This is a genomic window from Pseudomonas paraglycinae (assembly GCF_021601625.1).
GTDB classification, from domain to species: Bacteria; Pseudomonadota; Gammaproteobacteria; order Pseudomonadales; family Pseudomonadaceae; genus Aquipseudomonas; species Aquipseudomonas paraglycinae.
The window spans coordinates 450,153-503,818 of record NZ_BQHR01000002.1; the positions used below are offsets into that span (position 1 = coordinate 450,153).

Annotated in this window: 47 protein-coding genes and 1 pseudogene (1 of these 48 only partly in view); 29 read left to right on the forward strand and 19 right to left on the reverse strand. The window is 62.4% G+C overall.

What is annotated here, in order from left to right:
- A protein-coding gene (locus tag L6D82_RS04325) for an NAD(P)-dependent oxidoreductase (RefSeq protein WP_236188192.1) crosses the window boundary here: on the forward strand, window positions 1-457 show its 3' portion. 440 nt of this gene lie to the left of the window's left edge; only the last 457 of its 897 coding nucleotides appear in the window; its start codon lies off the left edge, out of view; its stop codon occupies window positions 455-457.
- Here the strand turns inward: L6D82_RS04325 and L6D82_RS04330 are convergent.
- Both L6D82_RS04330 and L6D82_RS04335 read right to left on the reverse strand, forming a co-directional pair.
- Window positions 348-2,630, reverse strand: coding sequence for a putative bifunctional diguanylate cyclase/phosphodiesterase (locus tag L6D82_RS04330; protein WP_236188193.1), 2,283 nt, complete (start codon window positions 2,628-2,630; stop codon window positions 348-350). The two genes, L6D82_RS04325 and L6D82_RS04330, sit on opposite strands and share 110 nt — an antisense overlap.
- Before the next feature lie 163 nt (window positions 2,631-2,793).
- Window positions 2,794-3,147 (reverse strand): YkgJ family cysteine cluster protein, encoded by a 354-nt coding sequence (locus L6D82_RS04335; protein WP_007959180.1) that lies wholly within the window; start codon window positions 3,145-3,147, stop codon window positions 2,794-2,796.
- A 303-nt stretch (window positions 3,148-3,450) separates the two neighbouring features.
- On the opposite strand from L6D82_RS04335, the gene L6D82_RS04340 reads away from it, so the two are divergent.
- The gene (locus L6D82_RS04340) at window positions 3,451-4,800 is read left to right on the forward strand and encodes a spinster family MFS transporter (protein WP_236188195.1); all 1,350 of its coding nucleotides are present in this window, start codon (window positions 3,451-3,453) and stop codon (window positions 4,798-4,800) included.
- Between the two features lie 202 nt (window positions 4,801-5,002).
- On the opposite strand, the gene rapA is transcribed toward L6D82_RS04340, so the two are convergent.
- The gene (rapA, locus tag L6D82_RS04345) at window positions 5,003-7,849 is read right to left on the reverse strand and encodes an RNA polymerase-associated protein RapA (protein ID WP_102686611.1); all 2,847 of its coding nucleotides are present in this window, start codon (window positions 7,847-7,849) and stop codon (window positions 5,003-5,005) included.
- Between the two features lie 242 nt (window positions 7,850-8,091).
- Between rapA and L6D82_RS04350 the strand changes: the two genes are divergently transcribed.
- On the forward strand, window positions 8,092-8,433 hold the full coding sequence (locus L6D82_RS04350; RefSeq protein ID WP_007959194.1) for a hypothetical protein: 342 nt from the start codon (window positions 8,092-8,094) through the stop codon (window positions 8,431-8,433).
- Here L6D82_RS04350 and L6D82_RS04355 read toward each other — a convergent pair.
- The 3 genes and pseudogenes from L6D82_RS04355 to L6D82_RS04365 form a co-directional block, all read right to left on the reverse strand.
- A pseudogene (locus L6D82_RS04355) lies at window positions 8,403-9,613 on the reverse strand (aminotransferase class V-fold PLP-dependent enzyme). The gene L6D82_RS04350 and the pseudogene L6D82_RS04355 sit on opposite strands and share 31 nt — an antisense overlap.
- Window positions 9,610-10,080 carry a RidA family protein gene (locus L6D82_RS04360; RefSeq protein WP_236188197.1) on the reverse strand — a complete coding sequence of 157 codons (471 nt, stop codon included), beginning with the start codon at window positions 10,078-10,080 and terminating at the stop codon, window positions 9,610-9,612. Before L6D82_RS04360 ends, L6D82_RS04355 begins: the two are co-directional and overlap by 4 nt.
- A gap of 88 nt (window positions 10,081-10,168) precedes the next feature.
- Window positions 10,169-11,035: a LysR substrate-binding domain-containing protein gene (locus L6D82_RS04365; protein WP_236188198.1), complete on the reverse strand. Its 867-nt coding sequence runs from the start codon at window positions 11,033-11,035 to the stop codon at window positions 10,169-10,171.
- Between the two features lie 185 nt (window positions 11,036-11,220).
- Here L6D82_RS04365 and L6D82_RS04370 point away from each other — a divergent pair, with 185 nt between their 5' ends.
- Window positions 11,221-11,382, forward strand: coding sequence for a hypothetical protein (locus L6D82_RS04370; RefSeq protein ID WP_007959203.1), 162 nt, complete (start codon window positions 11,221-11,223; stop codon window positions 11,380-11,382).
- A gap of 145 nt (window positions 11,383-11,527) precedes the next feature.
- Window positions 11,528-11,644 carry a cytochrome c oxidase subunit CcoM gene (ccoM, locus tag L6D82_RS28540; protein ID WP_007959205.1) on the forward strand — a complete coding sequence of 39 codons (117 nt, stop codon included), beginning with the start codon at window positions 11,528-11,530 and terminating at the stop codon, window positions 11,642-11,644.
- A 565-nt stretch (window positions 11,645-12,209) separates the two neighbouring features.
- On the opposite strand, the gene L6D82_RS04375 is transcribed toward ccoM, so the two are convergent.
- Window positions 12,210-13,685, reverse strand: a complete 1,476-nt coding sequence (locus L6D82_RS04375) for an inorganic phosphate transporter (protein WP_102718207.1) — start codon at window positions 13,683-13,685, stop codon at window positions 12,210-12,212.
- A gap of 375 nt (window positions 13,686-14,060) precedes the next feature.
- Complete coding sequence (locus tag L6D82_RS04380) at window positions 14,061-14,261, reverse strand: hypothetical protein (protein WP_007957826.1); 201 nt, start codon at window positions 14,259-14,261, stop codon at window positions 14,061-14,063.
- A gap of 642 nt (window positions 14,262-14,903) precedes the next feature.
- Here L6D82_RS04380 and pcaR point away from each other — a divergent pair.
- The 11 genes from pcaR to pcaC all read left to right on the forward strand — a co-directional run bounded on the left by pcaR (window position 14,904) and on the right by pcaC (window position 25,860).
- Complete coding sequence (pcaR, locus tag L6D82_RS04385; protein ID WP_007917109.1) at window positions 14,904-15,746, forward strand: pca regulon transcriptional regulator PcaR; 843 nt, start codon at window positions 14,904-14,906, stop codon at window positions 15,744-15,746.
- Between the two features lie 295 nt (window positions 15,747-16,041).
- Window positions 16,042-17,388 (forward strand): 4-hydroxybenzoate transporter PcaK, encoded by a 1,347-nt coding sequence (pcaK, locus tag L6D82_RS04390; protein WP_011332817.1) that lies wholly within the window; start codon window positions 16,042-16,044, stop codon window positions 17,386-17,388.
- A gap of 280 nt (window positions 17,389-17,668) precedes the next feature.
- The gene (locus tag L6D82_RS04395) at window positions 17,669-18,526 is read left to right on the forward strand and encodes a CoA transferase subunit A (RefSeq protein WP_003222404.1); all 858 of its coding nucleotides are present in this window, start codon (window positions 17,669-17,671) and stop codon (window positions 18,524-18,526) included.
- Window positions 18,526-19,305 (forward strand): CoA-transferase subunit beta, encoded by a 780-nt coding sequence (locus L6D82_RS04400; RefSeq protein WP_085612381.1) that lies wholly within the window; start codon window positions 18,526-18,528, stop codon window positions 19,303-19,305. The genes L6D82_RS04395 and L6D82_RS04400 overlap by 1 nt, the downstream gene beginning before the upstream one ends.
- Entirely contained in the window at window positions 19,302-20,507 is a 1,206-nt protein-coding gene (gene pcaF / locus L6D82_RS04405; protein WP_178082629.1) for a 3-oxoadipyl-CoA thiolase, read from the forward strand. Before L6D82_RS04400 ends, pcaF begins: the two co-directional genes overlap by 4 nt.
- Window positions 20,508-20,543: 36 nt before the next feature.
- The gene (gene pcaH, locus L6D82_RS04410; protein WP_011332820.1) at window positions 20,544-21,248 is read left to right on the forward strand and encodes a protocatechuate 3,4-dioxygenase subunit beta; all 705 of its coding nucleotides are present in this window, start codon (window positions 20,544-20,546) and stop codon (window positions 21,246-21,248) included.
- Between the two features lies 1 nt (window position 21,249).
- Window positions 21,250-21,816: a protocatechuate 3,4-dioxygenase subunit alpha gene (pcaG, locus tag L6D82_RS04415; RefSeq protein WP_039771428.1), complete on the forward strand. Its 567-nt coding sequence runs from the start codon at window positions 21,250-21,252 to the stop codon at window positions 21,814-21,816.
- A gap of 131 nt (window positions 21,817-21,947) precedes the next feature.
- A complete protein-coding gene (locus L6D82_RS04420; protein WP_236188200.1) occupies window positions 21,948-23,243 on the forward strand; it encodes an MFS family transporter in 1,296 nt (431 codons plus the stop codon).
- A gap of 45 nt (window positions 23,244-23,288) precedes the next feature.
- Window positions 23,289-24,653, forward strand: a complete 1,365-nt coding sequence (locus L6D82_RS04425) for a 3-carboxy-cis,cis-muconate cycloisomerase (RefSeq protein WP_236188201.1) — start codon at window positions 23,289-23,291, stop codon at window positions 24,651-24,653.
- A gap of 12 nt (window positions 24,654-24,665) precedes the next feature.
- Complete coding sequence (pcaD, locus tag L6D82_RS04430) at window positions 24,666-25,457, forward strand: 3-oxoadipate enol-lactonase (RefSeq protein WP_236188202.1); 792 nt, start codon at window positions 24,666-24,668, stop codon at window positions 25,455-25,457.
- Window positions 25,458-25,467: 10 nt separating this feature from the next.
- Window positions 25,468-25,860, forward strand: a complete 393-nt coding sequence (gene pcaC, locus L6D82_RS04435; RefSeq protein WP_011332825.1) for a 4-carboxymuconolactone decarboxylase — start codon at window positions 25,468-25,470, stop codon at window positions 25,858-25,860.
- Between the two features lie 51 nt (window positions 25,861-25,911).
- Here pcaC and L6D82_RS04440 read toward each other — a convergent pair whose 3' ends face one another.
- From L6D82_RS04440 to emhA, 5 genes are all read right to left on the reverse strand, one after another.
- Window positions 25,912-26,727: a methyltransferase domain-containing protein gene (locus tag L6D82_RS04440; RefSeq protein WP_236188203.1), complete on the reverse strand. Its 816-nt coding sequence runs from the start codon at window positions 26,725-26,727 to the stop codon at window positions 25,912-25,914.
- Between the two features lie 167 nt (window positions 26,728-26,894).
- Window positions 26,895-28,154, reverse strand: coding sequence for an OprD family porin (locus L6D82_RS04445; protein WP_236188204.1), 1,260 nt, complete (start codon window positions 28,152-28,154; stop codon window positions 26,895-26,897).
- 289 nt (window positions 28,155-28,443) lie between these two features.
- A complete protein-coding gene (gene emhC / locus L6D82_RS04450; RefSeq protein ID WP_129973609.1) occupies window positions 28,444-29,904 on the reverse strand; it encodes an efflux RND transporter outer membrane subunit EmhC in 1,461 nt (486 codons plus the stop codon).
- A complete protein-coding gene (emhB, locus tag L6D82_RS04455) occupies window positions 29,901-33,065 on the reverse strand; it encodes an efflux RND transporter permease subunit EmhB (protein WP_129973608.1) in 3,165 nt (1,054 codons plus the stop codon). The genes emhC and emhB overlap by 4 nt, the downstream gene beginning before the upstream one ends.
- Window positions 33,066-33,068: 3 nt before the next feature.
- Window positions 33,069-34,226, reverse strand: a complete 1,158-nt coding sequence (emhA, locus tag L6D82_RS04460; RefSeq protein ID WP_085748207.1) for an efflux RND transporter periplasmic adaptor subunit EmhA — start codon at window positions 34,224-34,226, stop codon at window positions 33,069-33,071.
- Between the two features lie 266 nt (window positions 34,227-34,492).
- Between emhA and emhR the strand changes: the two genes are divergently transcribed.
- On the forward strand, window positions 34,493-35,125 hold the full coding sequence (gene emhR / locus L6D82_RS04465) for an efflux system transcriptional repressor EmhR (RefSeq protein ID WP_007957850.1): 633 nt from the start codon (window positions 34,493-34,495) through the stop codon (window positions 35,123-35,125).
- Window positions 35,126-35,374: 249 nt separating this feature from the next.
- On the opposite strand, the gene L6D82_RS04470 is transcribed toward emhR, so the two are convergent.
- The 3 genes from L6D82_RS04470 to L6D82_RS04480 are packed head-to-tail and all read right to left on the reverse strand — an operon-like array spanning window position 35,375 to window position 37,956.
- A complete protein-coding gene (locus tag L6D82_RS04470; RefSeq protein ID WP_085605421.1) occupies window positions 35,375-36,424 on the reverse strand; it encodes an alkene reductase in 1,050 nt (349 codons plus the stop codon).
- A gap of 32 nt (window positions 36,425-36,456) precedes the next feature.
- A complete protein-coding gene (locus L6D82_RS04475) occupies window positions 36,457-37,620 on the reverse strand; it encodes an MFS transporter (RefSeq protein ID WP_011332833.1) in 1,164 nt (387 codons plus the stop codon).
- Between the two features lie 33 nt (window positions 37,621-37,653).
- Window positions 37,654-37,956: an ArsR/SmtB family transcription factor gene (locus L6D82_RS04480; protein WP_007957866.1), complete on the reverse strand. Its 303-nt coding sequence runs from the start codon at window positions 37,954-37,956 to the stop codon at window positions 37,654-37,656.
- A 171-nt stretch (window positions 37,957-38,127) separates the two neighbouring features.
- Here L6D82_RS04480 and L6D82_RS04485 point away from each other — a divergent pair, with 171 nt between their 5' ends.
- Entirely contained in the window at window positions 38,128-38,700 is a 573-nt protein-coding gene (locus L6D82_RS04485; protein WP_102718197.1) for an acyl carrier protein phosphodiesterase, read from the forward strand.
- Between the two features lie 14 nt (window positions 38,701-38,714).
- Here L6D82_RS04485 and L6D82_RS04490 read toward each other — a convergent pair whose 3' ends face one another.
- A complete protein-coding gene (locus L6D82_RS04490; protein WP_011332835.1) occupies window positions 38,715-39,509 on the reverse strand; it encodes a lysophospholipid acyltransferase family protein in 795 nt (264 codons plus the stop codon).
- Complete coding sequence (gene olsB, locus L6D82_RS04495) at window positions 39,509-40,264, reverse strand: L-ornithine N(alpha)-acyltransferase (protein WP_007957877.1); 756 nt, start codon at window positions 40,262-40,264, stop codon at window positions 39,509-39,511. The genes L6D82_RS04490 and olsB overlap by 1 nt, the downstream gene beginning before the upstream one ends.
- Window positions 40,265-40,417: 153 nt before the next feature.
- On the opposite strand from olsB, the gene L6D82_RS04500 reads away from it, so the two are divergent.
- The 9 genes from L6D82_RS04500 (at window position 40,418) to L6D82_RS04540 (ending at window position 49,694) form a co-directional block, all read left to right on the forward strand.
- Window positions 40,418-41,323, forward strand: coding sequence for an acyl-CoA dehydrogenase middle domain-containing protein (locus L6D82_RS04500; RefSeq protein ID WP_102718196.1), 906 nt, complete (start codon window positions 40,418-40,420; stop codon window positions 41,321-41,323).
- A gap of 31 nt (window positions 41,324-41,354) precedes the next feature.
- Window positions 41,355-42,434, forward strand: coding sequence for a serine hydrolase domain-containing protein (locus L6D82_RS04505; RefSeq protein ID WP_236188205.1), 1,080 nt, complete (start codon window positions 41,355-41,357; stop codon window positions 42,432-42,434).
- Entirely contained in the window at window positions 42,431-42,733 is a 303-nt protein-coding gene (locus L6D82_RS04510) for an amidase (protein ID WP_085748211.1), read from the forward strand. The genes L6D82_RS04505 and L6D82_RS04510 overlap by 4 nt, the downstream gene beginning before the upstream one ends.
- 280 nt (window positions 42,734-43,013) lie before the next feature.
- Window positions 43,014-44,189 (forward strand): M20 aminoacylase family protein, encoded by a 1,176-nt coding sequence (locus tag L6D82_RS04515; RefSeq protein WP_236188206.1) that lies wholly within the window; start codon window positions 43,014-43,016, stop codon window positions 44,187-44,189.
- A 79-nt stretch (window positions 44,190-44,268) separates the two neighbouring features.
- Window positions 44,269-45,579: a citrate-proton symporter gene (locus L6D82_RS04520; RefSeq protein ID WP_134022680.1), complete on the forward strand. Its 1,311-nt coding sequence runs from the start codon at window positions 44,269-44,271 to the stop codon at window positions 45,577-45,579.
- Window positions 45,576-47,033: an amidase gene (locus L6D82_RS04525; protein WP_236188207.1), complete on the forward strand. Its 1,458-nt coding sequence runs from the start codon at window positions 45,576-45,578 to the stop codon at window positions 47,031-47,033. The genes L6D82_RS04520 and L6D82_RS04525 overlap by 4 nt, the downstream gene beginning before the upstream one ends.
- Window positions 47,034-47,092: 59 nt before the next feature.
- Window positions 47,093-47,863 (forward strand): IclR family transcriptional regulator, encoded by a 771-nt coding sequence (locus L6D82_RS04530; protein WP_085748215.1) that lies wholly within the window; start codon window positions 47,093-47,095, stop codon window positions 47,861-47,863.
- An 81-nt stretch (window positions 47,864-47,944) separates the two neighbouring features.
- Window positions 47,945-48,535 (forward strand): YceI family protein, encoded by a 591-nt coding sequence (locus L6D82_RS04535; RefSeq protein ID WP_085605441.1) that lies wholly within the window; start codon window positions 47,945-47,947, stop codon window positions 48,533-48,535.
- A 1-nt stretch (window position 48,536) separates the two neighbouring features.
- Window positions 48,537-49,694 (forward strand): phospholipase D-like domain-containing protein, encoded by a 1,158-nt coding sequence (locus L6D82_RS04540; RefSeq protein WP_236188209.1) that lies wholly within the window; start codon window positions 48,537-48,539, stop codon window positions 49,692-49,694.
- A gap of 140 nt (window positions 49,695-49,834) precedes the next feature.
- On the opposite strand, the gene bglX is transcribed toward L6D82_RS04540, so the two are convergent.
- Window positions 49,835-52,126, reverse strand: coding sequence for a beta-glucosidase BglX (bglX, locus tag L6D82_RS04545; protein ID WP_129974296.1), 2,292 nt, complete (start codon window positions 52,124-52,126; stop codon window positions 49,835-49,837).
- Window positions 52,127-52,385: 259 nt separating this feature from the next.
- Between bglX and L6D82_RS04550 the strand changes: the two genes are divergently transcribed.
- Both L6D82_RS04550 and L6D82_RS04555 read left to right on the forward strand, forming a co-directional pair.
- Window positions 52,386-52,994: a LemA family protein gene (locus L6D82_RS04550; RefSeq protein WP_007957897.1), complete on the forward strand. Its 609-nt coding sequence runs from the start codon at window positions 52,386-52,388 to the stop codon at window positions 52,992-52,994.
- Between the two features lie 13 nt (window positions 52,995-53,007).
- The coding region (locus L6D82_RS04555) for a TPM domain-containing protein (protein ID WP_236188212.1) at window positions 53,008-53,666 on the forward strand (659 nt) is incomplete at its 3' end.

Here is a 53,666-nt window from a genome sequence, read left to right on the forward strand (position 1 = left end):
GGATCTTGATCGCGTACGACCGGTACTGCTCGAACTCGGGCAGCGCGTCACGCACATGGGCGGCATCGGCGCCGGTCAGGTGACCAAGGCCTGCAATCAGATGATCGTCGCCTGCAACGCTTTGGTGATCGCCGAAGTGGTGGCGCTGGCCGAGCAGGCCGGGGTCGATGCCGGCCTGATTGCCGAAGCGCTGGCCGGTGGTTTTGCCGATTCCAAACCGTTGCAGATCCTCGCCCCGCAAATGGCCGAAAGCCGTTTCGAGCCGGTGAAATGGCACGTGCGCACGCTGCTCAAGGATCTGGATACCGCGGTGAAATTTTCCCGGGAAACCGGTTCGGCCACACCGATCAGCGGATTGGCCGCACAACTGATGCGCCTGCATGGGGCACAAGGCTTTTTGCAGAAGGATCCAGCGACACTGGTGCAAATGTACCGCGCGCCAGACTCAGCGGATTGACCGTGTGCGCGTGTTTGCGCTGGTTGATTTCCTCCAGCACCGGGCGCAGTTCGGCCAGTGGCACCGGACGGCTGAGCAAGTAACCCTGAATGAAGTCGCAGCCCGAGCGCTCCAGGAATTCGTATTGCTCCAGGCTTTCGACGCCTTCGGTGACCACCTGCAAGTGCAGGGTATGCGCCATGACGATGATCGCCTGGACGATCTCCATGTCGGCGCTGGCCTTGGGGATGTCGAGGATGAACGAACGGTCGACTTTCAGGGTGTTGAGTGGCAGGCGTTTGAGATAGGCGAGCGACGAATAGCCGGTGCCGAAGTCGTCGATCGACAGTGACACGCCGAGGGCGCGGATCTGCCGCAACAACACCAGCGTGTTGGCGATGTTGCCCATCAAGGCGTTTTCGGTGACTTCCAGTTCCAGCCGTTCCGGGGCGACCCCCGCGCTGCGCAAGGCGTGCTCGATTTCATTGGCCAGTTCCTCCCGGGCCAGATTCAGCGGTGAGCAGTTCCAGGCGATCTTCAAGTCTTCGCAACCATGGCGCGACAGTTCACCGAGGTCTTCACAAGCCTTGCGCAGAACCCAGTTGTCCAGCTCGGCAATCAGCCCGTTGTTTTCGGCGATGGCGATGAATCGATCCGGGGTGAGCAGGCCGTGCACCGGGTGCTGCCAGCGGATCAGCGCTTCGAGCTTGGTGACCTTGCCGGTCTTGAGTTCGAAGATCGGCTGGTAATACAGCAGCAGACCGTTCTCCTGACGCAGGGCATGGCGCAGTTCCTCTTCCAGTTGCAGTTCGAGGCTGGCGCGATTCTTCAGGTTGGAATCGAAGAAGTGTACGCCGTTGCGCCCGGCGCCCTTGGACTGGTACAGCGCCAGATCCGCATGCTTGAGCAGTTCATCGCAGGTGGACCCGTCTTCGGGAAACAGGCTGATGCCGATGCTGGTGGTCATCACCATGCGTCGTCCGGCGAGCTCAATCGGCTCTTTCATCTTGAGCATGATGCGCTGGGCCAGGTTGCGCGCTTCCTCGCGGTCGCGCAGACCGATGAGGATGCAGAACTCGTCGCCGCCGAACCGCGCGACCACGTCTTCATGGCTGCGCACCGAACCCTTGATGTGCTGGGCGATAACCTTGAGCAGTTCATCGCCGGCGTCATGGCCGAGGCTGTCGTTGATGCGTTTGAAATGGTCGATGTCGAGAAACATCACCGCGAGCATGCCGCCTTCGCTGGATTTCTGGCTGAGTTTTTCAGCGAAGATCTGATTGAAGCCGCGCCGGTTGATCAGATTGGTCAGGGCGTCGTAATTGGCCACGTGTTGCAGCGACATGCGCGCCTGATCGAGCTGGCTGAGCAGGGCGTTGACCCGGCGCAGATCGTGCTCCTTGTTCTGCAGCTTCTTGTCGGCCAATGCGGCGCTGATGGCGCTGCCGAGAATCAGCAATGTGATCAGCGCAACAGTCAGGCCCAGTTGCAGGTGACTGGTTTGCGACGCCAATGTCGGCGATTGCCCCTCGGGCAGCACCAGTTGCAGCGCCGCCATGCCGGTGAAGTGCATGCTGAGGATGCCCGCACCGAGAATCAGCGCCGCCACGTATTTGAGCATCTGGATGTGCAGGCCGCTGCCTTCGCGCAAGTAACCGGCCACCCACAGTGCGGCGAAACTGGCGCCGATGGCGATCACGATCGATGACACGAACAGGATGGGCTTGTAGTAAGCCGTGGCGGCGGATTCGATGGCGGCCATGCCTACGTAGTGCATGCCGGCGATGCCCAGACCGATAACGATGGCGGTCTTGAGGTATTGCAGCAGACTCGGCTGCGGATGGCTGAGGGTGTGCATGGCCAGCCAGGACGCCAGTAAAGCGATCACCAGGGAAAACAGGGTCACGGGCAGATCGTATTGGATGTCGATCGGCGCCTGGAACGCCAGCATGCTGATGAAGTGCATGGCCCAGATGCCGCCGGCCAGGCAGGTTGCGCCGATCCAGCGCCACAGGCGTTGCGAACCGGGCTCTTCAGCGTGGACGACCCGCTCGGCCATGTCTAGGGTGGCGAAACTCGCGGCGCAGGCGACCAGGTAGGCCACCAGCACCAACAGGGGATTGTGTGTGCAATTGAGGATGACCTGCCCGCTCTCCGGCTGCTCGGCAACAAATTGCAAACCAAGCCACTCCATAGCATGCCCCGTCTCTGAGTGCGTCCTTACTGCGTCATCAACGCAGGCGAATGTTTGCAGTATAGAGGCGGTTTTTGGCGTGCAAGCGGTAGTGGCACATTGGCGCTAATGATTTTGGCATGAGCGTCATAGCGTTTGGCGCTAAGCGTTGAAACGCCTGAACTCAGGCGACTTCATTCCAGTGCGGTTGCAGCGGCGGCAGGCCGAAACGGGCACGCGCCTTGTCGCAGTCGGTGTTCTGTTCGCCGTTTTCCCACGAAGCTTCAAACTCGCGGCAGGGGCTGGAACGCTTGTCGTAGATCGTGCAAGCCACCGACTTTCCGACTTCGCCCTCCAACGCAGTGCAGCGCGGCGCCTTGCGGTCGGTGCCGATCATCGCGACACGGCTGGGCGTGATCTGGGTGACCAGTTCATCGGGTACGGTCCCGCCGGAGGATGCGCATTCACCCCAGAAAAAAGAAACACGAAAATGGGAACAGCAGGCACCGCAATTCAGACACGGACTGACTTCGGACATGGGCGGGGGTATCAAAGGGATTGATCGGCAGGATCCGGACGGATCCGGCGGCCATTCTAGGCTTTGCCACGGCGTTGGGAAGGGGGGCGAGAAAGTATTTTTTCATTGCCGGATTTTTCCGCAAAACCCCCGGTTTTCGGGGGATTCGAAGCATTTCAAGGGCTTACGTTTCGTTACACGGCCATGGCCCGTCATCAGGCTGACGAATGATCACAGACAGCCCCGACGAGCGTGACTAGATTGCAGGTTCCGGGCTCGGATGCGTTGGCAGTGAAGCCCCAATAACAATAAAGAGACGGACCCATGCAGAACTCGACCCAAGCGGCGAATGCCTGGCGCATTCTGTTCCTGCTGTTCCTCGCCAACCTGTTCAACTTCTTCGATCGCACCATCCCGGCGATCATCATCGAACCGATCCGCATGGAATGGCACCTCAGCGACTTTCAGCTGGGGATTGTCGGCACTGCGTTCACCATCGTTTATGCCATTGCCGGCCTGCCGCTGGGGCGCATGGCCGACACCGGTTCGCGCAGCAAGCTGATGGGCTGGGGCCTGGCGACCTGGAGCGCGCTGACGGCGGTCAACGGTCTGGTCGGCAGTTTCTGGAGTTTCCTGCTGGTGCGCATGGGCATCGGCATCGGTGAAGCGAGTTACGCACCCGCCGCCAACTCGCTGATCGGCGACCTGTTCCCCGCTCACCGCCGGGCCCGGGCCATGGGCATTTTCATGCTCGGCCTGCCGTTGGGGCTGCTGCTGGCCTTCTTCACCATCGGCTGGATGGTCAAGGCGTTCGACAGCTGGCGCGCGCCGTTCTTCATCGCCGCCGTACCGGGGCTGCTGCTGGCGGTGTTCATGTTCTTCATCAAGGAACCCAAACGTGGCGCGGCGGAAACCGTGCAGGTGTCGCAGGAGAAAGTCGACAAGCCGATCCGCCGGATTCTCGCCGTGCCGACCTTCCTGTGGCTGGTGATGGCAGGGCTGTGCTTCAACTTTGCGACCTACGCCTGCAATTCTTTTCTGGTGCCGATGCTCCAGCGTTATTTCCTGATGCCGTTGCAAGAAGCGGCAGTGGCCACCGGGGTGATCGTCGGTGTAACCGGGTTGATCGGCCTGACCCTCGGCGGCTGGATCGCCGACAAGATTCACCAGCGGGTGGCCAACGGCCGACTGCTGTTTGCCGCGTTCAGTCTGATCATCTCCACCCTTTGTACGGCGTGGGCGCTGCATGCCGGGCGTATTGAGATCGGGGTGTTTGTCGCGGTGTTCAGCGTCGGCTGGCTGTTCGCCTACAACTTCTACACCTGTGTGTACACGGCGATTCAAGACGTGGTCGAACCACGCCTGCGAGCCACGGCGATGGCGCTGTTCTTTGCCGGGTTGTATTTGCTCGGTGGCGGTCTGGGGCCGGTGGTGGTCGGCGGTTTGTCGGATCACTTCGCGAAATCGGCGATGGTCTCGACAGGCGCCGAGCAGATGACCGAGGCGTTCAAGGCCGTCGGCCTGCATGATGCGATGTACCTGATCCCGGTGGCGTTGTTCCTGACCATGGTGTTCCTGTTCCTCGCGGCACGCTGTTTTGTGCGGGATGCGAAGCGGATGAAGGAGGGGCTGGTGGCGGTGGTTGAGCCGCAGAGTCAGGCCGTTACCGCTTGATGACCTGCATCGCCTGATCGTTCCCACGCTCCGCGTGGGAACGCAGCCCGGGACGCTCTGCGTCCCATTCGAGAGCTGGAACGCGGAGCGTCCCTTGAGGCATTCCCACGCGGAGCGTGGGAACGATCGGCGGGGGGACAGGCAAACAAAAAGGCCCGCATCGCTGCGGGCCTTTTCGTTTTTGGCGATGGAGCAGGGCGGTTTAGCCCGCCACCAGCACCCGGATCGCTTCCAGTCGCAGTGCTGCCTTGTCGAGCATCGCCAGACCTTGTTCGCGCTGCTTGCGCAGGGCGTCCAGTTCGCTGTCGCGTACAGTCGGGTTGACCGCCTGCAATGCGGTCAGGCGTGCCAGTTCTTCGTCGGTGTCGGCTGCCAGACGGCGGCGGGCCTCGGCCACGCGCTCGGCGTGGCGCGGGGTGACCTTGTCTTCACCGGCGTTGATCCGTGGCGTCAGCTGATCGCGCTGGGCCTGGATGAACTTGTTGGCGCTGGCGCGTGGCACGCTTTCCAGTTGATCGTTCAAGGTCTCGAACGCCACGCGCGATGACAGGTCGTTGCCGTTGGCGTCGAGCAGGCAGCGCAGGGCGGCCGGCGGCAGGTAACGGCCCAGTTGCAGCGAACGCGGGGCAACCACTTCGCTGACGTAGAGCAGTTCCAGCAGCACGGTGCCCGGCTTGAGCGCCTTGTTCTTGATCAGCGCGACGGCGGTGTTGCCCATCGACCCGGACAGCACCAGATCCATGCCGCCCTGCACCATCGGGTGTTCCCAGGTGATGAACTGCATGTCCTCGCGCGACAGCGCCTGGTTGCGGTCGTAGGTGATGGTCACGCCTTCGTCGTCGCCCAGCGGGAAGCTGGCGTCGAGCATCTTCTCGCTCGGCTTGAGGATCAGGGCGTTTTCCGAATGGTCTTCGCTGTCGATGCCGAACGCGTCGAACAGGGTTTCCATGTAGATCGGCAGGGCGAACTGATCGTCCTGTTCGAGGATGTCCTCGACCAGCGCTTCACCTTCGCCGGCGCCGCCGGAGTTGAGTTCCAGCAGACGGTCGCGACCGGTGTGCAGCTCGGCTTCCAGACGCTCGCGCTCGGTGCGCGCCTCGTCGATCAGCGCTTGCCACTCGCCGTCGTCGGCTTCTTCGAGCAGCGGCAGCAGGCGCGGACCGAACTGATGTTGCAAGGCGTTGCCGGTCGGGCAGGTGTTGAGAAACGCGTTCAGGGCTTCGTGGTACCACTGGAACAGACGCTCTTGCGGGCTGGTTTCCAGGTACGGCACGTGCAGTTCGATGATGTGCTTCTGGCCGATCCGGTCGAGACGACCGATCCGCTGCTCCAGCAGGTCCGGGTGCGACGGCAGATCGAACAGCACCAGATGGTGGGCGAACTGGAAGTTGCGACCTTCACTGCCGATTTCCGAGCAGATCAGCACCTGCGCGCCGAACTCTTCGTCGGCGAAGTAGGCGGCGGCGCGGTCACGCTCGAGGATGTTCATGCCTTCGTGGAACACCGTGGCCGGGATGCCGGAGCGCACGCGCAGGGCGTCTTCCAGGTCCATCGCGGTTTCGGCGTGGGCGCAGATCACCAGCACTTTGGTGCGCTTGAGCATTTTCAGCTGATCGATCAGCCACTCGACGCGCGGGTCGAATTTCCACCAGCGTTCTTCTTCGCTGGCGTCCGGCTGGGCCTGGAAGCTGACTTCCGGGTACAGCTCGGCGTGTTCGCCCAGCGGCAGTTCGAGGTATTCGTCCGGGCACGGCAGCGGGTACGGGTGCAGTTTGCGCTCCGGGAAACCCTGCACGGCGGCGCGGGTGTTACGGAACAGCACGCGGCCGGTGCCGTGGCGGTCGAGCAGTTCACGCACGAGGCGGGCGCTGGCTTCGGTGTCGCCATCGTTGACGGCGGTGAGCAGGGCTTCACCTTCGTTGCCGAGGAAACCGTGGATAGTCTTGTGCGCGGCCGGCGACAGGCGACCCTTGTCCAGCAGTTCCTGAACGGCTTCGGCCACCGGGCGATAGTTTTCGCTCTCGGCGCGGAAGGCGGCCAGGTCATGGAAACGGTTCGGGTCGAGCAGGCGCAGACGGGCGAAGTGGCTGTCCTGACCGAGTTGTTCCGGGGTGGCGGTGAGCAGCAGCACGCCGGGAATGACTTCGGCCAGCTGTTCAACCAGCGAGTATTCCGGGCTGACTTTCTCTTCGTGCCACACCAGGTGGTGGGCTTCGTCGACCACCATCAGGTCCCAACCGGCAGCGAACAGCGCGTCTTGCGCCTTTTCGTCGTCGACCAGCCACTCCAGCGCCACCAGGGCCAGCTGGGTGTCTTCGAACGGATTGGTGGCATCGCTTTCGATGAAGCGTTCTTCGTCGAACAGCGCAACCTGCAGGTTGAAGCGGCGGCGCATTTCCACCAGCCATTGGTGCTGGAGGTTTTCCGGAACCAGGATCAGCACGCGGTTGGCGCGGCCCGACAGCAGCTGGCGATGGATCACCAGGCCGGCTTCGATGGTCTTGCCCAGACCCACTTCGTCCGCCAGCAATACGCGCGGCGCGATACGGTCGGCGACTTCACGGGCAATGTGCAACTGGTGGGCGATCGGTTGTGCACGCACGCCGCCCAGGCCCCACAGCGCGGACTGCAACTGGCGGCTGGTGTGTTCCAGGGTATGATAGCGCAGGGAGAACCAGGCCAGCGGGTCGATCTGGCCGGCGAACAGACGGTCGCTGGCCAGACGGAACTGAATGAAGTTCGACAGCTGGGTTTCCGGCAGGGTGACCGCTTCGTTTTGCGCGTTGAGGCCGTGATAGACCATCAGGCCGTCGACGTCGTCGACTTGCTGGACAGTCATCTTCCAGCCTTCGAAGTGAGTGATCGAGTCGCCGGGCGAGAACCGCACGCGGGTGAGGGGCGCATTCCGTAGCGCGTACTGGCGAGTCTCGCCAGTGGCCGGGTAAAGCACGGTCAACAAGCGGCCGTCCTGTGCCAGAACGGTGCCTAAACCAAGCTCTGCTTCGCTGTCACTGATCCAGCGTTGCCCCGGTTGATACTGCTGCGCCATGCTGCCTGACTCCCACCTTGAAAAAGCGGGCTATCTTAACGGAATGAGGGCCCGAGGCCAAAGGATAAGGAGCCTCGGCCCGGCTTTTAACCGCAATCGGCCAATTGCAGGGAAGATTAGGTCATGCATCGGTTTTACGGGATGTTGCGGCACCCTTGAGTGCCAAACCGGTCACAAGTTTGCGACCGATGGCTCAAGGCACCCCTGGCGCCGCCGATAACCTGCTGACAGGAGACCCTCATATGCTGCCACCGATGCTCCCCCTGAGCGCCGTGCCGATCACCTCCCAGCAGGATCCGATCCGCCAGCGACCGGATATTCCCCCTGTGGTGCCGGTGCAGGAAAGCTCCAACGAAAGCACCATCGACCTGCAAAAACGCGACCCGGAAGAGGACGGCTATCTGCTGCGCGAAGAGCAGCGCCGCCAGCAGGAACGTGATCGCCGGCGCCGTGAAGCCGACGACGACCCCGAAGCGCACCTCGCCGTGCCCGGCACCGAACTGAACGCCGACAACACTGTGCCGGTGGCGCCGTTGATGGAAGATCAGCCGCGTCAGGGGCTTTGGGTCGACATCGAAATCTGAGGCTGGACGGCCAGTTCCGTCAGGTTCTCCAGCAACACGTCGATCTCTTCTTGCGTGTTCAAGTAGCTCACCGCCACCCGCGCAATATTCGTCAGCCCGCGCGCCTGCATGTCCAGCGGCGTGTAGGCCACGCCATTGGCGCCGATGTTGATTCGCCGTTCGGCCAACGTCTGCTTGAGCGCCACGCTGTCCCAGCCTTCAAGCGTGAAGGCGATCAGCCCGGATTGTTGATTCGCCGTTCCGAGATCCCGCAGCGTCAGGCCGGGAATCGCCTTCAGGCGTTGGCGCAATCCGTTGCTCAATTGTTCGATGCGCTGGCGAACGGGAATCGCGCCGAGGCGTTGTACTCCTCCAGTGCATTGGCCAGCCCGGCCAGCAGCGCCAGTGACACTTCACTGGTTTCAAAGCGGCGCGCGTCGTCGCGCAGGGTAAAGCGCTTGCCGTCCCATGGCGCCGACAACACATCGCGTTGCATGGGGAGCAGCCGTTGCAAAAAATGCGGCCGGATGTACATCAGCGCCGTGCCGCGCGGCCCGCGCAGGAACTTGCGACCCGCACCCTTGAGCACATCGCACTGTAAGGCCTGAACATCGCAGGGCAACTGCCCCAGCGCCTGACCGGCGTCGATGAAATAAGGAATGCCGTGGCGCCGCGCCACGCTGCCGATCTGCGCGGCGGGGTTGATCAGGCCACCGTTGGCCGGCAGCCAGGTCAGGGCGATCAGGCGTACCTGGCCGTCGATCATCTGCGCCAGGGCTTGCGGGTCGACCGCGCCGTGGGCGTCACAAGGAATCACTTCGAGCCGCGCGCCGGCCTTCACCGCTTCGGCCATGCACGCCAGGTTGCCGGCCCATTCATGGCGACCCACCAGAATCCGCTCGCCGAGCTGCCACGGCCCCAGCGCGTTGAACGCCTGGCTCCAGGCTGCCGAGCCGCTGCTGGCGAAGGCGATGTCCTCGGGCTGGGCGTTGAGCAGGGCGGCGGCCGCGTTGCGCGCGCGTTCCTGTACCCGGTTGTCTGCCGCTTCCATCGGCCCGCCGAGTGCTTCGTGTTGCAACTGTTCGATCACTGCATCGAGGGTGGCTTGGCTCGGCAACGAGGCGCCGGCGTGGTTGAAGTGGATCACCTGAGCGCAGCCGGGCGTGGCGGCGCGCAGGCGCGAGAGGTCGTCGAGGTTCACGGCTTGAGCTCGAAGATCGCGTCGATTTCCACCGCGACGCCGGCCGGCAGACTCGACACGCCGACTGCGGTGCGCACGTGCCGGCCCTTGTCGCCGAGGGCGTTGACCAGCAGGTTCGACGCGCCGTTGGCGACAAAACCCTGAGCTTTGAATTCCGGTGTGGCGGCCACGAAAACTCCGAGGCGCAGGATGCGCACCAGTTTCGACAGGTCATCGCCCAGTGCATGGCTCAACTGGGCGAGCAGGCCCAGGGCAGCCAGTTCAGCGGCGTTGGCCCCTTCTTCGTCGGAGATCGCTTCGCCCAGTCGCCCGATGAACGCAGGTTTGCCGTCGAGCAATGGAATCTGCCCGGAGATGAACAACTGATTATGGCTGACCACATGGTTGACGTAATTGGCGATCGGCTGGCTCGGTTCGGGCAGGCGCAGGCCGAGTTGTTGCACGCGTTGGCTGAGGGAATCGGTCATGGGAAGTCCTCCTGAGTGAGGGCTTCAGCATGTTGGTGAGAGCGAAGGGCGACAAACGGATAGATTTAATCCGACGCATCCAAAAAACTCATGCGTTCGAGGTTTCCTCCAGCCACTGGCAGAAACTTTGCGCCGCCGATGTGGGCGGGCGTTGCGGGGTGACCAGCCAATAACCGATCTCGCCGAGCATCGGCGGCGTGTCGAAGGCCGGCACCAGCGCGCCTTCCTTGATCCGCCGTTCGATCATTCGCTGGCGACCCATGGCAATGCCCTGACCGGCGACGGCCGCTTCGACGACGATGTTGTAGTCGTGCAGCATGACGCCGGGCACATGAGCCAGATCGATGCCGCTGTGTTGCTGCCAGTCGATCCATTCGAACGGCTGGTGCGACTTGGCCATCAGCAACGGCCCGTTGTTCACGCCTTTGGCCTTGAAGGCCGGGCTGCACACCGGCGTCAGGGTTTCAGCCATGAACCGCCGGGCCTGGACTTTCGGCCAGCCGCCCTTGCCGTAGCGGATCGCCAGATCCACCTCGCCGGCGTCGACATCGGCCAGTTGCACGGCGGGCAGCAGCTCGACATGGATGTTCGGGTATTTCACGTTGAAATCCGCCAGACGCGGAGCCAGCCACAGGGTTGCGAAAGAGGCGAGCAGACCGATGCGCAGGGTAGTGGGGCGTTCGCTGCGCAGGTCGTGGGTGGCGGCGGCAATCGCGGTGAGGGCCGGTTGGATTTGCCGGTAATACTGTTCGCCGGCGGGTGTCAGATCGATCGCCCGGGTGCGGCGCACGAACAGTCGCTGATCGAGGAATTCTTCGAGTTTGTGCACCTGATGGCTGATCGCGCTTTGGGTCACCGACAGCTCATCGGCAGCCTTGATGAAACTCAAATGGCGGGCCACGGCCTCAAAGGCGCGCAAGGCCATCAGCGGTGGCAGATCCTGATGCAGGGGCACGGCGCAGATCCTTCGGGTTCAGGGCGAGGCGCCGATTGTGCGGGCAAATCCGGTGGGCGGTACATGAATTGTTGTAGAGCGTTTAGGTCAGTGGCTGGTCAGCGCCCGCGTCAGGCCGCATTATTGGCGCAGTCCTGTCGGTGATCCGGCAGTTGTGATTCAGTCCAAGCGATGCACCGAACGCCATGAGCCAAGACGACAAGCTGATTGACCTCAACACCGAACGCGCCAAGCGGGTTCATGACCTCAACGAGAAGCGCCTGAATGAAGTTCGCCAGGCTTTCGAGCAGGCCATGCCTTTGGGTAAGCCGAAGAAAAAGCCGAAAAACAAACCGAAAAAGCGTTGATCTCCCCTGCATCCGTTGATGCAGGTCAGTTATTTCCCTTCCTTTCCTCCCCATGGTGACCGGCATTGATCCCGGTCAATTCCTGCGCCTGCCTGATTGGTTAACTTAGTTCCATCGCAGCAGAGCAGGGGCCAGGAGGCCAGTCATGTTTTTCGATAACGTGGTGTTTGCCGGGGTCCTGACTGTGGGGCTGATGGTTCTGTTTTTTGCAGGGTTTGGATTTTTTATCTGGAAGGATGCGAACAAGCGCAAGAAGCCTTGATTCTTCCGGGTTTGATGAGCACGCAAGGCATTTTGGGCAACTTCGGTTGCCCTTTTTTTTGTGTCTTGGCGGCCTTTGGGCCGACCATGCTTTGGGTGTTTTTTTGTGAATATCCGTTTTTGCGGGTGTTGCGGCTGGCGGTTCCGCTCTTACAGCGGCTCACTTTTCCAAACGCCGAAAAGTAAGCAAAAGGCTGGGCCCCTGCGTTCGGCACCTCGCTGTGGCTCGGCGTTCCTTCGTTCCGGGATTCATCCGGGGGCATCGCCTACGGTTTGCTTCGCTGCACCTCCTCTCGATGCATGCGGCTGCGCCGCACGGTCGCTGCGCTCTCACCCCCGGATAAATCCCTCCACTCAGCCTTCCGATGGGGCCGGCACGTCAAAAGCGGTACTCGAGCTAACGCTCATCGTTTTGAGTGGTGGGAAGCGGAAGCTAACAGCTTTTGCTTTGATCGTTCCCACGCTCTGCGTGGGAATGCAGCCCGGGACGCTCCGCGTCCCATTTCTGAAGGCAACAAAAAAGGCGTGATCCTTTCGAATCACGCCTTCTTCACTGCAGCGATCTATCAGCTACCCAGCGCCTTCGACGCCAGCCAGAACAGGCCGGCCGACAGGGCCACGGTGGCTGGCAGGGTCAGGACCCAGGCCAGCAGGATGGTTTTCACCGTGCCGCCTTGCAGGCCGCTTTTGTTGGCGACCATGGTGCCGGCCACGCCCGAGGAGAGGACGTGGGTGGTGGACACCGGCAGGCTGAAGATGTTGGCCAGGCCGATCAGGCTGGCGGTGGTGATCTGGGCCGACATGCCTTGCGAGTAGGTCATGCCTTGTTTGCCGATCTTCTCGCCGATGGTCAGTACCACGCGTTTCCAGCCGACCATGGTGCCCAGGCCCAGAGCCAGGGCGACCGCCAGAATCACCCAGAACGGGGCGTATTCGGTGGTGGTGGTCAGGTCTTTGCGCAGTTTGTCCAGGTCGGCTTTTTCACGCGGCGCCAGGCCTGGCAGTTTGCTGACTTTCTTCGCGGTGTCGTCCAGGCAGAGCAGGTAGCGACGCACTTCGATGCGGCTTTCAGCGGACAGCGAGTGGTAGTCCGCCACACCTTTTAGGGTGTCGAGCAGGGCGGCGATGGTCGGTTCGGTCTGTTGCGGGTTGCAACGGAATTTTTCCGGCAGGTCGCCTTCCACGCTTTTACCCAGGGCCAGGAATTCGCCCAGGGTGTCGGCGTTGCGCTTGTAGAACTGGCTCAGGTGCAGGGTCGCGTCGCGAGTGCGTTCGATCTGGTAAGTGGTGCTGTTCAGGTCGAGTACGAACTGCGCAGGCACGATACCGATCAGTACCAGCATGATCAGGCCGATACCTTTCTGGCCGTCGTTGGAACCGTGCACGAAGCTCACGGCCATGGCCGAGATTACCAGGACCAGGCGGTTCCAGAACGGTGGGTGCTTCTTGTCGTCGATCTTGCGGCGCTGTTCCGGCGTCTTGTGCATCTTCGACAGCGGTCGCCACCATTTCAGGCCGATCAGCACCAGCGCGGCGATCAGGAAGCCGGCCATCGGCGAGAACACCAGCGAGGCGCCGATATCGATCGCTTTCTGCCAGTTGACGCCGTCAGCCAGTGGAATTTCGTTGATCAGGGCGTTGGCCAGGCCGACACCGAGGATCGAACCGATCAGCGTGTGCGAACTGGAGGCCGGGATACCGAAGTACCAGGTGCCCAGGTTCCAGGCGATCGCGGCGGCGAGCAGCGAGAACACCATTGCCAGACCATGGCCGGTGTTCACGTTGATCAACAGTTCTACCGGCAGCAGGTGCACGATGGCATACGCCACGCCAACGCCGCCCAGCAGTACGCCGAGGAAGTTGAACACGCCCGAGAAGAACACCGCCAGGTGAGGCGGCATCGCTTTGGTGTAGATAACAGTGGCTACCGCGTTAGCGGTGTCATGAAATCCATTGATGAACTCGAAGGCGAGGACAAATGTCAGGGCGAGCAGGAGGCTCACAAGCACCCAGGCATCCAGTCCGCTGAATAAATCGATCATGAAGGTTTTCTGACCCGGTCATAAGGGGGCGCGATTATGCCAGAAAAGACTGGAAATCGATCCCCTACCTGCTCATCGGTAAGCGTCTTCGCCAAATTAATTTGTATCAAGGTGCATTACCCAAGCTTTTTACAGGGTTTTGCAAGGTGTTGATTCCATTGATAAAAATGCGAGACGCCGGCGGATTGGCCGGTTGTCGGGAGGGGGCTGAAACTTGTATGAAATATCTGAGAAACGCGTCTGACATGCTCCAGACCTGTGCACTACAGGGGAGTTGGCCGCTGCCCGCGGGTAGCGGGCGCGCAAGGCATCGTCAGTCCACCGTGCTTGTAACCCGGTGAGTACGCTTACCCTTGAAAGTCTCAAAGGAAGGCATCACGGCTCTTCGGCTTTGAGTTCCTCTTCCATTTTTTTCAGTTCTTGCTGGAAGACCTGATCCTGAACGGTAGGGCGTTTTCGCCAGGCTTTGCGTTCTGGTTCGGGCTGGGCGGCGTAGGTGGTGACTTCCCCGCCGTAAACTTCCTTGTAACGTTGTTCCTGGCGCTCAAGTTCCGCGCGCAGTTCGTCTTTCGTCACAGTGCTACCTGTATGAGTTGAGATAAATGTCTGGTGAACGCACTGCAACGAATCATTTAACCGGTTCACCAACAAGCGCTCGCCCGGACAGGCAGCGGTGTTGTCGCGAAGACGGTCAGGACTTCCATGTTGCAGGCGGCTACGGCACCAGATTAAAACTGACGCAGCATCAGTTTCCTGTTTCAGCGAGCGCGCTGGCGGTGCATGAATAATGAGCATCAGGCGCTGGCCGGGGCCGGCAGCGATGGACATCGCGCCAGCGGGTGGCACCGTCGGCAAATAAAAGCGCGGTGTCACTAAGGTGCATTATAGCGGCCGAATCGGGATTGCCTATCTTTGCCAAGTTAAAAACGGTTCTGAATGTGTGATTGTTTTGTGACGTGCAACTTTCATCAATAGTTGCATCGTCGTTGCGCAGTGTTTGATTTCTGGCGCCATTTAGTCGGACAACTAAGGCGCTTAAACCGCACCGGCGTTCCAAGTTCAAATCCGTTCCGCACTGCCTTAACGAGGAGACGAGGGCGATTGCGATTATCGGTCGACGGTTCGATAATCGCCCGGTGTTGGCGGTCTGTCGCTTGTGTATCCGCCAGCGAGCCGCTTGTATAGCCGTTGATCCGAACAAGAAAAAAAGGACCTGACATGAACGATCAAATGCGCAATTCCTTCACCTCGGTAGCGCCGCCGATCGTCGCTTCGCCGGCCAAGCGTATCCAGGCCCTGACCGGTGATCCGGATTTCATGACCTCCTTGGCCCGCGGCCTGGCGGTGGTGCAGGCGTTTCAGGAGCGCAAGCGCCACCTGACCATCGCCCAGATCAGCCATCGCACGGAAATTCCCCGCGCCGCCGTGCGCCGTTGCCTGCACACGCTGATCAAGCTCGGCTACGCCACCACCGACGGGCGCACTTATTCGCTTCTGCCCAAAGTGCTGACTCTCGGTCACGCCTATCTGTCTTCGACGCCGCTGGCGGTCTCGGCCCAGCCGTACCTCGACCGCATGAGCGAGCAACTGCACGAGGCCTGCAACATGGCCACGCTGGAAGGCGACGACATTCTCTACATCGCCCGTTCGGCCACCACTCAGCGTCTGATTTCGGTGGACCTCTCGGTGGGCGGGCGTTTGCCGGCGTACTGCACGTCCATGGGGCGGATTCTGCTGGCGGCGCTGGACGACACCTCGCTGCGCGAATACCTCGACCACGCCGAATTGGTGGCCAAGACCAGCCGCACGATTCACACCCCTGACGCCTTGCTCGAATGCCTGCAGGAAGTGCGGCAGCAGGGCTGGTGCATCGTCGATCAGGAACTGGAGCAGGGCCTGCGTTCGATTGCCGTGCCGGTCTACGACGCTTCCGGCCAGGTAGTGGCCGCGCTCAACGTCAGCACCCACGCCGGTCGCGTCAGCCGCACCGAGCTGGAGCAGCGCTTTCTGCCGGGTCTGTTGAGCGCCAGCCGCGACCTCAGTGCGCAATTGTTTGCCTGATGAAGCTGTTCGATAAACGCACAGAGTTGCGTTTATCGAATTGACGCTAAAACCCCCGGATCATTAATGTCGCGGCAGCGTCATCCGGCGCGAATGTGAATGAGCCCGCCGGATTGTCGACTCTCATAATAATGACAAGAGGCAACTTCCCATGCGCACGTTCCCCGACTGTCGCCGCTCCCGTTCCTGTTGCCGGTATTAGCGCAACGCCTGATTTCTTCCTTATATAGTTGTGACCGTGCCGCTCTCTGGCCGGCCGCCGTTCGACTGCGTTTTCTTGCGTGGAATAAAAATAATGAACCAGCCTCAGTCCGCTGTAGGTCACTGCCTCGATGTGCAGTCCTTCATCAACGCCCAACCGATCTCGCGCTATCAATGGCGAGTGGTGATTCTGTGTTTCCTGATTGTGTTCCTCGATGGCCTCGACACCGCGGCCATGGGTTTTATTGCGCCGGCCCTGTCCCAGGACTGGGGCATCGACCGCGCCAGCCTCGGCCCGGTGATGAGCGCCGCGCTCATCGGTATGGTCTTCGGCGCGTTGGGCTCCGGGCCGTTGGCTGACCGCTTCGGGCGAAAAGTCGTACTGGTCGGCGCGGTGTTTCTGTTCGGTGCTTTCAGTCTGGCGTCGGCCTACGCCACCAATGTTGATCAACTGCTGGTGCTGCGTTTCCTGACCGGTCTGGGGCTGGGCGCCGGCATGCCGAACGCCACCACGCTGCTGTCGGAATACACCCCCGAGCGTAAAAAGTCGCTGCTGGTGACCAGCATGTTCTGCGGCTTCAACCTCGGCATGGCCGGAGGCGGATTCATCTCGGCCAAGTTGATCCCGGCATTCGGCTGGCACAGCCTGTTGCTGATTGGCGGGATCCTGCCGCTGATCCTCACCGTGGTGCTGCTGCTCTGGCTGCCGGAGTCGGCGCGTTATCTGGTGGTGCGCAATCGCGGCACCGACAAGGTGCGCAAGACCCTCGCACCCATTGATCCTGCCATCGTCGCGCAGGCCGCGAGTTTCAGCGTGCCGGAACAGAAAACCGTCAAAGCGCGCAACGTGTTTGCGGTGATTTTCTCGGGCACCTACAGCGTCGGCACGTTGCTGCTGTGGCTGACCTACTTCATGGGCCTGGTCATCGTGTACCTGCTGACCAGTTGGCTGCCGACGCTGATGCGCGACAGTGGCGCGAGCATGGAGCAGGCAGCGTTTATCGGCGCATTGTTCCAGTTCGGCGGGGTGTTGAGCGCGGTCGGCGTAGGCTGGGCGATGGACCGGTTCAATCCGCACAAGGTCATCGGCATTTTCTACCTGCTGGCCGGGGTGTTTGCCTACGCCGTGGGGCAGAGCCTGGGCAACATCACGCTGCTGGCGACGCTGGTGCTGGTGGCGGGCATGTGCGTCAACGGTGCGCAATCGGCGATGCCGTCGCTGGCGGCGCGGTTTTATCCGACGCAGGGCCGGGCGACCGGTGTGTCGTGGATGCTCGGGATCGGCCGGTTTGGCGCGATTCTCGGGGCGTGGATGGGCGCGACCCTGCTGGGGTTGGGCTGGAATTTTGAGCAGGTGCTGACGGCGCTGGTGATTCCGGCCGGGCTGGCCACGGCAGCGGTGGTGATCAAGGGCCTGGTCAGTCACGCGGACGCGACCTGAGTTTCATTGCAGGATCGTTCCCTCGTCGAACTGGCTTCAGAGGTTGCTTCGCGCTCGGCTCCGGAAGGACGCGGAGCGTCCCGGGCTGCATTCCCACGCAGAGCGTGGGAACGATCAGTGACGGAACGATAGGTTGATAACAATCTGTTCGATAAACGAACACTCAGTCGATTATCGGATTGTTTGGCGAAAATCAGCGGCTTAATCTTCAGTGACTCCGGCGCAGAACCTCGCGCCTTTTTATCACTGGCGATTCATTACAAAAACGGGAGCCCGCTCCATGGCTGAGATCCTTTCGCTGCACGACGCGGTGAAGCAATTCGTCAACGACGGCGACACCGTCGCGCTCGAAGGTTTCACTCACCTGATCCCTACGGCGGCGGGTCATGAAATCATTCGTCAGGGCAAGAAAGATCTGACCCTGGTGCGGATGACGCCTGACCTGATCTACGACCAACTGATCGGCGCCGGCTGTGCACGCAAGCTGATCTTCTCCTGGGGCGGCAACCCTGGCGTGGGTTCGCTGCACCGTCTGCGCGACGCGGTCGAGAAGCAATGGCCGCATGCGCTGGAAATCGAAGAACACAGCCACGCCGACCTGGCCAATGCCTACGTCGCCGGCGCCTCCGGCCTACCGTTCGCGGTACTGCGGGCCTACGCCGGTTCCGACCTGCCGAAGGTCAACCCGCTGATCAAATCCGTAACGTGCCCGTTCACCGGTGAAGTGCTGGCGGCGGTGCCGTCGGTGCGTCCGGACGTGACCGTGATCCACGCCCAGAAGGCCGACCGTCAGGGCAACGTGCTGCTGTGGGGCATCCTCGGCGTGCAGAAAGAAGCCGCACTGGCCGCCAAGCGTTGCATCGTCACCGTCGAAGAAATCGTCGACAACCTCAACGCCCCGATGAACGCCTGCGTGCTACCGACCTGGGCCTTGAGCGCGGTCTGCCATGTACCCGGTGGCGCGCATCCGTCCTACGCCCACGGTTACACCGAACGTGACAACCGTTTCTATCAGGCGTGGGATCCGATCGCCCGCGACCGTGAGACGTTTACCGCGTGGATCAACGAATACATCCATGGCTGCGCTGACTTCAGCGAGTTCCAGGCCAAGTTGGCCGCTGCTTCGGAGGCCAAGTAATGACTTACACCACCAATGAAATGATGACTGTCGCCGCAGCCCGTCGCCTGAAGAACGGCTCGGTGTGCTTCGTCGGCATCGGCCTGCCGTCGAAAGCCGCCAACCTGGCGCGCCTGACCTCGTCGCCGGACGTGGTGCTGATCTACGAATCCGGTCCGATTGGCGCCAAACCCAGCGTATTGCCACTGTCCATCGGTGACGGCGAACTGGCAGAAACCGCAGACACGGTCGTGCCGACCGGTGAGATTTTTCGCTACTGGCTGCAGGGCGGGCGCATCGACGTCGGTTTCCTCGGCGCAGCGCAAGTCGACCGTTTCGGCAACATCAACACCACCGTGGTCGGCGATTATCACCAGCCGAAAGTGCGTCTGCCGGGTGCCGGTGGCGCGCCGGAGATCGCCGGTTCCGCCAAAAGCGTGCTGATCATCCTTAAACAGTCGGCGCGTTCGTTTGTCGACAAGCTCGATTTCATCACCTCGGTCGGCCATGGCGAGGGCGGCGATTCGCGCAAACGTCTGGGCCTGCCGGGCGCCGGCCCGGTCGGGATCATCACCGACCTGTGCATCATGGAGCCGGAAGAGGGCACCCATGAATTCGTGGTCACCGCACTGCACCCGGGCGTGACCCGCGAGCAAGTGGTCGCCGCTACCGGTTGGGCCATCCGTTTTGCCGACAACGTTGACACCACCGCCGAACCGACCGAAGTCGAGCTGACCGCCCTGCGCGATCTCGAAGCCCGCACTGCAGCGGCCCACGGCCAGGCACCGGGAGAAGCATGATGCGTGACGTTTATATCTGCGATGCGATTCGTACCCCCATCGGTCGTTTCGGTGGCGGTCTGGCGGCGGTTCGCGCCGACGACCTGGCCGCCGTGCCGATCAAGGCCCTGATGGAGCGCAATCCGTCGGTGGACTGGAGCGCCATCGACGAAGTATTCCTCGGCTGCGCCAACCAGGCCGGTGAAGACAACCGCAACGTGGCGCGCATGGCGCTGCTGCTGGCCGGTCTGCCGGAGAGCGTGCCGGGCGTCACCCTCAATCGCCTCTGCGCGTCGGGGATGGATGCCATCGGTACAGCGTTCCGCGCCATCGCCAGCGGCGAAATGGAGCTGGCGATTGCCGGCGGCGTCGAGTCGATGTCCCGCGCACCGTTCGTGATGGGCAAGGCTGATGCGGCGTTCTCGCGCAACATGAAGCTGGAAGACACCACCATCGGCTGGCGTTTCATCAACCCGTTGATGAAGGCGCAGTACGGCGTCGATGCGATGCCGCAGACCGCCGACAATGTTGCCGACGATTACGAAATTTCCCGCGAGGATCAGGACGCTTTCGCCCTGCGCAGTCAGCAACGTACTGCCGCTGCCCAGGCTGCCGGCTACTTCGCCGAGGAAATCGTCGAAGTGCGGATCGCCCACAAGAAGGGTGAAACCGTGGTCAGCCAGGACGAACACCCTCGCGCCGACACCACGCTTGAAGCCCTGACTAAACTGAAACCGGTCAACGGCCCGGACAAGACCGTCACCGCCGGCAACGCTTCGGGCGTCAACGACGGTGCTGCCGCGCTGATTCTGGCCTCGGCCGAAGCAGTGAAAAAACACGGTCTGACCGCCCGCGCCAAAGTGCTCGGGATGGCCAGCGCCGGGGTCGCGCCACGGGTGATGGGCATCGGCCCGGTGCCAGCGGTGCGCAAACTCACCGAACGCCTCGGCGTGGCGGTCAGCGATTTCGATGTGATCGAGCTCAACGAAGCGTTTGCCAGCCAGGGTCTGGCGGTGCTGCGCGAACTGGGGCTGGCGGACGATGCGGCCCAGGTCAACCCGAACGGCGGCGCGATTGCCCTCGGTCACCCGTTGGGCATGAGCGGCGCGCGTCTGGTGCTGACCGCGCTGCATCAGCTGGAAAAGACCGGTGGCAAGAAAGGTCTGGCGACCATGTGCGTCGGTGTCGGCCAGGGTCTGGCCCTGGCCATCGAACGCGTCTGACGCATGCCGTGACGAAAAAGAACAGAGGAAAGCGAAATGACTGACAAGCCTGGTTACCGCCGCCCGCAGGAAGGCACCCAGCCGCCGTACCTGCACCCGACCTATCAATCCACCAATCTGCGCTCGCCGTCAAAGCCGTTGGTGTTTCTGCCGCATTCGCTGTCGGAAATCACCGGCCCGACCATCGGTGCTGAGCGTGTGGCCGATACCGACAACGATCTGACCGCCCAGCATCAGGGTGAACCGCTCGGCGAGCGGATCATCATTCACGGGCGTGTGCTCGACGAAGACGGCCTGCCGGTGCCGGGGATTCTGGTGGAGATCTGGCAGGCCAACGCCGCCGGTCGCTACAACCATGCCCGTGACCTGCACGACGCACCGCTGGACCCGAATTTCACCGGCACCGGCCGCACCGTGACCGACGCCGACGGCTGGTATCAGTTCCAGACCATCAAGCCCGGCGCGTATCCGTGGGGCAACCACCACAACGCCTGGCGTCCGGCGCACGTGCATTTTTCGTTGTTCGGACCGAGCATCCTGACGCGCCTGGTCACGCAAATGTATTTCCCGGGCGACCCGCTGCTGGCCTACGACCCGATCTATAACTGCGTGCCGGACACCTCGGCCAAGGAACGCCTGATCGCCGCTTTCGATCTGGAAAAAACCATTCCGTCCTACGCCCTCGCTTATCGCTGGGACATCGTGCTGCGCGGCCGCGAAGCCACGCCGATGGAGAAATGAGATGACCCTGACTGCGACCACGTCCCACACCGTCGGGCCGTATTACCACATCGGCCTGACCTGGCTGAACCGTGAAAACCTCGCCAACGAACTGACCCTCGGCCAGCGCGTGGCGATCACCGGGCAAGTGGTGGACGGCAATGGCGATGTCGTCAACGACGCCATGCTCGAAGTCTGGCAGGCCAACGCCGCCGGCAAATATGACCACCCGGAAGACGAGCAGGCCAAGCCGCTCGATCCGAATTTCGAAGGCTTCGGCCGGGTGCCGGTGGACGCCGAAGGGCGCTTCCGTTTCACCACCATCAAGCCGGGCACGGTCGAAGGCCTGAAGGGCTCGACCCAGGCGCCGCATCTGGTGGTGCTGGTGTTCGCGCGCGGTCTGGTGAAGCACTTGCTGACGCGGATCTACTTCGAAGGCGATCCGGCGAACGTCAATGATCCGCTGCTCGAATGCGTACCGGCCGAGCGCCGCGATACGTTGCTGGCGAAGCCGGATGCGGCGGGGGTTTATCAGTGGAATGTGATTCTGCAGGGCACTGATGCGGAGACCGTGTTCTTCGATTATTGAACCGGATACTGATCGTTCCCACGCGGAGCGTGGGAACGATCAGAGATCGGGTCTGGTTGGTGATCCAATGTGGAACGGGACTGTTGCGAAGTGTGTCTAGACTCTCACTGTCCCTATCGAGTGAAAAAACAATGACAACCACCACCTCCCATTACACCGGTGAAGAGCGCAGCAAGCGCATCTTTGCCATTGTCGGCGCGTCGTCCGGCAACCTCGTCGAGTGGTTCGACTTCTACGTCTACGCCTTCTGCGCGATCTATTTCGCCCCGGCGTTTTTCCCCTCCGACAACCCCACGGTGCAGCTGGTCAACACGGCAGGCGTGTTCGCCGCCGGGTTCCTGATGCGACCGATCGGCGGCTGGATTTTCGGCCGGGTCGCGGACAAGCACGGGCGCAAGAACTCGATGCTGATCTCGATCCTGATGATGTGCTTCGGCTCGTTGCTGATCGCCTGTCTGCCGACCTACAAGGACATCGGCGTCTGGGCGCCGCTGCTGCTGTTGTTCGCGCGCTTGCTGCAAGGCCTGTCGGTGGGCGGTGAGTACGGCACCACCGCGACCTACATGAGCGAAGTCGCGCTCAAGGGCCAGCGCGGGTTCTTCGCCTCGTTCCAGTACGTGACCCTGATCGGCGGGCAACTGCTGGCGGTGCTGCTGGTGGTGATCCTGCAACAGTTCCTCACCGAAGAAGAATTGCGTGCCTACGGCTGGCGGATTCCGTTCGTGGTCGGCGCGGCCGCTGCGCTGATTTCGCTGTTCCTGCGCCGCTCGCTGAAAGAAACCACCAGCAAGGAAATGCGCGAGAACAAGGACGCCGGCAGCATCCGCGCCCTGTTCCGCGATCACAAGGCTGCGTTCATCACCGTGCTCGGCTACACCGCCGGCGGCTCGCTGATTTTCTACACCTTCACAACGTATATGCAGAAGTACCTGGTGAACACCGCCGGCATGCACGCCAAGACCGCCAGCTACATCATGACCGGCGCGCTGTTCCTGTACATGTGCATGCAGCCGCTGTTCGGCATGCTCGCCGACAAGATCGGCCGGCGTAACTCGATGCTCTGGTTCGGTGGCCTCGGCACGCTGTTCACGGTGCCGATCCTGCTCAGCCTGAAAAGTGTCGGCAGCCCGTTCCTGGCCTTTGTGCTGATTACCGTGGCGCTGGCGATCGTCAGTTTCTACACCTCGATCAGCGGTCTGGTGAAAGCCGAGATGTTCCCGCCGGAAGTCCGCGCCCTCGGCGTTGGTCTGGCGTATGCGGTGGCCAACGCGATCTTCGGCGGTTCGGCAGAATACGTCGCCCTGAGCCTCAAGGCCGGCGGCATGGAAAACGCGTTCTACTGGTATGTCACCATCATGATGGCCGTGGCGTTCCTGTTCAGCCTGCGCCTGCCCAAAGAAGCGAAGTATTTGCACCACGATCTTTAAACCATGCGCGCGGGCCACAACGGCCCGCGCCGGCAAGGACTGTTTATGACTCAGCGACCGGGCAATCAATTGTTCGATGCCTACTTTACTGCCCGCGATATGCGCGACGTGTTCTGCGATCAGGGCCGGGTGCAGGCGATGCTCGACTTCGAAGCGGCGCTGGCCCGGGCCGAAGCGCGGGTCGGGTTGATTCCGGCGGGTGCTGTCGCGCCGATTGAAAATGCCTGCCGCGCCGGGCTGTTTGATTTCGCGGCATTGGGCGAGGCGATTGCCACGGCCGGCAATTCGGCGATTCCGCTGGTCAAGGCGTTGGGCAAACAGATTGCCGCGACCGATGCCGAAGCCGAGCGCTACGTGCATCTGGGCGCCACCAGTCAGGACGTGATGGATTCCGGGCTGGTGCTGCAATTGCGCCAGGCGCTGGAGTTGATTGAAGAGGAGCTGGCGCAACTCGCCGATTCCCTCGCCATTCAGGCGCAGCGCCACGCTGCGACGCCGCTGGCCGGACGTACCTGGCTGCAACATGCGACGCCTGTGACGCTCGGCATGAAGATCGCCGGTTGGCTCGGTGCGATCACGCGCAGCCGTCAGCGTCTGCGCGAGCTCAAACCGCGACTGCTGGTGCTGCAATTCGGCGGCGCGTCCGGCACCCTCGCGGCGCTCGGCGAACAGGCGTTGCCGATCGCCCAGGCGCTGGCCGAAGAACTGCACCTGACCCTGCCGGAACAACCCTGGCACACCCAGCGTGATCGCATCGTCGAGTTCGGCGCGGTGCTCGGTCTGATCGCCGGCAGCCTCGGCAAGTTCGGCCGCGACATCAGCCTGTTGATGCAGACCGAAGCGGCGGAAGTGTTCGAGCCGTCGGCGCCGGGCAAGGGCGGTTCTTCGACCATGCCGCATAAGCGCAATCCGGTGGGCGCGGCGGTGCTGATCGGCGCCGCCACCCGCTTGCCGGGGTTGGTCTCGACGCTGTTCAGCGCCATGCCCCAGGAACACGAACGCAGCCTCGGTTTGTGGCACGCCGAATGGGAAACCCTGCCGGAAATCTGCTGCCTGGTGTCGGGCGCGCTGCAACAGGCACGGCTGCTGGCCGACGGTCTGGAGGTCGATGCCGCGCGCATGGCCCGCAACCTGGAACTGACCCAAGGCCTGGTGCTGGCCGAGGCGGTAAGCATCGTGCTCGCACAACGGGTCGGCCGCGACACCGCGCATCATCTGCTCGAACAATGCTGCAAACGAGCAGTGGCCGAACAGCGCCATCTGCGTGCGGTACTCGGTGACGAACCGCAGGTGACCGCCGAACTGAGCGCAACCGAACTGGATCATCTGCTCGATCCCGCCCATTACCTCGGTCAGGCGCAGGTCTGGGTCGAGCGTGCGGTGGCCGAACACAACGCATTGTCTGACTGAAAGGAGAGGGCTGTGGCTTTCGTTCAACTCGCCGATGGCGAACTGCATTACTCATTGGAAGGCCCGGCCGATGCGCCGGTGCTGGTGCTGTCCAACTCGCTGGGCACCGACCTGCACATGTGGGACGTGCAGATGCCGGCCTTCACCGAACATTTTCGCGTGCTGCGTTTTGATACGCGCGGGCACGGCCAGTCGCTGGTGACGCCGGGCCCTTACAGCATCGAGCAACTGGGCCGAGACGTGCTGGCGCTGCTGGATGCGCTGCATATCGAACGCGCACATTTCTGCGGTCTGTCGATGGGCGGCCTGATCGGCCAGTGGCTGGGGATCAATGCCGGCCAGCGTCTGAACAAACTGATCGTCTGCAACACCGCGGCAAAAATTGGCGATCCGTCGGTGTGGAACCCGCGCATCGAAACCGTGCTGCGCGACGGCCCGGGGGCGATGGTTGCGTTGCGTGATGCATCGATTGCCCGCTGGTTTACCCCGGACTTTTCGGCCTCCAACCCGGCCGCAGCCAAGCAGATCACCGACATGCTGGCCGCGACCAATCCTGAAGGTTACGCCGCCAACTGCGCGGCGGTGCGCGATGCGGATTTCCGTGAGCAGTTGTCGTCGATCACGGTGCCGTTGCTGGTGATCGCCGGTACCGAAGATGCGGTGACGCCACCGTCCGGCGGGCACTTCATCCAGGAGCATGTGCGCGGCGCCGAGTACGCCGAGTTTTATGCGGCGCACCTTTCCAACGTTCAGGCCGGCGACGCGTTCAGCGACCGCGTGCTGACCTTTTTGCTGGCCGATTGAGGGGATTTCCGTGGACGAGAAACAACGTTACGACGACGGCATGCAAGTGCGCCGCGCGGTGCTCGGCGACGCTCACGTCGATCGCAGCCTGACCACGCTGACCGAGTTCAATTCGGAATTCCAGGAGATGATCACCCGTCACGCCTGGGGCGATATCTGGACCCGCCCGGGCCTGCCACGCCACACCCGCAGCCTGATCACCATCGCCATGCTGATCGGCATGAACCGCGAGGGTGAACTCAAGTTGCACCTGCGGGCGGCGGCCAACAATGGCGTGAGCCGTGGCGAGATCAAGGAAGTGATCATGCAGAGCGCGATCTACTGCGGGATTCCGGCAGCGAATGCGACGTTCCATCTGGCCGAATCGGTGTGGGATGAGCTGGGTACCGAATCCCGCGAGTAATCGTTGAATTCGAAGGATCGCAGCCAGTTGAAGGCTGCGATCCTTTGAACTTCACGCCTTGGCAACAATGAAAATCCGCTTGAACGCAAACAACGTATGGCCATTTTCCTCCTGCGGATAATGCGCATGCACCCGCCTCAGGTAGTGATAGATAAAGCGCGCCTGTTCCTCTGACGTCAGTCCCTGCATCACCGGCCGCAGCGCCGAGACCTTTACCCAGTCATAAACCGGCGACTTGCCGTCGACCACCTGCAACTGCTCGGTTTCCCAGATATCCAGCGACTGCGTCAGCGGCGCGAGCAAACGGTAGTAATCCTCCAGCGGCAGCAACGGCCGCGCCGCCATGCGTTGACGCAATTGCGCAGTGCCGATGGGGCGACCGCAGGGTCCGGCGTCGTCGAGGGTGTCGAGCATCAGCCGATACCACAGCGCATCGCGCCAGTCCGGCATATGCGCGGCCAGACAACCGCCGGGATTGAGGTGGCGAAGCAATCCCGGCAACAGCGTTCTATGGTCATCGATGAAATGCAGCACGGCCGCGGCGAACAACAGGTCGGCCGGCTTGCGGGGTTTCCAGTGTTGCAGCTCGGCGTGTTGCCAGCGCGCCTTGATCGGCAGGCAACGGGCGACCTCAAGCATGTCTTTCGAACTGTCGATGCCTTTGATATCTGCCTGCGGCCAGCGATCGGCCAGAACCTTGGTGGCAATCCCGGTGCCGCAACCGAGGTCATAAATGCGCTGAGGATTGTGCAGGTCGACACGGCCGAGCAATTCATCGACCGGTTGTTGCCTGAGACGGGAAAACTGCTGGTACGCCCGGGCGTCCCAGTCTTTGTCGACGGGAGCCGGTTTGAGTCGGGTGATCATGAGGTCGTCCTCCGGTGATCAGCAGGGTCTTCCGATGACAACCTGGCCAAGTCTTGGGGACCTACATCAACAGATAACGGAAGCGAAGAGGGTGGAGCACCTGAGTCCTTCAGGTTTTTCCACTTTAAATGATGGCTGGCGTAACGCCAGCCATTCGGACAGGCGGCTTAGAGCAAACTGATCGGATAGCTGACGATCAGGCGGTTCTCGTCGAACTCGTTGTTGCTGAAGTCGCGGCGCATGGTCGAGTTGCGCCATCTGACGTTCAGGTTCTTCAGCGCACCGCTCTGCACGGTGTAGCCCAGTTCCGATTCGCGGCCCCATTCCTTGCCGTCGGTGATGGTGCCTGTGTGCACGTTGTCGCCACTGATGTAGCGGTTCATCAGGGTCAGGCCGGGGATGCCCAGGGCAACGAAGTTGTAGTCGTGACGCACCTGCCAGGAGCGTTCCTGCGCGTTGTCGTAACTGGCGTTGTAGCTGTCGTTGGCCAGGGTGCCGCCGCTGGTGCCGTTGACGCGCATCCAGGCGCTGTCGCCGGTGAGTTTTTGCAGGCCGACGTAGAAGGTGTGGCCACCGTATTTTGCCGAGAACAGGCCTGACCAGGTCTTGTTGTCGAGGTCGCCGGCGCGGGCACTGCCGTCGTCCTTGCCGTAGAAGAAGCCGAGGTTGGCGCCGAGGGTCCAGTCGCCGATTGGCTGGCTGTGGATCAGGTTGACGTATTGCTGGCTGTAGATGTCCTTGAGCTCGGCGTTCCACAGACCGATCTGGGTACGCTTGTCGTTGAATACGTATTCGCCGCCCTGGAAGTTGAAGCGGTCGGAGGTGAAGGCGGCTTTGCCGGTCATCGACATGTCGCTCATGCTGCTGTCGTCGCGCGGGCTGTTGGCGCGGAACTGGCCGCCGTAGAGGGTCAGGCCGTCGATTTCCTTCGAGGTGATCTGGCCGCCGCGAAAGGTCTGCGGCAGCGAGCGGCCGTCGTCCGAACGCAGGATCGGCAGCACCGGCATCCATTCGCCGACCTTCACTTCTGTTTGCGACAGCTTCGCCTTGAACGCGACGTTGGTGCGGCCGAAGTTGTCCGCCGGGCGACCGTCATGATCCAGTGGCAGCAGTTGCGTGCCGCCGGTGCCTTTGCCGCCATCGAGCTTCACCGAGTACAACCCCAGCACATCCAGGCCGAACCCGACGGTGCCATGGGTGAAACCGGACTTGGCGTCGAGGATGAAGTTCTGCGTCCACTCTTCAGCCTTGCCCTGGGCCTTGGTCGGGTTGGTGAAGTTGCGGTTGATGTAGAAGTTGCGCAGGTTCAGGTTGACCTTGGCCCCTTCGATAAAACCGGCTTCTTCAGCCGCAGCGGGCAGCGCGATGCCGGCCAGGGCGAGGGCGATCAGGCCGGGAAGTGCGTAGGGCGCAGGGGAGGTTGTCATGGGCTCGGGTCTCTCTTGTTTTTTTGGGGCAAACGGGGGCGCTGCGGCCGTTTTTCAAGGCGCAGACATTCGATGGATTCAGAGGCGAAGCGGCGGCGATCAGCCGGGAGGAGCAGGGCGCGGGAGCATGGTGTCGAACCTGTTGTTATTGGTTTTGTGGCTCGAATGGTGCGGGGCGCGGGCGAGGCGATTCAATCGGCGAAAGTGAAATTTGGGCGATTATCGAACGCAAGATTTGCGGGCAACAAAAAGCCCGCCAATCGGCGGGCTTTTTGTGTTCAGCGGATGATCAGAACAGCTTCATCTTCGGTGCTTCTTCTTTGAGCGGCTCGTTCTGCGCGGTCTGCGCATTCCAGCCACCGCCCAGGGCCTTGTACAGGTTGACCGCACTGGTCAGCTGCGCGAGGCGGTCGGTGATCAGCGATTGTTGCGCGCTGAACAGCTGACGCTGGGCATCAAGGAAGGTCAGGTTGCTGTCGACGCCAATGCGATAGCGACGCTCGGCCAGGCGGTAGTAATCCTGGTTGGCGGCGACGAAATCACGCTGGGCCTGCAACTGCTCGGTGTAGGTCTGGCGCGCTGCCAGGCCGTCGGCGACTTCCTGGAAGGCCGTTTGAATGGACTTCTCGTAGTTCGCCACGCCAATGTCCTTCTGGATCTTGGCGTAGTCGAGGCTGGCGCGCAGGCTGCCGGCGTTGAAGATCGGCAGGTTGATTTGCGGCTGGAACAGCCACGTGCCCGAACCGCCCTTGAACAGGCCGGACAGGTCCGGGCTCAGGCTGCCCGCGTTGGCGGTCAAGCTGATGCTCGGGAAGAACGCTGCACGGGCCGCGCCGATGTTGGCGTTGGCCGCCTTCAGGTTGTACTCGGCCTGAAGGATGTCCGGACGACGTTGCAGCAGATCCGACGGCAGGCCGGCCGGCACGTCGGCCAGCAGGTCATCCGACAGCGGTTTGGCCGCTTGCAGGTTGGCCGGTACGCCGGTGCCGAGCAGCAGGGTCAGGCTGTTTTCGTCCTGGGCGACCTGGCGGGTGTAACGCGCCAGTTGTGCCCGGGCGTTCTCAACCGAAGTACGCGACTGCGCCAGGTCCAGCGCCGAAGCCACACCGACTTCGTTGCTGCGGCTGGTCAGCTTGTAGCTTTCCTCGAAGGCACCGAGGGTGTCCTGAGTCAGCTTCAGCAGTTCCTTGTCGGCCTGCCAGGTCAGGTAGGCGTTGGCCACGCTGGCCACCAGGCTGATCTGGGTGCTGCGGCGCGCTTCTTCGGTGGCGAAGTATTGCTGCAGCGCTTGTTCGCTCAGGCTGCGAACCCGACCGAACAGGTCTAGTTCGTAGGCGCTGATGCCGACGGTGGCGGAGTAGGAGCTGGTGATGCTCGACTCACCGGTCTGCGACGCACGGGCCGGAACCCGCTGACGGCTTCCGCTGGCATTGGCCGACACGGCCGGGAACAGGTCGGCGCGCTGGATGCGGTATTGAGCCGCATAGGCGTCGATGTTCAGCGCCGCGACACGCAGGTCGCGGTTGTTTTCCAGGGCGACCTGGATCAGCTGTTGCAGGGCCGGGTCATGGAAAAACTGCTTCCAGCCCTGTTCGGCAGCGGCCTGCGCCGGTGCCTGGGCCGGCGAGTACGCCGGACCCTGCGGGTATTGGCCCGCCACCGGTGCTTCAGGCTGCTGATAATCCGGTATCAGCGAGCAACCGCTCAGCACGAAGGCGGCGACTGCGATGGAGAGTAGCGACTTGCTCATTGGCCAGCCTCTTTAGGAGTTTCTATGGTGTCATCCTTGCCGGCGTTTTTGCGCTGACCCATGGACGACACAGTGACGAAGAACAGTGGAACCCAGAAAATCGCCAGGATCGTTGCGGTGAGCATACCGCCAATCACGCCGGTACCGATCGCGTGTTGACTGCCCGAGCCTGCGCCGGTGGAGATAGCCAACGGTACAACACCGAGGACGAAGGCCAGCGACGTCATGATGATCGGTCGCAGACGCATGCGGCAGGCTTCGATGGCCGCATCGCGCAGACTGCGTCCCTGCTCGTGCAATTCCTTGGCGAACTCGACGATCAGAATGGCGTTTTTAGCCGCCAGACCAATGGTCGTCAACAGACCCACCTGGAAGTACACGTCGTTCGACAGACCGCGCAGGCTGGTGGCCATCAACGCACCGATGATCCCCAGCGGTACCACGAGCATGACCGCGATCGGAATCGACCAGCTTTCATACAGCGCCGCCAGACACAGGAACACCATCAGCAGCGACAGGGCGTACAGCGCCGGAGCCTGCGAGCCGGACAGGCGTTCTTCGTACGACAGACCGGTCCACGAGATACCCACGCCGGCCGGCAGTTTCTTGGCAATCGCCTCGACTTCGGCCATCGCTTCACCGGTGGAGTAACCCGGCGCCGGGGCACCAAGGATCTCGACCGCTTCAACGCCGTTGTAACGCGCCAGCTTCGGCGAACCGTAGATCCACTCGCCCTTGGCGAATGCGGAGAATGGAACCATGGTGCCGGAGGCGTTGCGCACGTACCACTTCTTCAGGTCTTCCGGGCTCATGCGCGAGTCTGGCCGGCCCTGCACGTACACCTTCTTCACCCGACCACGGTCGATGAAGTCGTTGACGTAGCTACTGCCCAATGCAATCGACAGGGTGTTGTTGATGTCGGAGATCGTAATGCCCAGGGCACTGGCCTTCTCGTCGTCGATTTCCAGCTGGAATTGCGGCTCGTCGTTCAGACCGTTCGGACGGACCTGGGTGAGCACCTTGCTCTGCGCGGCCATGCCGAGGAACTGGTTGCGTGCAGCCATCAACTTCTCGTGACCGATACCGGCGCGGTCCTGCAGGAACACGTCGAAACCGGTGGCGTTACCCAGCTCCAGTACTGCTGGCGGGGCGAAGGCGAACACCATCGCATCGCGGAAGCTGAAGAAGTGCTGCTGGGCGCGGGCGGCGAGTTTGAACACGCTGTTGTCGGCGTTACGTTCGTCCCACGGCTTGAGCATGATGAACGCCATGCCCGAGCTCTGGCCACGGCCGGCGAAGTTGAAGCCGGTCACGGTGAACACCGAGGCTACGGCGTCGCCTTCACCGCCATCCTTGGTCGGACGCAGCAGGAATTCACGCATTTCATCCACCACCACCTGAGTGCGCTGGGCACTGGAACCGGCTGGCGTCTGCACCTGGGCGAACAGAACGCCCTGGTCTTCTTCCGGCAGGAACGCGGTCGGAATGCGGGTGAACAGCCAGATCATGCCGACCACGATCAGCAGGTAGGCCAGCAGGTACGGTGCCTTGCGCGACAGCATGTTGCCGACACCGCGCTCGTAGCTGTTGACGCCTCGGTCGAAATTGCGGTTGAACCAGCCGAAGAAACCTTTTTTCGGCGTGCCGTGCTCACCGTGCGGAATCGCCTTGAGCATGGTGGCGCACAGCGCCGGGGTGAAGATCAGCGCGACCAGTACCGACAACGCCATGGCCGACACGATGGTGATCGAGAACTGCTTGTAGATCACACCGGTGGAGCCGCTGAAGAACGCCATCGGCAGCAATACCGCCGACAGTACCAGGGCGATACCGACCAGGGCGCCCTGGATCTGGCCCATGGATTTCTTGGTCGCTTCCTTCGGTGACAAGCCTTCTTCGCTCATCACCCGTTCGACGTTTTCCACCACGACGATGGCGTCGTCCACCAGCAAGCCGATGGCCAATACCATACCGAACATGGTCAGGGTGTTGATGCTGAAACCGGCCGCCGCGAGGATGCCGAACGTACCGAGCAATACCACCGGCACGGTCATCGTGGTGATAACCGTGGCGCGGAAGTTCTGCAGGAACAGGAACATCACCAGGAACACCAGCGCAATCGCTTCGACCAGGGTGTGAACCACGCCTTTGATCGACTCGGTCACCACCGGGGTGGTGTCGTACGGGAACACCACTTCCATGCCTTGCGGGAAGAACGGCTTGAGGTCGTCAATCGTCTTGCGCAGTGCTTTTGCAGTGTCGAGGGCGTTGGCGCCGTTGGCCAGTTTCACCGCCAGACCGGAAGCCGGGCTGCCGTTGAACTGGGCGCTGATCGCATAGTTCTCGCCACCCAGGCCGACGTCGGCGACGTCTTTCAAGCGAACCTGCGAGCCGTCCTTGTTGACCTTGAGCAGAATCTCTTTGAACTGCTCGGCGGTCTGCAGACGGGTCTTGCCGATGATCGTGGCGTTCAGTTGCTGGCCCTGCACGGCAGGCAAGCCGCCGAGCTGACCGGACGACACCTGGACGTTCTGCGCCGCAATCGCGGTTTTCACGTCGACCGGGGTCAGGTTGAAGTTGTTCAACTTGGCCGGGTCGAGCCAGATGCGCATCGCGTACTGGGCACCGAAGACCTGGAAGTCACCGACACCGGCGGTCCGCGAGATCGGGTCCTGCATGTTCGACACGATGTAGTTGGACAGGTCGTCCTTGGTCATGCTGCCGTCACGCGACACCACGCCGATCACCAGCAGGAAGTTCTTCACTGCCTTGGTCACGCGGATACCCTGTTGCTGCACTTCCTGCGGCAGCAGCGGGGTGGCCAGGTTCAGCTTGTTCTGGACCTGGACCTGCGCGGTGTCGGAGTTGGTGCCCTGCTCGAAGGTCGCGGTGATGGTCATGCTGCCGTCGGAGTTACTTTCCGAGGACACATAACGCAGGTTGTCGATACCGTTGAGTTGCTGCTCGATCACTTGGACCACGGTGTCCTGAACCGTCTGTGCCGAAGCACCCGGGTAGGTCACGGAGATCGCAATGGCCGGTGGCGCAATGCTCGGGTACTGGTTGATCGGCAGTTTCAGGATCGAAAGTGCCCCGACCAGCATGATCACCAGGGCAATTACCCAGGCGAAAATCGGACGGTCGATGAAAAATTTTGACATGGATTACTCCCCTTTGCCGCCGGCGGCTTTGTCAGCTGCCTGTGCGGGGGCCGGGTTCTTGTTGCCGACATTGGTCGCTTCGGTCGGTTTGACCTCAACACCCGGTTTGACGAATTGCAGCCCTTCGGTGATCAGGCGATCGCCAGCCTTCAGGCCGTCTTCGATCAGCCACTGGCTGCCGACAGTGCGGCTGGCCTTGAGCTGGCGCAGTTCGACTTTGTTGTCCGGGCCGACGACCAGCGCGGTCGGGGTGCCTTTGAGGTCGCGGGTCACGCCTTGCTGCGGTGCGAGGATCGCGGCGCTGTTCACGCCGGCCTGCAACTGTGCGTGGACGAACATGCCCGGCAGCAGGGTGTGATCCGGGTTCGGGAACACCGCGCGCAGGGTCACGGAACCGGTGGTCTGATCGACCGACACTTCGGAGAATTCCAGCTTACCGTCGAGCTTGTACTGGCTGCCGTCTTCGAGGGTCAGCTTGACCGCAGCGGCGTTGTCGCCAGCCTTTTGCAGGCGGCCACTTTCCAGTTCGCGGCGCAGTTCCAGCAATTCGACCGAGGACTGGGTGACGTCGACGTAGATCGGGTCCAGTTGCTGGATCACGGCCATCGCGTCGGTCTGGCCGCTGCTGACCAGCGCGCCTTCGGTCACCGAAGAGCGGCCGATACGACCGGAGATCGGTGCGTAGACCTTGGTGTAGCGCACGTTGATCTGTGCGGTCTGCAACGACGCTTCCGATTGCAGGCGGTTGGCCACGGCGGTGTCGTATTCCTGACGGCTGACGGCCTGCTCGTCGACCAGTTGTTTGTAGCGGTCGGAGATCGACTTGGTCGAACGCAGGTTGGCTTCGGCGCTTTTCAGGGTCGCTTCATAGACCGACGGATCGATCTGATACAGCTGCTGGCCGGCTTTGACATCGCCGCCTTCCTTGAACAGACGCTTGAGAATGATGCCGTTGACCTGCGGACGAACTTCGGCGATGCGGAACGCACTGGTGCGGCCCGGCAGTTCGGAAGTCAGGGTAAAGGCTTGTGGTTGCAGGGTGACGACGCCGACCTGAGGAGGTGGTGCGGCGGGAGCCGCCTCTTCCTTTTTACATCCGCTGAGCAGCGATGCCAGGGCGACGGCAGTGACCAGAGCGGTAACAGCTGGCTTGAATTGCATGAAGATCCTCGGGTCAGGCGCGCGAAAAGCGCACAAGAAGTGTGGAAGGGTAAAAAAGGGTTACCGGGTGGATAAGTAGCTTGCTAAGGAATATACTTACGTTCATGGTTGTTTGTAAACACCTTGGCGTCGTATCCACCCTGTTACAAAAGTCGTCGCAAGGTCTGAAATTGTAGGCCGGGGAGCCGATCCGCGAGAGATCAACCCTTTTTTATTCAGCGGATATCCAGCCATCCCTGAAACATCCTGTTTGAGGTTTTACTGCCATGGTTCGTCGTACCAAAGAGGAAGCTCAGGAAACGCGCAGCCAGATTCTCGAAGCGGCCGAGAAGGCCTTCTATGAGCGGGGCGTGGCCCGCACGACCCTGTCGGACATCGCCACCCTGGCCGGGGTGACGCGCGGTGCCATCTACTGGCACTTCAGCAACAAGGCCGATTTGCTGCAAGCCATGCTCGATACCCTGCATGAGCCGCTGGACGAACTGGCCAAGGCCAGCGAAAGCGAAGACGAGCCCGATCCGCTGGGCTGCATGCGCAAATTGCTCATTCATTTGTTTCATCAAGTTGCGCTGGACCCGAAGACCCGGCGTATCAACGAAATTCTGTTTCATAAGTGCGAGTTCACCGATGAAATGTGCGATCTGCGCCAACAGCGCCGGACCGCCAGCCTCGATTGCAATGTGCGGATCGCGCTGACATTGAGTAATGCGGTCAATCGTGGGCAGTTGCCGGCAGACCTCGACACTGCCCGGGCAGCCATCAGCATTCACGCCTATATTGATGGCCTCCTTTATGGATGGCTATTGGCGCCAGACAGCTTCGAACTGTACGCCGAGGCCGAGCGCTGGGTCGATACCGGGCTGGACATGCTGCGCCTGAGCCCCAGCCTGCGCAAATGAAACAAAATTCGTTATTGGATCAGTTTGTGTCAATGACAGAGGAGGGTGAAGATCCCTGTTCACTCGCCCCGCTGCAACGGGATGCTTTTATATACCTCTGCGGCACGGGTTGATATGTAGCGAGCTACGTATTTTGTAGGGATTTTGTGTCGAGCCTGTGAACGAATGTGAGCGGCTCGCCCACCCGGCGACCAATAGAAAGCCCCCGACTCTCGCGAGTCGGGGGCTTTTGTGTTTCTGCGGTGCGGCTTACAGCGTCGGGTAGTCGAGGTAGCCGACCGCGCCTTTGCCGTAGAAGGTTTCCGGGTGCGGTTCGTTCAGCGGCGCATCCGCCTTCAAACGAGCCGGCAGGTCCGGGTTGGCAATGAACGGGATGCCGAATGCCACGGCGTCAGCCTTGCCCTCGGCCAGCCACGCGTTGGCGCTGTCCTTGGTGAAGCGTTCGTTGGCGATGTACGCGCCGCCGAAGGCTTCTTTCAGTTGTGGGCCGAGGCTGTCGGCACCTTCTTTCTCGCGGGAGCAGATGAAGGCGATGCCACGCTTGCCCAGCTCGCGGGCGACGTAGGTGAAGGTTTCGGCCAGGTTGTCGTCACCCATGTCGTGGGAGTCGGCGCGCGGTGCCAGGTGTACGCCGACACGGCCGGCGCCCCAGACTTCGATCGCGGCGTCGGTCACTTCCAGCAGCAGGCGGGCGCGGTTTTCCAGGGAGCCGCCGTAGATATCGGTGCGCTGGTTGGTGCTGCTTTGCAGGAACTGGTCGAGCAGGTAGCCGTTGGCGCCGTGGATTTCCACGCCGTCGAAACCGGCTGCCTTGGCGTTCTCTGCACCGACGCGGTAAGCGTCGACGATGTCGGCGATTTCAGCGGTTTCCAGTGCGCGCGGGGTTGGATAGTCGGCCAGCGGGCGAACCAGGCTGACATGGCCTTTTGGCTGGATGGCGCTCGGTGCAACCGGCGTTTCGCCGTTCAGGTACGACGGGTGGGAGATCCGGCCGACGTGCCACAGTTGCAGGACGATCTTGCCGCCGGCGGCGTGAACGGCTTTGGTCACGTTGGTCCAGCCGCGCACCTGATCGTTGGACCAGATGCCCGGGGTGTCCGGGTAGCCGACGCCCATCGGGGTCACCGAGGTGGCTTCGCTGAGGATCAGGCCGGCCGAGGCGCGCTGTACGTAGTACTCGGCCATCAGCGCGTTGGGTACGCGGCCTTCGTCGGCGCGGCAGCGGGTCAGCGGCGCCATGATGATGCGGTTGGACAGCTCAAGGTCGCCCAGTTTGATCGGATCGAAAATTGTTGCCATGAGATACAACCCTCGTGAGGTAAGTGAGTGAATCAGTTAGCGGTGGCCAGCTCGGGATTGCCGTTCTGGCGGAATGTGATCAGGGTTACCAGCAGTGCCAGGACCGCGAGTGCTGCGGCAGCAAGAGGCACGCTGGTCAGGCCGTAGCCGTGGGCGATGACGCTGCCGCCGACCCAGGCGCCGAGGGCGTTGCCGACGTTGAAGGCGCCGATGTTCAGGGTCGACACCAGGTTCGGTGCGGCCTGGCCGTAGGTCACGACGTTCACTTGCAGGGCCGGTACGGCGGCGAAGCACGCGGTGGCCCAGAGGAACAGGGTGATTTCGGTCGGGATCAGCGCGATGCTGGTCCAGGTCAGGACGGTGGAGGTCACGGCCATGGCGATGAACACGCCGATCAGCGTCGCGGCCAGGCCCTTGTCAGCCAGTTTGCCGCCGATGATGTTGCCGACGGTCAGGCCCAGGCCGATGAGCATCAGAGTCCAGGTCACGCCACGGGGCGAGACACCGGTGACATCACCCAACAGCGGAGCGACGTAAGTGAACAGGGTGAACACCGAGGCGGCGAACAGCGCGGTCATGCTCAGCGACAGCCAGATACCGGCGCCTTTGAGCGCGGCCAGTTCGGCGCGCATGTCGAGTTTTTCTTCGTCACGCTTGGCCGGCAGGAAGCGGATCAGGCCGATCAGCGCGATCACACCGATCACGGTCACTGCCCAGAAGGTCGAGCGCCAGCCGGCTTCCTGACCGAGCGCAGTGCCCAGCGGTACGCCCAGCACGTTGGCCAGGGTCAGGCCGGTGAACATCAGGGCCACGGCCGAGGCGCGTTTGTTCGGCGCCACCAGGTTAGCCGCGACCACCGAACCGATGCCGAAGAACGCACCGTGGCAGAGGGCTGTAACGACACGGGCGAACATCAGCACGTTGTAATCAGTGGCGATGGCGCAGAGCAGGTTGCCGATAATGAAGATGCCCATCAGCGTAACCAGTGCAGCCTTGCGCGGCAGTTTTGCAGTGGCCATTGCCATGAACGGTGCACCAATCGCCACGCCCAGGGCGTAGCCGGTCACCAGCCAGCCGGCGCCGGGGATCGACACACCGAGGTCGGCCGCCACATTGGGCAGCAGGCCCATGATGACGAACTCGGTGGTGCCGATGGCGAAGGCGCTCAAGGCGAGTATGAGTAGCGAGAGGGGCATCGTTTGATCCTTTTGGCTGGCTGACGTTAAGGGTCAGAGCTCTTTGCTGAGGGTGCTGAGGAACGCCTGGATCACGTCCTCGTTGCGTTTGAAAAAGTGCCACTGGCCGGCTTTCTGGCTGCTGATCAGCCCGGCCCGTTGCAGGGTGGCCAGGTGGGCGGAAACGGTCGATTGCGACAGGCCGCAGCGTTGATCGATCTGCCCGGCGCAGATGCCGTACTCGTGGTTGTGGATCTGTTCCGGAAACTGGGCTTTCGGGTCTTTCAGCCAGTTGAGGATGTCTCGCCGTACTGGGTGTGCCAGGGCTTTTATTATTTCGTCGAGGTCAATGTTCATGGCTGGGTGCTCGTGATGTGTGTAGCGCTATATCGCGATGAGGCGAACTTTATATCGGTACTTCGCGATACACCAATATGAATTTGATCTGACGACCGCATAAATCGGTATATCGGGTTATAACGATATGTGAGGTGTAAACAACCGCGGGCGCGGTGCTAAGCTGCGCCCATGAACTATCTCGCACATTTACACCTCGGTGGCCAGCGCCCCGGTCAACTGCTCGGCAGTCTGTATGGCGATTTCGTCAAAGGGCGGCTGCAAGGGCAGTTCGACCCGGAGATCGAGGCGGCGATTGCCCTGCATCGTCAGATCGACGTGTTCACTGATCGCCATCCATTGGTGGACGCGTCACTGGCGCGGTTTTCCACGACCCGTCGCCGTTACGCGGGCATCGTCCTCGACGTGTTTTTCGATCATTGCCTGGCCCGCGACTGGACGCAGTACGCCGACCGGCCGCTCGGTCAATTCACCACCGACGTCTACCGCGTGCTGTCCAGCGAGCGGCAATTGCCCGAGCGCCTGGCGAGGATCGCCCCGCACATGGTGGCCAATGACTGGTTGGGCTCGTATCAGGAGTTCGAAGTGCTGGAGCAGGTGTTGCGCGGCATCTCCCGACGCCTGACCCGGCCGGAAGAACTGGCGGGGGCGATGGATGAATTGCGGCGGTTGTATGAACCGTTGAGCGAAGACTTCCGCTTGTTCTACCCACAGCTGCAGGACTTTGCCGGCCGGCAGCTGTAGGCAGAAGTCGCCGATCAGGCCGCGATCAGATCGCGGGCATGTTGTGCTTCGACCGGTTTGAGCACATCGCCGAACAAGGCTTTCTGCACCGCCTGTTGTGCCTCGAATGCCAGTGCCGCGCGTTCCCGGCCCTGGCAGGCAATCGGCTTGAGCAGATGGATTTCGACATCGCCGCAGTCATTGCTGAACAGACGCATCAGGTGCGACAGCAGATCATCGTCACCAATGAACGGCGCCAGCGAATCGATCTTGCCCTCGCGCAGATAACGGATCGCCACCGGTTGCAGCTTCACCTCGGAATCGATTGCCGCCGACAGCAGGCGACCGTGAAAGGTACGCAGCGAACGGCCGTCCGTCGTGGTGCCTTCCGGGAACATCAGCAGCGGATGATCGGTTTGCAGGTGACGGGTCATCTGCTTGCGGATCAACTGGCTGTCGCCCGAACCGCGACGGATGAACAGGCTGCCGGCCTTCGCCGCCAGCCAACCGGCCACCGGCCAGGTGCGCACTTCGGCCTTGGACAGAAACGACAGCGGCGTGAGCATGCCGAGCAGCGGAATGTCGGTCCACGACACATGGTTGCTGACCCACAGCATCGGCTGTTTCGGCAGCTCACCATGCACGGTCACGCGAAAGGGCAGGGCATTGCTCAGACGCGCCATGAAAAACCGCGACCAGCGCTGCCGACGCTCCATCGAATGGGCCAGGCCCAAACGCTCGAACACCCCGAAGACACTGGCCATGCTCAGACCCAGCGTCACCACCAGCAGCACTCGCGCGATCCGCGCGTACACCCGCAGCCGGCTCATTACACAGCCGCCTTGAAGTGCTTGGCGTAGCGCGGGCAGAGTTCGTCGCGCTTGAGCAGGATGAACACGTCGGCGACCTGGAAATCTTCGTCCCAGCACGGCTCGCCGCAGATCTTCGCGCCCAGGCGCATGTAGGCCTTGAGCAGCGGCGGCATTTCGGCGATCACGTTCGAAGGAATGTCGAGGCTCGGCAGCGGATTCTTCGGCTCGGCGCGCAGGTGTTCGGTGCACAGATAGCGTTCGCGCAGGCGCTGCATGATCGCGTGGGCCTGCACGCCGCCGTCCTGCATCGGGATGCTCGCGCAACCCATCAGATAGCTGTAGCCCCCCTGATTCAGCACTTCGGCCAGTTCGCCCCAAAGCACGGCGATGGTGCCGCCGTTGCGGTAGGCCGGGTCGACGCAGGTGCGACCGATTTCCAGGATCGGACCTTGCAGGCCGGCGAGGCCGTGCAGGCTGAATTCTTCTTCGCTGTAGAACTTGCCCAGGCTGCTGGCGGCGGTGTGATCGAGCAAACGGGTGGTCGCCACCAGGCGGCCGGTGTTCAGGTCACGCACGCCGATGTGGCTGCAGTGAACATCATAGTCATCCATGTCCAGACCCAGCTCCGCGCCGTTCAGCTTGGCGTTGAACTCGCCGCTGAACACGTTGAAGCGCAAGGCCTGGGCTTGCTGCAGGGCCTCGGCGCCGATCAGGCGTTCGGCTTGCAGGCGGCGTTCATTGCCGGTGTCGCTGATGCGGGCGATCTGAGTCATGTGAATCTCCGTACGGGCCTTGAACCCGTCATGGGTTGCAGCCGATCGACTTTCTTTATGCAGCCGTGTTGTGCAAAGTCAGGCTATGTAGCCCCGGTGTCATCGCCATGAATGTTTGGTGATGCTTATATGACAGCCCACGAGGAGCCTCTGATGACCTGGTCGACCCTGCTTGAATGCCGCGAACGCCTGCCCGCCGTTGCCGATCTGGCGGAGGGCTTCGCCACGTTGCTGCATCAACTGGGCAGCGTCACGCCGTTCGAACTGGCGGTGGCGGGAGGGCGGCGGATGGCGACGCCGGGGCTGGCGTTTCTGGTGGGCTATCAGGCGGCGCTGCGCATGCTCTGGCCGAGCGCGCCGCCGAGCCTCGGTGCGATGTGCGCGACCGAGCAGCGCAGCCTGCGCCCGGCGGACATGCAGACCCGGCTCACGGATCTGCGCCTCACCGGGCAAAAGGATTTCGTCACCGCCGGCGATGCGGCGGACTGGCTGCTGATCGCCGCGCGCAGTGAGCAACCCGGCGAATCACCGCGCCTGAGTCTGGCGGTGGTGTACCCCGGCGAGCCCGGCGTGCGGGTGGAAAAGCTCCCGGCGCTGCCGTTGATGCCGGACATCAGCCATGGCCGGTTGCATCTCGACGATGCGTTGTGTGAGTTGCTCGCCGGGGATGGTTGGGATGCCTACGTCAAACCGTTCCGCACCCTTGAAGACGTTTACGTGTTGAGTGCAATGACCGCGTGGTTGTACGGCGTCGGTCAGGACAGCGGCTGGCCGCAGCCGCTGCAATTGCGTTTGCTGGCGCTGTTGGCCGGATGTTCGGAAGCCAGTCGCCAGCCGCCGAACAATCCGGCGGGGCATTTGTTGCTCGGCGGTTTGTTTGCGCAATTCGACGGGCTCAAACCTGAAGTCGATCAGGCACTGCGTGACGGCAATCCCGAGTGGGCGACGATGTGGCAGCGCGATCAATCGGTCATGCAATTGGCGGCTGGCGCGCGGGCCAAACGACTGGCCAAGGCGTTGGCGGCTAACCAAAACACTTCTGTCATGAACCCCGGCTAGTCTTGTCAGGTTCATCTCCAGAGCCCTCACCATGTTCAAAGGCCTGTCCCTGTTTCTGCTGCTGATCAGCTTCACGGTTCAGGCCGAACAATGGCCGGGCGAGCAGTGGCCGACCGGCCCGAAACTCACCAGCCCGGCCGTCGATGCATTGGAGGCCTACGCCTTCCCGACCCGCGATGACAGCACCCGAAAAGGCATCCGCACCGACGCCTTGCTGGTGATCCGTGACGGCCAGCTCATCTACGAACGCTACGCCGCCGCGACCACCGCCGACACCCCGCACCTGACCTGGTCGATCAGCAAAAGCCTGATGGCCACGGTGCTCGGCGTGGCGTACGGCGAAGGCCTGTTCAAGCTCGATGACCCGGCCGCGAAGTATTATCCGGCGCTGGAAAAACACCCGGCCATTACCCTCAAGGATCTGCTGCACTGGGCCTCGGGCATCGACTGGCAGGAAGACTACGAATACGCCCCGCTGAAATCCTCGGTGGTGGCGATGCTCTACACCCGTGGCCACCGCGACATGGCCGCCTTCACCGCCGATCACGACAGCTACGCGCCAGCGGGGCAGGCTTTCCGCTATTCCAGCGGCGACAGCAATCTGTTGGCGGCGGCGCTGAAAACCATCGTCGGTCCGCAGCGTTATCCCGACTATCCGTGGACAGCGCTTTTCGATCCTTTGGGCATCCGCCATGCCACATGGGAAACCGACGCGACGGGCACCTTCGTCGCCTCTTCATACGCCTATATGACGGCCCGGGATCTGGCGCGAATCGGCCTGCTGATGGAACGGGACGGACGCTGGAACGACCGGCAGTTGTTGCCCAAGGATTGGGTCGCCTTCAACCGCCAACCCTTCGCCGGCTACAAGGCCCATCAGGACGAAGCCGTACCCGGCGGCCAGTGGTGGCTCAATCGCCCGGCAGACGGCGCCGCCTCGCCATGGTCCGACGCACCACCCGACACCTTCGTCGCCCTCGGCCACTGGGGTCAGGCGTTGTACGTGATCCCGAGTAAGAAACTGGTGATCGTGCGCTACGCCAATGACCGCGATGGCAGCTATCGCCACAACGAATTGCTCAAGCGTGTGCTCGGGGCGGTGCGGCCATGAAACTGTTCAGACGCATCCTGCTGGTGCTGTTGGTCCTGCTGCTGGGTTGGGGCTGGCACGAGCGCGAAAACCTGTGGGCCTTCCCGGACATCATCAGCGCCTACACCGCCAAGGAATATTGTTCGTGCCGTTACGTCATGAACAACGACGCCGAATATTGCCGGGGCTACGTGAAGCAGTGGCTGCCCAGCGAACTGACCGATGACCGCACGCAAAAACTAGTCACCGCCAGCGGCCTGGGACGCAGCAACAGCGCCCAATGGCAGGGCGAACGCCAGGGCTGTCGCCTCAATCCATGATTCAGACCCGATTGGCAAACCACTGAAAAACTCTGTGGGAGCGGGCTTGCCCGCGATTGCGGTGTGTCAGGCGCCGAAAATGTCACTTGTGCCGGCGCTATCGCTGGCAAGCCAGCTCCCACAGGATGGGTAAAGCTTGCGGTTCCACCCTGTGGAACCACATTCGATTGTCCTCTCGCGTGTCTCGCGGTTATCTGGCGGTGAGCACGACCTGCCGTTCACGTGTCGTGAAACAACACCGAACAAAAAGACCGGGAACACCCGCGCGAGGAGAACCGTCATGCCCCGACATCAGCACATTCTGGCCTGGCTCAACGATGTGGCCAGCGACCTGCACGCCACCCGCCAGGACATTCACGCCCACCCTGAACTCGGTTTTGAAGAAAGCCGCACCTCGGCGCTGGTCGCCAGGTCGCTCGAAGAGTGGGGCTATGAAGTCCACACCGGTATTGGCAAGACCGGCGTGGTCGGCGTGCTGCGCAACGGCAGCAGCACACGCAGACTCGGGTTGCGGGCCGACATGGATGCGTTGCCGATCATCGAGAACACTGGCGTCGCCTACAGCAGCCGCCATCAAGGCTGCATGCACGCCTGCGGACATGACGGGCACACCGCGATGCTGCTCGGCGCGGCGCGTTATCTGGCCGCGACCCGCCAGTTCGACGGCACCCTGACGCTGATTTTTCAGCCCGCCGAAGAGGGGCAAGGCGGGGCCGAAGCGATGCTCGCCGATGGCCTGCTCGAACGTTTTCCGTGCGATGCGCTGTTCGGCATGCACAACATGCCGGGCCTGCCGGCGGGGCATCTGGGCTTTCGCGAAGGGCCGATGATGGCTTCGCAGGACTTGCTCACGGTGACCATCGAAGGCGTCGGCGGCCACGGCTCGATGCCGCATCTGGCGGTGGATCCGTTGGTCGCTGCGGCCAGTGTGGTGATGGCTTTGCAAACCGTGGTCGCGCGCAACATCGATGCCCAGCAGGCAGCGGTGGTAACGGTCGGCGCATTGCAGGCCGGCGAGGCGGCGAACGTGATTCCGCAACAGGCGATCCTGCGCCTGAGCTTGCGTGCGCTGAATGCCGAGGTTCGCGAACAGACCCTGAACCGCGTGCGCTCGATCATCGAAGCCCAGGCCGAAAGCTTCGGCTGCACCTCGACCATCGAACATCGCCCGGCCTACCCGGTACTGGTCAACCACGCCGCCGAAACCGAGTTCGCCCGTCAGGTCGGCGTCGAACTGGTCGGCGCCGACGCCGTCGATGGCAACACACCCAAACTGATGGGCAGCGAGGACTTCGCCTGGATGCTCCAGCGTTGCCCCGGCGCGTACCTGTTCATCGGCAACGGCGTGGCGCGGCCGATGGTGCATAACCCGGCCTACGATTTTAACGATGACATTCTGCTGACCGGCGCGGCGTATTGGGGCGCGCTCACCGAGAGCTGGCTCAAGCCGGCCTGATTTCTTCACTTTTTGCTGCCGCTGGAACGCAGGTGCGCACGTGCCTGCGTGGTCAACCAACAGCTTCTGGAGAATCCCCATGCAGACTTCGAACGCAGGCGTTTCGCGCACCCGGCAAGTGGTCGCCGCCGTCATCGGCAACGCCCTGGAATGGTACGACTTCATCGTTTATGGCTTTCTGGCGAGCATCATCGCCCGGCAATTTTTCCCGTCCGACGACGACTACGCTTCGCTGCTGATGGCGCTGGCGACTTTCGGCGTCGGCTTTTTCATGCGCCCGGTGGGCGGCATCCTGCTCGGCATTTATTCCGACCGCAAAGGTCGAAAAGCCGCGATGCAGATGATCATCCGCCTGATGACTGTGTCCATCGCCCTGATTGCGTTCGCGCCGAACTACGCCGCCATCGGCATGGGCGCGCCGTTGCTGATCGTAGTAGCGCGGATGCTTCAGGGCTTTGCCACGGGCGGCGAATACGCCAGCGCCACGGCGTTTCTGGTGGAGAGCGCGCCGGCCCATCGCAAGGGCTTGTACGGATCGTGGCAACTGGTCGGGCAATGCCTGGCGGTGTTCAGCGGCGCGGCGATGGTGGCGCTGGTCACGCACCTGTTTTCCCCCGAAGCGCTGGACAGCTGGGGCTGGCGGATTCCGTTTGTGCTCGGCCTGTTGATCGGCCCGGTGGGCCTGTGGATTCGCAAGCACATGGAAGAGCCGGAAGAGTTTCTCGAAGCGCGCAAGAAAGCCAAAGGCGCCGCTCCGGGCCTGTGGCAGGTGCTGCGCGAACATCGCCGCAGCCTGTTGGTGTCGATGGGCCTGGCATGCGGGGCGACGGTGTCGTTCTACGTGGTGCTGGTGAACATGCCGACCTTCGCCCACAAAAATCTCGGTCTGCCGCTGGATCAGGTGTTGCTGGTGCAGATGCTCGCGGTAGCGCTGATGACCGTGGTGATTCCGTTCTCCGGCGCCCTGTCGGATCGCCTCGGTCGGCGGCCGGTGCTGATGGCCTTCACCCTGGCGTTTTTCGTCATGGTCTATCCGCTTTACGTGTGGGTTGCGGCGGCGCCTTCGATCGAGCGTTTGCTGGTGATGCAACTGCTGCTGTGCGCGGCGATTGGCGGATTCTTCGGCCCGGCCCCGACCGCATTGGCTGAGCAGTTCCCGATTGAAGTGCGCTCCACCGGCGTGTCCGTGGCCTACAACGTGGCGGTGATGGTGTTCGGTGGTTTCGCGCCGCTGATCGTCACCTGGCTGAGTAAAGTTCTGAACACCCCGGTGGCGCCGTCGTTCTATGTCTTGTTCGCTTGCCTGCTGACCCTGCTCGGTACTTACTGTTTGCAGGAGGCTCCACGCGCGAAGAAATCCGTTGCGCTCAACCTGGGAGTGAAACCGTGAGTCCGTTAGCCATTGATCCGATTGTCGCCCTCGACGCCGATGCGCTGTCCCGGGCGATCCATGCCCGCAAGGTGTCGTGCCGCGAGGTGATGCAGGCCTACCTGACGCACATCGACCGCTTCAATCCGATGGTCAACGCGCTGGTGTCGATGCGCCCGCAGGACGTGCTGCTGAGCGAGGCCGATGAGTGTGACCGGCAACTGGATCGCGGCGAGTCCCGGGGCTGGATGCACGGCATGCCCCAGGCCATCAAAGACCTGGCGGCCACCGCCGGATTGCGCACGACCCTCGGCTCGCCGCTGTTCGCCGAGCAAGTGCCGCAGCACGACGCGATCAGCGTGGCGCGGGTGCGCGCCTGCGGCGCGATCATCATCGGCAAAAGCAACGTACCGGAATTCGGCCTCGGCTCGCAGACCTACAACAGCGTGTTCGGCACCACCACCAACGCCTACGATCCGGGCCTGATCGCCGGCGGCAGCAGCGGCGGGGCGGCCGTGGCGCTGGCCCTGCGTCTGCTGCCGGTGGCGGACGGCAGCGACATGATGGGCTCGCTGCGCAATCCGGCGGCGTTCAACAACGTGTTCGGCTTCCGCCCGTCCCAGGGCCGCGTGCCCCATGGGCCGATGCCGGAAGTGTTCGTCCAGCAACTGGCCACCGAAGGGCCGATGGGGCGCACGGTCACCGACGTCGCGCGGTTGCTCTCGACCCAGGCCGGCTACGATCCGCGCGTGCCGCTGTCGCTGGCTGATGAACCACGGGATTTCGGACTGGATCTGCAACAGGACTGCAGCGGTCTGCGCCTCGGCTGGCTCGGCGATTACAACGGCTATCTGCCGATGGACGACGGCGTGTTGAGCCTGTGTGAATCGGCGCTGGTGGATTTCAGTGCGCTGGGCTGTCAGGTCGAGGCCTGCCAGCCGGACTTTTCCATGGAGCGCCTGTGGCAGACCTGGCTCACGCACCGGCATTTTCTGGTGCAGGGCAGCCTCGGCGCGGCCTATGCCGACCCGCAAAAACGGGCGCTGCTCAAACCCGAAGCGCAATGGGAAATCGAGGGCGGTCTGCGTCTGACCGCTGTCGAGGTCTATCAGGCGTCGGTGGCACGCAGCGAGTGGTATCGCGCGTTGAGCGAGTTGTTCGAACGTTACGATTTCCTGCTGTTGCCCACCGCCCAGGTGTTCCCTTTTGATGCACAGCAGCCGTGGCCGCGAGTCGTCGGCGGGCAAACCATGGACGCCTATCACCGCTGGATGGAGGTGGTGATCGGCCCGACTCTGGCGGGGTTGCCGAGCATCAGCGTGCCGGTGGGTTTCAACCCGGCAGGGCTGCCGATGGGCCTGCAAATCATCGGCCCGGCCCAGGCGGATCGGGCGGTGCTACAACTGGCCTACGCCCATGAACAGCTGACCCGCTGGGTCGAACGGCGACCGCCGGCATGCCTGCAATCGGCCTGAGCGGCCCGCATCTTGCTGCACGAAGTGATCTTTCATCCGTATCCATGGAGGTCGAACACATGGGCAGCAAGGCAGACACCGGCAGCGTGCGCTCGGTCGAACGGGCGCTGGCCATCGTCGAGTTGCTCGGCGAGCATCAGGCGCTGGGGCTGGAGGAATTGCACTACCTGACGACTCTGCCCAAGGCCACGGTGTCGCGGATGCTCGCGACCTTGCAGGAGCAGGGCTGGATCTATCGCGGCCTCAGCGACCGTCGCTACCGGTTGTGCGCCAAACGGCTGTTCGGTGATCGTCAGCAACGTTTCAAGCGCCACCTGGTGGAAAGCGCCGCGCCGATGCTGCTGGAACTCAGCGAACGCACCGGGCTGGTGGCGGATCTGTCGTGCTTCGACGGCGAGCGGGTCGAAGTCATGGAAAGCGCGATCCCGCAAGTGCTGCGCAAACGCTATCCGAACAACTGTCAGATCGTCGGCCATCACGCCAGCCTGTTTCATTCGGCGATGGGCCGCGCGTGCCTTGGCGAACTCGACAGCCAGGACGTTAAGCGTCTGGCCGAACGCGAACAACTGGCGGATGACGGTGTGTTGCAGGCCACCGAACAAGCCTTGCATCAGGGCTTCGGCCAGCGCACCGAAGGCTATTGGGAATACCCGGTGCGCCTGCCGTTCCTGATTCGTGCGGTGGCGTTGCCGATCCGTGCCCAAGGGCGGCTGGTCGGCAGCATGGCGCTGCACTGGCCGATGGATCAGGCGCCGGTGGAGCGGGTGCTGAGCCTGCACCTCAACAGCCTCGCGTCGACCATCGGCGAGGTGCAGCAGGCACTGGCCTGAGTGTTTGCAGAGACTGACAGTTTGCAATAACGCCACGGCCAGTTAAGGTTCGTGCAGGTTTATCGGCCCCACGAGTCTTCAATGTTCAACCGTTCTCTGTGCAACGCCTTCGCCGGCCTGCTGCTGGGCGCCGCTGCGCTGCCGGCCCAGGCCAACTGGTATCTGGACGGCGAGTCGTCGCGGCTGTCGTTCGTCAGCACGAAAAACGCCAACGTGTCCGAAGTGCAGCGCTTTCTGGTGCTGCACGGCAAAGTCGATCCCGATGGCCGCGCCGTGGTCGAAGTCGAACTGGATTCGATCAACAGCGGCATCCCGCTGCGCGACGAGCGCATGCGCAAGGAGTTGTTCCAGATCGAGCAATTCCCCGAAGCGACCATCACTACGCAAATCGACCTGCGCCCGATCAACGATCTGGCCCCCGGCGCGCAGCTTGAATTGCGCCTGCCGCTGACCGTCAACCTGCACGGCAAACAGCACGAATACCCCGCCGAACTGCTCGCCACGCGTCTCGATGACCGACGCTTTCAAGTGGTGACGCTGGAGCCGCTGGTGATCAGCGCCGAGGATTTCGATCTGCTGCCGGGCCTGGAAAGCCTGCGCAACATGGCCGGCCTGTCGGCCATCAGTCTGTCGGTGCCGGTGGGTGCGGTGCTGATCTTCACGGCGCGCTGACATGCGCGGCGCGGTGTTTCCGTGGCGTGATGGCAACCGCTTCGAGCTGTTGATCGACGGCCCGCAATTCTTCCCGCGCATGCTCGGCGAGATTGCCCGCGCCCGCGAGCAGATCGAACTGGAGCTGTATCTGGTGGAGGCCGGTGCCTGTGCCGAAACCATCGTGCAGGCGTTGGTACTGGCGGCGGAGCGGGGCGTGCGGGTGCGCTGCCTGTTCGACGATTACGGCAGCCTCGCGTTCACCCTCACGTTGCGCCGGCGGCTGACCGGGGCCGGGGTCGAGCTGCGTTTTTACAACCGGCTGAACTGGCGGCGCTGGGTCGGCAATTTCTATCGCGATCATCGCAAGCTGTTGCTGGTCGACCAGCGTCTGGCGGTGGTCGGCGGCACCGGGGTCACCGATGAATTCTGGACGCCGGGCCACGACACCAGCGAATGGCACGAGGTCATGGTGGAAATCACCGGCCCGCTGGTGCTCGACTGGCAGTTGCTGTTCGACCGCCAATGGATCGCCAACCGCCATCGCCGGGCCTGGCGGCCCAACGCGCATTTCGGCCTGCCACGGCTGCCGCGCGTACCGGACACGGGGGAGGGCATGGGCCGTGTGGCCTACGCCGACGCCCGCCAGCATCGCGACATTCTGCAATCGTTGTTCCGTGCACTGAACAGCGGCCAGCAGCGCATCTGGCTGGCGACGCCGTACTTCCTGCCGACCTGGAAAATCCGCCGCTCCCTGCGCAAGGCCGCCGCCCGTGGCCTCGACGTGCGCCTGCTGCTGACCGGGCCGCGCACCGATCATCCGTCGGTGCGCTACGCGGGGCATCGCTACTACCCGCGCCTGCTCAAGGCCGGGGTGAAAATCTACGAGTACCAGCCGTGTTTCCTGCACCTGAAAATGGTGCTGGTGGACGATTGGGTCAGCATCGGCTCATGCAATTTCGATCACTGGAATCTGCGCTTCAACCTTGAGGCGAATCTGGAAGCGCTGGACCCGTCATTGACGGCAGCGGTGGCGGCGAGTTTCGAGAAGGACTTCGGCCTGAGTCAGCAGGTGAGTCTGGAGGAATGGCGGAAACGGCCACTGTGGCGGCGGGTGAAGCAGCGGATCTGGGGCTGGGTTGATCGGGTGGTGGTCAACTTGCTCGACAGACGCGGCTAAGCGCAATTGATCGTTCCCACGCTCTGCGTGGGAATGCCTCAATGGACGCTCTGCGTCCGCTTTGGGACGCGGAGCGTCCCGGGCTGCATTCCCACGCAGAGCGTGGGAACGATCAGATCCGAACGATCAGGGCGCCGGGTTTACAGCAGTTCAAAGCTCTGCTGCGTCACGTCCTGGGAATCCAGGCCGATCTGCACGTTGAACTTGCCAGGCTCGGCCGCGTACTTGAGCTGGGCGTTGTAGAACTTCAGGTCATCTTCGGTGATGGTGAAGTGCACGACCTTCTGCTCGCCGGCCTTGAGCATGATTTTCTGGAAGTTCTTCAGCTCCTTGACCGGACGGATCATCGATCCGGTGACGTCCTGAATGTACAGCTGCACCACGGTTTCGCCGTCGCGCTTGCCGGTGTTCTTGACCATGACACTGGCGTCGAGTTTGCCGGTGGCGTTCAGGGTGGTCGAGGACAGCGCCATGTCGCTCAGACTGAAGTCGGTGTAGCTCAGGCCGTAACCGAACGGGAACAGGGGACCGGTGGTGTCATCGAAATACTGCGAGGTGTAGTTGCCCGGTTTGCCCGGCGTGAACGGCCGGCCAATGCTCAGGTGGTTGTAGTAGGTCGGGATCTGGCCCACGGAGCGCGGGAAGGTCACCGGCAGTTTGCCCGACGGGTTGTAGTCGCCGAACAGTACGTCGGCGATGGCGTTGCCGCCCTCGGTGCCGCTGAACCAGGTTTCCAGAATCGCGTCAGCCTGTTCTTTCTCTTCGAGGATCGTCAGCGGACGGCCGTTCATCAGCACCAGCACCAACGGCTTGCCGGTGGCTTTCAGGGCACGGATCAGTTCGCGCTGGTTTTCCGGGATGTTCAGGTCGGTGCGGCTCGACGATTCGTGGGACATGCCACGGGATTCACCCACGGCTGCAACCACAATGTCGGCGTCCTTGGCGGCTTTCACCGCTTCGTCGATCAGCACGTTGGCCGGACGCGGGTCATCGACCACTTCCGGGGCGTCGAAGTTGAGGAAGTTCAGGTAATCGAGGACTTTCTTGTCGCTGGTGATGTTGGCGCCACGGGCGTAGATCAGGTTCGCCTTGTCGCCGATCACATTGCTCATGCCGTCGAACAGGGTCACCGATTGCGCCGGACGACCGGCGGCAGCCCAACTGCCCATCATGTCGATCGGGGCCTTGGCCAGCGGGCCGACCAGCGCGACTTTCGCGGTTTTCTTCAGCGGCAGGGTTTCGTTCTGGTTTTTCAGCAATACCAGGCTGCGACGCGCCACTTCACGGGCGTCGGCGCGGTGCAGACGGCTGTCGGCGTAGGTGTCGGCCGGATCGTCTTCAGCCTTGCCGATGCGCAGGTACGGGTCCTTGAACAGGCCCATGTCGTACTTGGCAGCGAGCACTTCACGCACCGCGTTGTCGATGTCCTTCTGTTCGATCTCGCCGGACTTGAGCAGCCCCGGCAGCTCTTTGCCGTACAGGGTGTCGTTCATGCTCATGTCGATGCCGGCCTTGATCGCCAGCTTCGCCGCTTCACGACCGTCGCGGGCCACGCCGTGCTTGATCAGTTCGAAGATCGCGCCGTGGTCGCTGACTGCCAGGCCTTTGAAGCCCCAGTCCTTGCGCAGCAGGTCGTTCATCAGCCAGGTGTTGGCGGTGGCCGGGATACCGTTGATCGAGTTCAACGCCACCATCACGCCGCCGGCGCCGGCATCGATCGCGGCGCGGTACGGTGGCAGGTAGTCCTGGTACATCTTCACCGGGCTCATGTCGACGGTGTTGTAGTCGCGACCACCCTCGACAGCGCCGTACAGGGCGAAGTGCTTGACGCTGGCCATGATGCTGTCGGCCGCGCTCGGGGTCTCGCCCTGATAGGCCTTGACCATGACTTTGGCGATGCGCGAGGTCAGGTAGGTGTCTTCACCGAAACCTTCGGAGCTGCGGCCCCAGCGCGGGTCGCGGGAGATGTCGACCATCGGCGCGAAGGTGATGTCGAGGCTGTCGGCGGCGGCTTCTTTGGCTGCTACGCGCCCGGACTGGCCGATGGCGTCCATGTCCCAGCTCGATGCCAGGGCCAGCGGAATCGGGAAAATCGTACGGTGACCGTGGATCACGTCGTACGCGAAAAACATCGGAATCTTCAGGCGGCTGCGCATGGCAGCGTCCTGCATCGGGCGGTTTTCCGGGCGGGTGATCGAGTTGAAGGTGCCGCCGATGTTGCCGGCGGCGATCTCTTTGCGGATCAGCTCGCGGGGCATTTCCGGGCCGATGCTGATCAGGCGCAACTGGCCGATCTTCTCGTCGAGGGTCATTTGTTTCATCAGGTTACTGATGAACGCATCCTTGTTTTCCAGGGGTACCGGGGTCGTGGCGGCCAGTACTTGATGACTGGCCAGGCTGACGAACAGGCCCAGCAAACACAGCTTCTTCATGAATAGTTTTCTCAAGGGCGCAAACGGCGTTACAACGCCGGCCAGCCAAAATTTAGGGAGCGACTATTGTTGTTCGGGTGTTGACGCAAAAAACGACGCCGAATAAACGCTGCCGGATCGAGCAGCGTGATCGCGCAGGGCCTCTTTTTAGCCCATCGGCCCGCCGCAATCCAGTGGCGCGGGCGATTATGCCCCAAGAGCCGACCGAGAAGGTTTCGCGCTCGAATTTTCATGAAATGTGCAAGGGAGCACCCGTCCGATGAATGTCAGTCCTGTCTACCGCTCGCGTTTGCAGGTCGCCACCTTGCTGGTGCTGGCCACGTTGTTGACCGCTTGCGGCATCAACAACATTCCGACCCTCGACGAACAGGCCAAGGCCGCCTGGGGCCAGGTGCAGAACCAGTACCAGCGGCGCGCCGACCTCATCCCCAATCTGGTGGAAACCGTGAAGGGTTACGCCAAGCATGAAGAGGAAACTCTGACGGCGGTTATCGAGGCCCGGGCCAAGGCGACGTCGATCCAGGTCGATGCCAGCACCCTCGACAACCCGGAAAAACTCAAACAGTTCCAGCAGGCCCAGGATCAGCTGACTGGTGCCTTGAGCCGGTTGATGGTGGTGTCCGAACGCTATCCGGACCTGAAGGCCAACCAGAACTTCCTCGCCCTGCAATCGCAACTCGAGGGCACGGAAAACCGCATCGCCGTGGCCCGACGGGATTTCATTCTGGCAGTGCAAAAGTACAACACCGAGATCCGCACCTTTCCCGGTCGCCTGTGGCACAGCGTGATGTACAGCGATCTGCCGATCCGCGAGACCTTCGAAGCCACCAGCCCCGGCGCGGACAAGGCCCCGGAAGTGAAGTTCTGAGCCGGGGATGCCCATGCGTGTGTTGAAGATGGGCCTGGTGCTGATGCTGTGGCTGTTCACCGTCAGCGCCCGGGCCGAAATGACCTTTCCGGCGCTGACCGGGCGGGTGGTGGACGACGCGCAGATGATCGAGCCGTCGGTACGGGCGCAACTGAGCCAGCAGTTGCAGGCCCACGAACAGGCAACCGGTGAGCAGTTGGTGGTCGTGACGTTGCCGAACCTGCAAGGCGCCACTATTGAGGACTACGGCGTCGAGCTCGGCCGGCACTGGGGCATCGGCCAGAAGGACAAGAACAACGGTGCCCTGTTGATCGTCGCCCGGGACGAGCGCAAATTGCGCATCGAAGTCGGCTACGGGCTGGAGGATCGTCTGACCGATGCCCAGAGTTCGGTGATCATTCATCAGGTGATCACACCGTCGTTCAAGGCCGGCAACTTCAGCAAGGGCATCAGCGACGGCGTGGCGGCGATGCTGGTGGTGCTGGGCGGCAATCCGCTGGACGAACCTTCCACGGTGTATGAATCGGCCGGCGATCCCGCGGATGATTTCGTCTCGCGCCACCCGGCGTTGTTCGTATTTCTGGTGATGTTGTTCATCCTGACTGTTTTTGTCTGCCAGATGCTCGGTATCCTTCCCGCCGGCCGGGGCGGCTCCGGAGGAGGGGGCGGCTT

What these genes read in the sequence shown, in the direction of transcription:
- pcaF (WP_178082629.1), top strand. Translation starts at nt 19,302, where the DNA reads ATGATGCGTGACGTTTATATCTGCGATGCGATTCGTACCCCCATCGGT.
- rapA (WP_102686611.1), bottom strand. Translation starts at nt 7,849, where the DNA reads ATGGCGCAGCAGTATCAACCGGGGCAACGCTGGATCAGTGACAGCGAA.
- L6D82_RS04440 (WP_236188203.1), bottom strand. Translation starts at nt 26,727, where the DNA reads ATGATCACCCGACTCAAACCGGCTCCCGTCGACAAAGACTGGGACGCC.
- L6D82_RS04500 (WP_102718196.1), top strand. Translation starts at nt 40,418, where the DNA reads ATGACCTGGTCGACCCTGCTTGAATGCCGCGAACGCCTGCCCGCCGTT.
- pcaR (WP_007917109.1), top strand. Translation starts at nt 14,904, where the DNA reads ATGAACGATCAAATGCGCAATTCCTTCACCTCGGTAGCGCCGCCGATC.
- emhB (WP_129973608.1), bottom strand. Translation starts at nt 33,065, where the DNA reads ATGTCAAAATTTTTCATCGACCGTCCGATTTTCGCCTGGGTAATTGCC.
- bglX (WP_129974296.1), bottom strand. Translation starts at nt 52,126, where the DNA reads ATGAAGAAGCTGTGTTTGCTGGGCCTGTTCGTCAGCCTGGCCAGTCAT.
- L6D82_RS04340 (WP_236188195.1), top strand. Translation starts at nt 3,451, where the DNA reads ATGCAGAACTCGACCCAAGCGGCGAATGCCTGGCGCATTCTGTTCCTG.
- L6D82_RS04485 (WP_102718197.1), top strand. Translation starts at nt 38,128, where the DNA reads ATGAACTATCTCGCACATTTACACCTCGGTGGCCAGCGCCCCGGTCAA.
- pcaG (WP_039771428.1), top strand. Translation starts at nt 21,250, where the DNA reads ATGACCCTGACTGCGACCACGTCCCACACCGTCGGGCCGTATTACCAC.
- L6D82_RS04515 (WP_236188206.1), top strand. Translation starts at nt 43,014, where the DNA reads ATGCCCCGACATCAGCACATTCTGGCCTGGCTCAACGATGTGGCCAGC.
- pcaK (WP_011332817.1), top strand. Translation starts at nt 16,042, where the DNA reads ATGAACCAGCCTCAGTCCGCTGTAGGTCACTGCCTCGATGTGCAGTCC.
- L6D82_RS04350 (WP_007959194.1), top strand. Translation starts at nt 8,092, where the DNA reads ATGCTGCCACCGATGCTCCCCCTGAGCGCCGTGCCGATCACCTCCCAG.
- L6D82_RS04330 (WP_236188193.1), bottom strand. Translation starts at nt 2,630, where the DNA reads ATGGAGTGGCTTGGTTTGCAATTTGTTGCCGAGCAGCCGGAGAGCGGG.
- emhC (WP_129973609.1), bottom strand. Translation starts at nt 29,904, where the DNA reads ATGAGCAAGTCGCTACTCTCCATCGCAGTCGCCGCCTTCGTGCTGAGC.
- L6D82_RS04400 (WP_085612381.1), top strand. Translation starts at nt 18,526, where the DNA reads ATGACTTACACCACCAATGAAATGATGACTGTCGCCGCAGCCCGTCGC.
- L6D82_RS04540 (WP_236188209.1), top strand. Translation starts at nt 48,537, where the DNA reads ATGCGCGGCGCGGTGTTTCCGTGGCGTGATGGCAACCGCTTCGAGCTG.
- L6D82_RS04470 (WP_085605421.1), bottom strand. Translation starts at nt 36,424, where the DNA reads ATGGCAACAATTTTCGATCCGATCAAACTGGGCGACCTTGAGCTGTCC.
- L6D82_RS04505 (WP_236188205.1), top strand. Translation starts at nt 41,355, where the DNA reads ATGTTCAAAGGCCTGTCCCTGTTTCTGCTGCTGATCAGCTTCACGGTT.
- L6D82_RS04370 (WP_007959203.1), top strand. Translation starts at nt 11,221, where the DNA reads ATGAGCCAAGACGACAAGCTGATTGACCTCAACACCGAACGCGCCAAG.
- emhR (WP_007957850.1), top strand. Translation starts at nt 34,493, where the DNA reads ATGGTTCGTCGTACCAAAGAGGAAGCTCAGGAAACGCGCAGCCAGATT.
- L6D82_RS04530 (WP_085748215.1), top strand. Translation starts at nt 47,093, where the DNA reads ATGGGCAGCAAGGCAGACACCGGCAGCGTGCGCTCGGTCGAACGGGCG.
- L6D82_RS04490 (WP_011332835.1), bottom strand. Translation starts at nt 39,509, where the DNA reads ATGAGCCGGCTGCGGGTGTACGCGCGGATCGCGCGAGTGCTGCTGGTG.
- L6D82_RS04520 (WP_134022680.1), top strand. Translation starts at nt 44,269, where the DNA reads ATGCAGACTTCGAACGCAGGCGTTTCGCGCACCCGGCAAGTGGTCGCC.
- L6D82_RS04375 (WP_102718207.1), bottom strand. Translation starts at nt 13,685, where the DNA reads ATGATCGATTTATTCAGCGGACTGGATGCCTGGGTGCTTGTGAGCCTC.
- L6D82_RS04550 (WP_007957897.1), top strand. Translation starts at nt 52,386, where the DNA reads ATGAATGTCAGTCCTGTCTACCGCTCGCGTTTGCAGGTCGCCACCTTG.
- pcaH (WP_011332820.1), top strand. Translation starts at nt 20,544, where the DNA reads ATGACTGACAAGCCTGGTTACCGCCGCCCGCAGGAAGGCACCCAGCCG.
- olsB (WP_007957877.1), bottom strand. Translation starts at nt 40,264, where the DNA reads ATGACTCAGATCGCCCGCATCAGCGACACCGGCAATGAACGCCGCCTG.
- L6D82_RS04335 (WP_007959180.1), bottom strand. Translation starts at nt 3,147, where the DNA reads ATGTCCGAAGTCAGTCCGTGTCTGAATTGCGGTGCCTGCTGTTCCCAT.
- L6D82_RS04425 (WP_236188201.1), top strand. Translation starts at nt 23,289, where the DNA reads ATGACTCAGCGACCGGGCAATCAATTGTTCGATGCCTACTTTACTGCC.
- L6D82_RS04475 (WP_011332833.1), bottom strand. Translation starts at nt 37,620, where the DNA reads ATGCCCCTCTCGCTACTCATACTCGCCTTGAGCGCCTTCGCCATCGGC.
- L6D82_RS04535 (WP_085605441.1), top strand. Translation starts at nt 47,945, where the DNA reads ATGTTCAACCGTTCTCTGTGCAACGCCTTCGCCGGCCTGCTGCTGGGC.
- L6D82_RS04480 (WP_007957866.1), bottom strand. Translation starts at nt 37,956, where the DNA reads ATGAACATTGACCTCGACGAAATAATAAAAGCCCTGGCACACCCAGTA.
- L6D82_RS04445 (WP_236188204.1), bottom strand. Translation starts at nt 28,154, where the DNA reads ATGACAACCTCCCCTGCGCCCTACGCACTTCCCGGCCTGATCGCCCTC.
- ccoM (WP_007959205.1), top strand. Translation starts at nt 11,528, where the DNA reads ATGTTTTTCGATAACGTGGTGTTTGCCGGGGTCCTGACTGTGGGGCTG.
- L6D82_RS04510 (WP_085748211.1), top strand. Translation starts at nt 42,431, where the DNA reads ATGAAACTGTTCAGACGCATCCTGCTGGTGCTGTTGGTCCTGCTGCTG.
- L6D82_RS04395 (WP_003222404.1), top strand. Translation starts at nt 17,669, where the DNA reads ATGGCTGAGATCCTTTCGCTGCACGACGCGGTGAAGCAATTCGTCAAC.
- L6D82_RS04420 (WP_236188200.1), top strand. Translation starts at nt 21,948, where the DNA reads ATGACAACCACCACCTCCCATTACACCGGTGAAGAGCGCAGCAAGCGC.
- L6D82_RS04360 (WP_236188197.1), bottom strand. Translation starts at nt 10,080, where the DNA reads ATGACCGATTCCCTCAGCCAACGCGTGCAACAACTCGGCCTGCGCCTG.
- emhA (WP_085748207.1), bottom strand. Translation starts at nt 34,226, where the DNA reads ATGCAATTCAAGCCAGCTGTTACCGCTCTGGTCACTGCCGTCGCCCTG.